We start from the raw sequence: 57,671 nt of genomic DNA, 5'->3' as shown, positions 1-57,671 counted from the left end.
ACCACCTTGTCCAGCTCACTCGGGTCGGACGGGGCCCGCCGGACGGTGTCGTCGAGGCGCAGACCTGCCGCGTTGAGCGCCTGAACCGCCTCGTCCTGCGTCAGACCGGCAAGTTTGGGTACCTGGACCTGCTCGGGACCCGACGACACCAACAGTGTGACGGTGCTGTTCTCGTCCACCGAGCTGCCCGACGCCGGATTGGTTCCGATGACGTTTCCGGTCGCGACGACCGCGTCGGGCCGGGACTGGATGGTGGTGTCGAGGTTGACGGTGCGCAGTTCGGCCTCGGCGTCCTGGGCACTCAGACCCGCGACGGTCGGCACCGTGACCTTCGTCGGTGTCGACAACACCGAGAAGGTGAACACCCCGATGATGCCGACGACGACGAGGGCCGCGAGCGCGAGCAGCACGTTGCGGGTGGTGTTGCGCTTCTTCGGTGGCGGCGTCGACGCCGGGATCGACGCTGGAGCGGCGGTGGCCGTGGCCGCCCGCGTCGGCTCGGCCTGGTACCCCGACCCGGTGCCCGCACCGCTGTCCACGGCACCGAACATCGTGGTGCGGTCCTCGTCGGTCAGCACCATCGGCGCGCTCGGACGCTGACCGCCCAGCACCCGCACCAGGTCGCTGCGCATCTCCGCCGCGCTCTGGTATCGGTTGGCCGGGTTCTTGGCCATCGCCTTGAGGATGACCGAGTCCATGGCGCGCGGCACCGCCGGATTGACCAGCGACGGCAGCTTGGGATCCTCCCGCACGTGCTGGTACGCGACGGCCACCGGGGAATCACCCTTGAACGGGGGCTCACCGGTGAGGACCTCGTACAGCACACAGCCCAGCGAGTAGACGTCCGAGCGGGCGTCCACCTGATCGCCGCGGGCCTGCTCGGGCGACAGGTACTGCGCGGTGCCGATCACGGCCGCGGTCTGTGTCATCGGGCTCGAACTGTCCGCGATGGCGCGGGCGATACCGAAGTCCATCACCTTCACCGCGCCCGCGCGGTTGATCATGATGTTCGCGGGCTTGACGTCGCGGTGCACGATGCCGTTGCGATGGCTGAAGTCCAGGGCCGCGCAGACATCGGCGATGATCTCCATCGCCCGGCGTGGCTGCAGCGGACCCTCGGTGCGAATGAGATCGCGCAGGGTGTCGCCGTCGACGTACTCCATGACGATGTACGGCAGCGGCCCGGCGTCCGTCTCGGCCTCGCCGGTGTCGTACACCGCGACGATCGCCGGATGGTTCAGTGCCGCCGCGTTCTGCGCCTCGCGCCGGAAGCGCAGGTAGAACGTGGGATCGCGGGCGAGGTCGGCGCGCAGCACCTTGATCGCGACGTCGCGGCTCAGCCGCAGGTCCCGTCCGAGATGCACCTCGGACATGCCGCCGAACCCGAGAATCTCGCCCAGTTCGTACCGGGAGGAGAGATTGCGCGGTGTCGTCATGGCTGTCCTTGTGTGGCCGGGGTGGTGGTGGCCGTCGTGGTGGTGGTGGTTGTGGTCTGTGCCGTCGTGGTTGTCGTCGTCTGCGGCGGTGTGGTGGTCGTCGTAGTCGGCGGCGGCGTCGTCGTCGTCGTGGTTGTGGTCGGCGGCGGCGTTGTCGTGGTGGTGGTCGTGGTCGGCGGCGGCGTGGTGGTCGTCGTCGTGGTGCGCGGGGGCGTGGTCCGCGTCGTCGTCACCGGCGCCTTCGTCGTCGTCGTGGCCACGGGCGGTGTCGACGGCTCCTTCGACCCGCCGTCGAAGAACAACAGGCCGAGCGCCGCGAGGGACGCGAGCGTGAGCAGCGCGCCGCCGGCCCAGGCGATCGCCTTCTGACCGCTGGTCCAACCGCCGTCCCCGTCCTGCGAGTCCGGAACCTGGCCGGTGTCACCGGTGTAGTTGTTCTGCTGGGTCGGCATCATCGCGGTGGGCGCAGCCGCCGGAACCGGGGTCACCACCCGGGTGGCGGCGGTCGGCACCCGACCGGGCGGCGGCGGACGGTGACCGGCTCGGACGGCGGCCACCGCGTCGGCGAACTCGCCGCCGTTGGCGTATCGGCCCGCCGGATCCTTCGTCAGCGTGATGTCGATCAGTTCCCGGATCGGGGCCGGCAGATCGGCCGGCATCGGCTCCGGCGGTTCCTGCACGTGCTTCATCGCGACCGTCAGGGTGCCGCCGCCACCGAAGGGCCGACGGCCCGACAGCGCCTCATAGCCGACCACGCCGAGCGAGTACACGTCGCTGGCGGCGGTCGCCTCCTGACCCAGGGCCTGCTCGGGCGCGATGTACTGCGCGGTGCCCATCACCATGCCGGTGCGGGTCACCGGTGAGGCGTCGACGGCCTTCGCGATACCGAAGTCGGTGATCTTCACCTGGCCGGTGGGGGTGATCAGGATGTTGCCGGGCTTCACGTCGCGGTGCACGACACCGGCCGAATGTGCGACCTGCAGCGCGCGCCCGGTCTGCTCGAGCATGTCCAGGGCATGCGGAATCGACAGGCGGCCGACCCGCGCGAGCACCGCGTTGAGCGGCTCACCGGCGACCAGTTCCATCACCAGGTAGGCGAGGTTGGCGCCGGCCTCGTCCCGGGTCTCGCCGTAGTCGTACACCCCCGCGATACCCGGATGGTTGAGCTGGGCGGTGGTCCTCGCCTCGATGCGGAAGCGTTCGAGGAACTCCGGATCCGACGAGAACTCGGCCTTGAGAACCTTCACGGCGACCCGACGGTCGAGGCGGCTGTCGGTGGCCTCCCACACCTGACCCATGCCGCCGGTCGCTATCAGCCGTTGCAGCCGGTAGCGCCCGCCGATCACCGATCCGTTCGTCAACGACACTGACTCAACCCCTCTGCAATCCGGCCGCGATGACGGCCCGCCCGATCGGCGCCGCGACGGAGCCGCCGGTCGCGGCGAGCGCACGGTCGCCGCCGTCCTCGACGATGACCGCGATCGCGACGGTCGGGTTCTGTGCCGGCGCGAAACCGATGTACCAGGCGTGCGGCGGGGTGTTGCGCGGATCGCTGCCGTGCTCGGCGGTGCCCGTCTTGGAGGCGATCTGGACGCCCGGGATCTTCCCGCCGCCGGCCGTGTTGTTCTCGGAGCCGATCATGAGCTGCGTCAGCGTCTCCGCCACCTCCGGTGACACCGCGCGGCCCACCGACTTCGGCGTCGTGGTCGCCAGGTTCGACAGGTCCGGTCCCTGCAACTGCGAGACCAGGTGCGTTTCCATTCGCATGCCCCCGTTGGCGATGGTCGCGGCGATCTCCGCGTTCTGCAACGGAGTGAGCGCAACGTCACGCTGCCCGATGCTGGACTGGCCGAGCGCTGCGTCGTCGGGGATGGGGCCGATCGTGCTGTCCGCGACCGGGATCGGAATGCCGGGGGCACCCGGCCCGATGCCGAAGGCGGCCGACTGGTCGGCGAGCGCGTCGGCTCCGGTCTTGATGCCGAGTTCGACGAAGGCGGTGTTGCACGAGCGGGCGAACGCCTCCCGCAGCGACGCCGTCGGCGCTCCACCGCACGTGGTGCCGTTGTAGTTCTCGAGCGTGGTCGACGTGCCGGGCAGCGTGATGTTCGGCGCCGCGGTGAGCTGCTCGTCCGGGTTGGCGCCGTTCTCGAGTGCCGCCGCCGTCACGACCACCTTGAACGTCGATCCGGGCGGATACGTCGCCGACACCGCGCGGTTGAGCATCGGCTTGTCCGGATCGGAGTTGAGCTCGTCCCACGCCGCGGACGTCTCGGCACCGTCGTGGCCGGAGAGCCGGTTGGGGTCGTAGCTGGGGGTGCTGGCCATCGCGAGGATGTTGCCGGTGCTCGGTTCGATCGCGACGACCGAGCCGGTGTAGCCCTTCGCGGTCAGCTCGTCGTACGCCACCTGCTGCATCACCGGGTCGATGGTGCTCACGACGTTGCCGCCACGCGGATCGCGGCCCGAGACGAGGTCGAAGAACCGCTTGCTGAACAAGCGGTTGTCGGAGCCGTTGAGGACCGGGTCCTCCGCCTTCTCGAGTCCCGCGCTGCCGTACTGCATCGAGTAGAAGCCGGTGACCGGGGCGTTCGCGAACGGGCTCGACGGCGCCGCCGGGTTCGGCGGATACGTGCGCAGGTACTTGTAGCGGTCGTCGGTGGGCACCGACGCCGCCAGCACCTGCCCGCCGGCGGAGATCTGACCACGCTGGCGCGAGTACTCGTCGAGCAGCACGCGCGAGTTCCGGGGGTCGTTGCGCAGATCGTCGGCCTTGATGACCTGCACGTAGGTGGCGTTGGCGAGCAGCGCGACGACCATCACCATGACGGCCAGCGCGACGCGGCGCAGGGGAGTGTTCATTGGCGACCCAGCATTTCCGTCGGGGCGTCCGCAATGGGTGCGGGCCCCTTCTTCTTGGGGGCTGTGGGGGTGCGGGCCGCGTCGGAGATCTTCATCAGCAGGGCCAGGAGCAGGTAGTTCGCCAGCAGAGACGACCCACCGTACGACATGAACGGGGTGGTGAGGCCGGTGAGGGGGATCAGCTTGGTGACGCCGCCGACCACCACGAACAGCTGGATCGCGATCGTGAACGACAGTCCGGCCGCGAGCAGTTTGCCGAAGCTGTCGCGGACCGCGAGCGCGGTCCTCAGCCCGCGCACCACCAGGATCAGGAACAGCATGAGGATCGCGGCCAGGCCGATCAGGCCAAGCTCCTCACCGATCGCGGCGATGATGAAGTCGGTCTTCGCGAACGGCACCTGCGACGGGCGTCCGCTGCCCAGGCCGGTGCCGGCGACGCCGCCGGTCGCGAGTCCGAACAGTGACTGCGAGATCTGGTAGCCGGTGTTCTGGTAGTCGCCGAGCGGGTCGATCCACGTGTTCACCCGCACCCGGACGTGCCCGAACATCTGGTACGCGAAGAAGAACCCGATGATCAGCAGGACGCCACCGATCAGCAGCCAGCCGACGCGTTCGGTCGCGATGTAGAGCATCACCAGCACGGTGCCGAAGATCAGCAGCGACGTGCCGAGGTCCTTCTCGAACACCATGATGGCGACCGAGACGATCCACGCCACCAGGATCGGACCGAGGTCACGGGCGCGGGGCAGATCCATTCCGAAGAAGTGACGGCCCGCGGTGGTGAACAGGTCGCGCTTGGCGACCAGCACCGCCGCGAAGAAGATGATCAGCAGGATCTTCGCGAACTCGCCCGGTTGGATGCTGAAGCCCGGCAGCCGGATCCAGATCTTGGCGCCGTTGACCTCGGAGAAGCGCGCCGGCAGCAGCGCCGGGATCGCGAGCAGCACCAGGCCCGCGAGACCCACGGTGTAGCTGTAGCGCGCGAGGAGTCGGTAGTCGCGCAGCAGGATCAGCACCGCGATGAAACCGCCGAGCGCGAGCGCCGTCCACATCACCTGCTGGTTGGCGTCGGGCGAGGGGATCGGCAGCCCCTGGTACACCGCGTTCTCGGCGTCCGCGAGGTCGAGTCGGTGGATCAGCACCAGCCCGAGCCCGTTGAGCAGCGCGACGATCGGCAGCAGCAGCGGATCGGCGTACGGCGCGTACCGGCGGACCGCCAGATGCGCGACGAGGAACATCGCCGCGAAGGCCAGACCGTACTTGGCCAGATCCCACGTGAGGGTCTGCTCCTGGCTGGCCTCCACCAGCACCAGCGACACCGTCGTGACGACGATCGCGCAGCAGATCAGCAGCAGTTCGGTGTTCCGGCGGGTCGACTGGATCGGCGGGGGAGCGAACCCGCCGGGCGGGCTGGGGAACGGTGCATCGGACGTCGACATCAGCTACCGGTCCTGCAGTTCTGTCCGGGGACCTGTTCGATCGGTGCCGTCGTCGGCTCGGCCGGGGGCGCGGTCGTCGGTGGCGGTGCCCCCTCCGGGGTCGGCGCCGGCGGCGCCGGTTCGCCCGCGGGGGGCGCGGGCGGGGCCGGGGTCGGCGTGGGTGTGGGGGCGGGCTCGGGCGTACACACCGGCAGTAGGTCGCCGGCAGCGAGCCGGCGCATCTGGTCGGTGGCGTCGGCCTCGGTGCCCGACGGCAGACCGGCCCGGACCTGTTCCCGCGCGGACGGCTGCAGGTCGTCGACCTTCAGCACCCGGCACTTGTCGGGCAGCTGGTCGGGGTCGACGAGCGTGAGGGTGCCGTCGTCCGCGACACAGCCGACGAGCGCACTCTCCTGCAGCTGGTAGCCGAGGACCGAACCGGGGATCCCGCGCAGCACCGTGACCCGGTCGTCGGAGGCGCCCACATAGTAGTAGCTGCGGATCATCGTCCGGCCCACGAGCAGTCCGGCGACGACGACCACGATCAACCCGAGGCCGATGAGCGTCCAGCGCAGCTTGTGCGACTTCTTCGGCGGGGCCTTCGGCGCCGGTGTGACGCGCTTGGGCGTGGCCCGCGGCGGGCGCATCGCGGCGGCCCGACCGGCGGCGGTGTTCGGCGGCGGGGTGTCCTCGTCGTCGTCATCGGAGGCCGCGCCGCCGACGATCGGGTGACTCTGGCCGTAGTCCAGGTCGATGACGTCGGCGACGATGACCGTGACGTTGTCGGGACCGCCGCTGCGCAGTGCCAGTTCGATGAGACGGTCGGCGCACTCGTTGATGGTGCCCTCGCGCATCGTGTTCGCGATGGTCTCGTCGCTGACGACGTCGGACAGGCCGTCCGAGCACAGCAGGTACCGGTCGCCGGCGCGGGCCTCGCGCATCGTCAGCGTGGGCTCGATCTCGTTGCCGGTGAGCGCGCGCATGATCAGCGAACGCTGCGGATGGGTGTGCGCCTGCTCGGCGGTGATGCGGCCCTCGTCGACGAGGGACTGGACGAAAGTGTCGTCGCGGGTGATCTGGGTGAGCTGGTCGTCGCGCAGCAGGTAGGCGCGCGAATCGCCGATGTGCACCAATCCCAGCCGGCTGCCCGCGAACAGGATCGCGGTGAGCGTGGTGCCCATGCCCTCGAGCTCGGGATCCTCCTCGACGTGATCGGCGATGGTCGCGTTGCCCTCGTGGGTGGCGGCGTCGAGCTTGCCGAGCAGGTCCTCGCCGGGCTCGTCGTCGTCGAGATGCGCCAGCGCGGCGATCATCAGCTGCGACGCGACCTCACCGGCCGCGTGCCCGCCCATGCCGTCGGCGAGCGCGAGCAGCCGGGCACCGGCGTACACGGAGTCTTCGTTGTTGGCGCGGACGAGACCGCGGTCGCTGCGGGCCGCGTAGCGGAGAACCAGGGTCACGGGCGGAGCTCGATCACGGTCTTGCCGACGCGCACCGGCGTACCCAGCGGGACACGTACCGCGGTGGTGACCTTCGCCCGGTCCAGGTAGGTGCCGTTGGTGGAGCCCAGGTCCTCGACGTACCAGTCGGCCCCGCGCGGCGACAGCCGCGCGTGGCGGGTCGATGCGTAGTCGTCGGTGAGCACCAGCGTCGAATCGTCGGCGCGGCCGATGAGAACCGGCTGCGTGCCGAGCGTGATGCGGGTGCCCGCGAGGGCACCCTGGGTCACCACGAGGTTCTTCGCCACTTTCTGCCGGCCGAGTGACGGCAGAACCGACGCGCTTCGGGCGTACCGCGGCGCCACACGTCCACCGCCGGCGCCGGCGCCGGCATAGATGTCGCTGCGCAGTGTCTTGATGACGGCCCAGACGAAGAGCCAGAGCAGCAGCAGGAAGCCAGCTCGCGTCAGTTGGAGAATCAGTCCCTGCACTGCTCGACACCTCCTTCGGGGGCACGGCTGCGCGGATGCGCAGCCGGGGCATTTTCAGCTGGCTGCATCATATGTGGAAGCCGCCGGTGGTGATCATGATCTTTCGCCGCGCCCGGTGTCCCGAGCCGCGGCGTGCGCTGTTGGTAGCGGTGTCCTAGGTGGTCAGAGGATACGCACCAGGATTTCGGAGTGTCCCGCGCGAATCACGTCACCGTCGGCGAGCTGCCAGTCCTGGACGGGCGCGCCGTTGACGGTGGTGCCGTTCGTGGAGCCCAGATCCGCCAGCATCGCGACCTGACCGTCCCAGCGGACGTCGAGATGGCGCCGGGACACACCGGTGTCGGGCAGGCGGAACTGTGCGTCCTGCCCTCGTCCGACGATGTTGCTGCCCTCGCGGAGCTGGTAGAAACGCCCGCTGCCGTCCTCGAGCTGCAGGGTCGCGGTCAGGGTGCGGCCGGCCTCGGGGGCGTAGCCGGCCTGGTAGCCCTGGTCGTACCCCTGCTGGCTGTATCCCTGCTGGTCGTAGGCCTGGTTGTACCCGGCCTGGTCGTAGCCGCCCTGGTAGCCCTGGTCGTACCCCTGCTGGCTGTATCCCTGCTGGTTGTACCCGGCCTGGTCGTAGCCGCCCTGGTAGTCCTGCTCGTATCCCTGGTTCTGGTAGCCCTGGTCGTAGCCGGGCTGGTTGTAGTCCTGGTGGTAGCCGGGGTACTGGCCCGGGTACTGCTGCTGCGCGTCGTACTGCTGCTGGCTGTATCCCTGCTGGTCGTAGCCCTGGTCGTAGCCGCCCTGCTGCGGATACCCGGCGTCCTGCGGGTAGCCGCCCTGCGGTGCCGCGCCGTACGCCTGCTGGCCGTAGCCCTGCTGGTAATCCTGCTGGTAGCCGCCGTCCTGGGCCGACTGCTGATCCTGGCCCGGGTGCGCGCTGCCGTTGTGCGGGTACTCGCGGTCCTGGCCGCGGTCGTCCTTGGGCTCGCGGCCGGGCTCGTAACCGGAGTTCTGCGTCATGGGGCCTGCTCCTGGGGTCGGTGAAACGGGTACGGGGGCGCGTCCCGCACGAGGGTCGGGTCCGGATCCGGCGGCCTGGCCGCGGCGTGCATCCGGATCGACCGATCCCATGGTGCGGAACTGCCCGGTGTGCAGTGTCGGTGACGGCTCGAAACGGACGTCGATGTCACCGTAGGTCTGCCACCCCTGTTCGCGGATGTATCCCTCGAGGTGTCGCGCAAAAGATTTCACAGTCAGCTCGTGATCCGACGCCAGCTTCTCGTGATCGGACTCGTTGATCGTGATCACATAGCTGTTCGGGGCCAGGTAATGGCCGCCGTCGAGCTGCTGGACGCGGTCGGTGGCCTCACGCTGCAGCGCGGCTTCCACCTCCTGAGGTACGACGCCGCCGCCGAAGACGCGTGCGAAGGCGTCTCCGACGGCCCCCTGAAGCTTGCGCTCGAAACGTTGAACGATCCCCACGGCATAACCTTGCTGTTGTTGGTCGCGATCTGTCTGCGTGTCGCGGCGGCAATACTGCCCGCCGCCGCCCCTGCATGATATCCGGACACCCAGTCGGAAGCGGGTCGGTAGCCGTCTCGAAACCGCCCTTTTCGGTCCCTACCTGCACGAATCGTCATTTTTGAGGAGTGCATGCTAGTGTTTTCCACGTCGCTCGGGCGAGTGGCGGAATGGCAGACGCGCTGGCTTCAGGTGCCAGTGTCCTTCGGGACGTGGGGGTTCAAGTCCCCCTTCGCCCACCATGAGCAGTTCCACGAACTGCGACGAACGAGGTCACGAACTCGAAAGAGGTCGTGACCTCGTTTTTTCGTTCTGGCACCTTCGAGTGGGCTCACGCGCCCACTTGGTCGACCTACGTGTTCATCCCCGTGCGTTCCAGGTATTCCAGCGATCCGGACTAGCGTGGCATTGATCGCGGCTGAGGATTAAGAGGCCCACGGCGGCGATTCTGGTGAGTGAATCGGCGTCGCCTAGCTGGCCGTGCATGATCGAATAGGCCGTAAGATCTGCGCGCACGTGCGGCGGGGCGCTGAGGTCGCCACGGGCCGGGCTCTACGATGATGACGACGGACGGGCGCGGACCGGCACAACCAACACGCATCTGTGTGCAACGAGCGAGGGGTGGTGGCGAGATGGCTGGACTTGGTGAGCACATCACCGCAATGGTCCGTAGCCATGCCTCCGGCGACGATTCTGTGTGCTACTCCGTTGCTCTTCAGATCGCCGCCCGTGAGGCGAAGCGTGGTCATCACGTGCTTGCGGGGGACATCAAACAGGCGGTGGATGCATCGCGCCAGGCCACCCAGCGAAGCAATGTCACCAAACTTGCACAGCCTCGTGGAGACCTAGCCGACTTAGTCGAGGTTACTCATCCGCGTGCCCAGTTAAAGGATCTGATATTGCCAGTCGAACTGACTGCACAGATCGAACAGGTGATCGCTGAGCAGCGGCAACGAAAGAACCTGCCGGAGCGCGGGTTCGCACCTACTGGTAGAGCCAGACATCAGAACTGACTGAATTCTCCAGTCTGTCCGGGGCGTCGGAATGAACTGAACCAATTGGACCCAGCTACTCTCACACCGTGCTGATCAATGAACTGGACGAGATGGACACGGCAGAGGTACTGGCCGCAACTGCCGGCCTTCAGCTAGTCGATGCCAACATTCACCATTTGTTCAGGCTTGAGCGGCTGGCAGGGTTTGCTGCGCGACGGAACGGTGTGTCGCCGCGGCGATTGTCGGCCAGCGCTGTTCGTCGACTACTCGCAACGCCTGAGATTGGTAGCGAGTGGATCAAGGCGAACGAAGATGAGTTTGAGGGGTTCATCACGACGGAGGTGCCGTTCTTCGGTGGCAACTTTGTCGTCCTTCAGGGCCTTTGCACGAACAGTGGTGTGATCGCCCGAAATCTTCTTGCGGCGGTATTTGGCTCGTATGGTCGCGGCCTTCCGACGGAACTAACTCGGCGGGTCAGTTGGGCTGCGCAACTGCTCTTGAGGACCAGTGCGACACTCGCGGCTCAGGTCGGGCTGCAGAGGTTTGCGACAGCACCTGAACTAACAGGCGAGATCAAGGTGCCCAGCATTTCCACGATTCGGGAGTTGGCGCGACTGGTTACGTTTGACGAGTCGGACCTGTTGCGGGGGTTCGCCCCGGAGGCCATCGACTACCTTCGGACGACGCTGATCGCCGATGGTACAGATCTGGCGCCGTGGGACGGAACAGATGCTGATGAGGGAATCATCGGAACTCCCTTCATCCGGACATCGCGCGGGATCATCGTTGCGGCCCCTTTCGAGTTGATGGCGACACTGAGACATTTGATCGCGACCGAAGCCGTCAATCGGTCGTGTGCTGATGAACTCACCCGCGCAACCTCGGACTTCGCGAGGCGAACTGTGGGCGGAATGTTTGACCTAGTTTGCGATGATCGACTCAAGGAAGTCGATGAATCGTCACCAGCGTTGAGGGTCCTTCGCGGACGCTTTGACAGCGACAAGCTCCTGGACCTGCGGATCCGAATCGAGACGTTCGACAACTACGATCCGACGACGGTCTTTCAAAAACCCGTGATGCGGCTTGGAGGTGCAGGAATCACCCCCGCCGGGCATGCATCCGATAAGACGCTGGTCCTCGATGTTATTTGGTCGCATGGTTCGGGTGCGCAGGTATTTACGGAGGTTTCGGAAGGCCTCTGCCTCGCAGATACGTTCGAGACGTTCGAGACGATTCTGTGCGCACCCGGGACGCACCAGCTGACGTTGTGGTACTTCGCGCAGGCATTCGACCGTTGGTCGTCGACCGGAGCGCGCATGATGATGTCGACCGTCGCGGACGCATACGCAATTTACGACAGCGGCAAGGAAGACAGCTTCTACGTCTCGGACGATCGGCCACCGACAGCAATGTTCATTGCTTCTGGGAGCGCTGAGGAACTGCGGCTGTCGGTCGCCCAGGAGCTAGGCAAAACCTATGTGCACCACGGTAACCGCGTGTACGAGGCGGCCTTGGTGCACGGAACAGCCACAACGGTTCGGCAGGTGCTGTTTCCTGGATACCTGTATTTCGCCGAAGTCGGCGACGCGTCGGCGTGGGTCAGTGCTTCGGCATCTCCGGCAGCTGAATCGGCGCCGCTGGACGCTCTCGTAGAAGCGGTCTGCTTCTGGCTCTACAAGCTGGGCACCGAGTTCCCTCCACTCTTCGTCGCACAACCCCGGAATGATATTCGCGTCGCGATCAACGTCACCGCATGGGAGACGGCGACGATGCCTAGTGGAGAAACTCACGATTGGATTTCGTTCAAGATCGATGATACGACCGGTGATATTGAGGTCACTGTCACCACCCCGCCCACCCAGCAGGATGATGACCCGCCCAACATTGTCGAACGTGAACTGGTAGCGACCCTGGTCAAGGCACTCATGTCTGCAGCGACAACACCCCTCTATCTCGACTTTGGCGAGATTTTGGAAGCCATTGTGCCCCCCGGGCATCGCCATATGCTGCATGTCACCGACCGCAACACCGATCTCGTAACGTGGCCGGGGGAGCTCCCGCGGCCGCGGAAGGTGATATCGGCAGTGGTAGCGACGCTTCTGGACGACCTCGGTCGCCATCTCTCCGAGGAACGTGGTCGCAGCGTTGGCCCAATACCTGATAAAGAACGTTCGCGAGTGCTGAATACGGAAGTCGTTCCGTACTTCGGCGATCGCTTGTCAGACGTATTGGACTTGCATGACGACCGCCCACTGCTGAAGTACCTCATACGCGCAAACGAATCGCTACTAAGGGAAGCTCACGTCGACGCCAGAACGTATCCATCCCGCATCGCGTGCTTCGGGCAGCAATCAGACCTCGTTGAGCGGATGACCAAGGACATGGCACAAGGAGCTACGTCGGCGGTCTCCTCACGATTCCTGATCGAGTACCTAGCGGCGAATCCCGCAGCCGGCGCCCAACATGTGAACACCGAAACCTACGATCTTATGCTGGCTTTGGCATCCGAGCTAACCAACATGGGATTCTTGTCCGATGCGATCCACGGCGGGGTCTCCACGGCCACGGTGTCGATGCTTCCGTCTGGACGATTTGGTATCTCACGTGAGGAAGACAGGTGGCTCACAGGCATACAGAACTTTCTGAGTTCACATGCATCGACCAAGGTGGATGCCATCACCGAGACGGCGAGTGCTGAGCATCAGCCGAGGTCCGCTCCGGAGAGTTTTGACCTCACAGAACATGACACGCTTGCCGGTATCGAGTTCGGATTCACCTTCACAGACATGAAGAACTTCGTCGGTGAGTTGCTCGACGCGTCAACCGAACTGGAGCAGCACGACGTCGGTGAACTCCCGATCTCGACGGTGTTGGAGAGGATGACCCGCGTCCACGGTTGGGATGCCGAGAGGGCTCAGCGAGTTCTGGATGCGTTGTCGATGCGCCCAGAAAAGGACTTCTGGAAGCTGGGCCGGCAGGTTCATCCCTGGAGGTACAACCGGGAACGCTCCTACCTGCGTCGGCCGCTGATCGTTCGAAGCCAGGGCGACAGTGAATACGTCCTTTTCGGTCACCGCAACGCGTATCTAGCGACAGGGCAATGGTACGGACAATACGAATCTGGGCGGCTCCAAGCAAACACACCTGAGATGAAGAAGGCTCTTGCGACTGCGCGGGTGCGGAAAGGGGATCTGTTCGAAATCCGGGTTGACGCCATTCTCCGTCAGGTATGCGGCCCGGTCAGGCGGCGCGTCAAAAGGATCGGGGACCACGACCTTAGGAATATCGATGGTGTCGACCTTGGCGATATCGATCTTGTTGCCTATCATGGCCCGTCCAGAAGTCTCCTGCTAATTGAGGCCAAAGCGCTGGAGACCGCTCGAACACCGACCGAGCTGCGAAACGAGATCGAGAACATTCTTGAGGGGGATGGTTCGGCGGTGACCCGCCTCGGCGGCCGCTATGAGTGGGCGCTACGCAATATCGATGCTATTCGCGGCGAGTTTGCACTCCCGGCAGGAAAGATCACACTCAAACCGATGATCGTCATCGACGATGATCTGGTGACACGGCAGTTTGAGGAGGCCGATTTTCCCATCGTACCGTTGGATCGCCTGTTGCAAGAAATTAGCAAATCTAACCGGGCTCGACTGCCTCGGTGAGGCTGTCGGAGTCCGGCTGTTCAATTAGTCCGAACAGAATAGTTGTGCAGTCGGCAGGTTTGGCAAAGTCGCTTCGGATTGCAGCGGCCCAGGCGAAGCGGCCTTTGGTGGCTGGTGTCCATGAGATTCTTGCGCATGGCCCAGCGGTCGGGGTGATTCGACTCGCTTCTGTTAGGTCAAAGCGGTGGCGTCGGGCAATTCGGGTTTGACAAAGCCCTGTTGTGTGAGGTGCGCGGCGTAGTTGCCATTGCTGGAGCCGGCGTAGGCGCTCCACCTACTCGCCGTCGTGGCACCGATGCCCAGGAGCTGACTCAGCACCGGGTGCGGAAGCTGTGTTGCGAGATCCATCAGCGTGGTCTGACGACTGGGCCGGATACGAATGCCTATGATCAGAATCAGCTCGAGCCTGCCGGAGGCCAGGAATCCCTTGTTCGCGGTCGTGGTTTGGACTCTGGTGTAGTACTCGGTGCCGGCGGTGGAGGCGAACCCAGTCCTGCCGCGTTGGCCGAGTTCACGGACGGTCACGACCACCTCGGACGAGGGCAGTCGGAGCGCGAGATCGGGGCTCACCTCTCTGTGGCCCGTGTAGGCGCTGCGAGGCTGGGAGACCTTCCACCCCATCTCGGCCGCCGCAGGCACGATTGCCTGTAGGAACCTGGCTGTGCGTGGAATCTGCTTTTTGGACACGTACGTGCGCTTGTCCTGGAAGGCGACCACTGCTGGATGGGGGTCACGCAGTTGTCGGGGAACCGTGAAGTCCCTCAGGGGTGTCAGCGCCGTGAAATCCGGCTCGAGGTAGGCGGTGACACCGAGGGTTGGGTCCATCCGGGTCGGCTCATGTGTCAGTCGCTGGTCTACGGGCAGCAGTCCTTCTCGGGCCAGGAATCCCGCGATCTGCTCGATGCCACGGTCGTTGATGTCAGCCCCGAGTTCGAGTCGTCCGCCCGCGGCGACAACCGCATCCAATACCTCGATAGCGCGTGCCCGGAGTAGTTGCCGTTCACGTTCTCGCTCGGCTCGGGCCTGTGCCTCCTGTCTTTCATGATGACGCACGGCCTCGACGCGTGTGGTCTGCTCTTGCAGGATTCGCGTGCACTGCGGGGTGATCTTCGCGGTCCAGGTCTTGCTCCTTCCGGCCACCTGTATCAGTCCTCGGTTGTGCAGGCCGCGTGCAGAGACACGGTGTGAGGTCCCGTCGTACACGCCATCGGGGCATCCGTCGGCGACCCATTTCAGCAGGTCGTACTGCGCCACGGTCAGATGGTCGGGTGAACGCCCCATGAGGTCTCCCAGTTCTTCGCGATGCTCGGAGAATTTCCTCCGGTCTGGCTGACATCTTGACCTCATCCGATGGAGGCGTAGGCATGTTTGGCACCGATGCTGGCTGTTCGCGTGAGTTCCTATCCGCATGTGGGAGTCTGGTGGCACCGGGGACGATGTCACGGCGTGCGAAAGGCGGTACGGGCGATGGCCCCAGATTCTTGGCCTGACCTTGCAGCAAATGAGGACGTAGTGCGGATGTCTCGCGCGCAGTTGATTGCACAACTACGTGAGCTGCTCGGCGTGAGATTGGTTGCCTACCTTGCGAAAGTCCGAGATAACCGGGTGATCCGGCAGTGGGCCGATGGTGGGAGAAGTGTTACCGACGATGTCGACATCGAGCGGCTGCGGATCGCGTATCGCGCCGCTCGGATGATCTCTGAATGGGACAGCACCGCGGTCGTACAGGTGTGGTTCCAAGGGCGGAACCCTGCCCTCGACGATCGGCCGCCGGCGCTGTTGATTCGAGAAGGCGAGTTCCCCGAGGCTGGAGCTGCGGTCCTTGCTGCCGCCCGTGAGTTCGTGGCGCACCGCTGACCTCGATCCTACGGCCGGCGTTCGAAGCGGATCGACCTGGAGCCGCCCGTTAGTCTTCCTGCACGTCGCGACACGCCCGGTGTCGATGTTGAATCTTCTTGCCTTGAATTCAACTGCGCTGGAGCGGTACCCGCCGCGAGTTGTGCCCGCGGGGTGCAGTGTGCCCCTCCACGGGATCGGATTCTGGCCGCTTTTCTGCAGGTAGAAGGCTTGACTGCATTTCACGGGTATTACGTGAACCACGGGATGCCGGTGACTCACGTGTGTCCGGTGTAGTGCAGGAAGTACACCCGGCCAGCGAGATTCGCTTCTGCTGTCTGGGCGCCGGTGATGTGTTCCGATGGTCAGTGGTGGTACCGGTGAGTGCAGGGATGACCCGGGAGTCGACGGGAGACGACGATGGCCAGTGATGCGATCCCCGAAGCGGAGTTCGGCGGTCGACGCCGGCGTCCCCGGGATCCTTCGGAACGGGTGAGAGTTGAACTGCGCCTGCCGTTCTCGGTTGCTGCTGAGCTGTTCACTGCGGCGAACGATCGCGGCCAGACCGTCTCTCGGATCGGCGCCGATGCCATCGCAGCATTCTTGAAGGGAGACGAAGAATGATGTGACATCCATGTCGGCAGCACGATCGCGGTGCCGCCGACCACTGAAACGTCGAAGAGCCGGGCGGCAACCCGGCTCCTCGGACCAGACCCAGAGTCTGGAAAGAATCCCCACATCGCAGGAGGAGTTCTTGATGTCTATTTCAGCGTGCCGGCACGCGGCTGTCAATGACCGACACTCCCAACGATTTTCCAGTTCCACTAGTTGGGCGGGTGGTTGGTGATGGCGAGATTCCGGGCCTCGAAGGCTGCGCCCGCGACCACGTCCTCAGCCGAGGCTGCGAACAGGGCAATTGAGCGGGTGCCGTTCACGCCGCCGAGGAAGGCTGTCTCGCGTCCCGATCCGGTGGAGCTGGTGGTCGATTCGATTGTGCGGGAGATGATCCCCGTCGCCGGTGCTGACGATCGATTCGATCGGCTGCTCGAGCGGGTGCAGATCCGTACTCGTGACGAGGCGCTGGGTGCTGAGGCGGTGCGGGCGGCGGCTGCGTTGCGTTGCCGGATGGCCGAGGGAACGTGGGGCACCGAGGTGGTGGTGACGCAGACGATCGCACGATTCCTTGCGGCGGAGGCGGCGGTGACGGGCCGTTTCGATCCGCGGGCGGCGTTGCGGCGCGCGAACGTCGATCGCTACCTCGAAGAGCAACGCGGCTACGGGTCGCGGTCCCTGCACACTCGATTGTGGATGCTCTACGCGGCGGGCCGGATCTTTCATCCCGGCGAGTACCCGCGCGAGCGAGCCGTCGCGCCGCGCACCAGGCATGTTCCGCCGGCCAGCACGGTCGAGGTCGAGCAACTGCTGGCGTTGGTGCCGACCTTGTCCGGGGTGGTGGGACAGCGTCTGCAAACGGTCGTCGACCTGTGCTGGGGAGTGGGGGCCCGCCGCGCCGACTTCCGGTACTTGCAGGGCACCGCGATCTCCACGCGGCGGTGGCAGGGCCAGACGGTGGCGTTGGTCGAGTTGCGTAACAACGCCGGCGGCACCCGAATCGTGCCGGCGTTCGACCCGGACCTTGTCGAGCGCCTCGGCCGGCTGTCCGACTACGCGGGCGATGGGCTGGTGCTGGCACCGCACAAGAAGACCACCCAACGCAACGAGGTCAACCGGATCGCCGAGGCCCTTCGCAGGCGGGGGCATCCGGGCGTCAACCCTGTCGCGCTCCGGCACCGGTGGATGCTGGACATGGCCGAACGCCTACCCGCAGCGTTGGTGCTGCAGTTGGCGGATGTTGTTGATTTGAAGGTGATTTCCGATTATCGACGACTCGCGACGTATCGGCTCGAGCACACGCTGACGATGATGGGGGAGGTCTTCCGGTGATCACCCCCATCCGCAGTACCGATGCTCTGTTCGACGACGCTGTCGCGGTGATCGAACGGTCAGGGGTCGTGGAGACGATCGAAACGTTGTACGAGCAGGAACGGCTTCCCGGTGGACGGCTCCCGTCCGGGATCGTCTACACGATCCGCGCCGTCCTCGTTGCGGCACTGGTGCGGATCATCGGCTGCACGCCGCCGACCTACGCCGGCATCCTCACCACCATCGCCCGCTTCGACCACCAGCAGCTCACTACTGTCGGCGTGGGTGGCCAAGACCTGACCGCCCTGCGGGCGAACAACACCGCGGAATATCGCCGATTCCACGGCTGGCTCGACCGTCGCCTCGCACCGCTCGATCCGGGTGCGGATCTGCCCGCACGGAGGGTGACCAACGACGATCACAGGAACGCGGTCGCCGGACGTTCCCCGCAGCAACGCCAACGTGCGCGGGAGGCCGCGGTGCGGATTCACCGCATCATGAACCGGCTCGTCGCCGCGTCGATCCACGAGCCGTCCCCCGCGGCCGCTACTACCTACGCGACGCCAGCAGCGGCGAGGTCAAGACCGCGCAACGGCCGCGCGAGATCCGCAAGGCGGCGTTCGGCATAGGACTGACCGCCGTCACCCGCGTCGGGCCTCCGGACGCACTGCACACGGTATCGCCGGTGATCGTCGGTATCGACGTCCACGAACCGACATCGGGCAGCGTCACCGGATTGAAGGCAGCACTCGACGGCATGCGCGAAAACCACCTCGACGGCCGTCGTTCTGCGCGGTCACGCTGGCCGCATCTGACGATCGACATGGGGTACAACCCCAAACAAGGCTTCGCGGAACCGGGTTTCAGGGGGCAGCGGCCGCGGCGCATGGCAGCCTCGAGGCCGCAGTCAGCGACGCCAGAGGATGTCGACCGGGCCGGCCTGGGACGCACAGGCCGCTCAACCGGCCGCCAGGTACGCGTGTCTCGCAGGATCAATTCGCTGGAGTTGCGGCAGAAAGGTCCTGGATCGGCGCGTCGGCAACTCATCGTGGCCAGCCAACGCGAACCGCACACGAAGTGCAGTTCTACGAATTGCAGCGAACGAGGCCACGAACTCGAAAGAGGTTGTGACCTCGTTTGGTCGACTTCGTTCAGGTTTGCGTGCTTGAAGACGTTTTTCGGCCGTCGGCTCCACGCAGAATGGGCAGTTGCGGGCTGGTGTCACGCAACGGCAGCAGGATCAAGACGAGCACAGCCGCGAGCGCCACGCAGACCGCGCCGGCGGTGAGGCCACCCGAGTAGCCCATGACAGCCAGTGCGGCCACCCCGACGGCGCCGCCGATCTGCTGGACGGAGGTGAACAGGGCCGAGCCGAGCCCAGCGTTCTCCTCTGTGGTCCCGTCGACCGCGGCTACGGCTAGGACGGGCAGTGTCAGCCCATTGCCGATGCTCAGCACGAGCATGCCGGGCAAGACGTGAGCGGCATAGGAGTCGCCCGCAGCCAGGCCGGATAGCAGCAGCAGACCGGCGATGTTGACCAGGAAAGCCAGCAGGAGCGCCCGGCGCCTCCCAATCCTGAGCGAGACGCGGGAGGACAGCCACATGCCCGCCAGAATGCCTGCGCCGTAGGGCAGGTAGGCGATGCCTGCAAGGAGCGGGCTGTATTCCAAAGCGGTCTGCACCTGGATCATCAGCAAGAACGACATCGCGTACATCGCTATCGAGAACAGCAGGGTGGCGACGTTGGCGACTGCCCGCGTCCGCGAAGCCAGGAACGGCCCTGGTACCAGCGGAGCCGCCGACCGCGACTCTGCCACCACGAACGACACCGCCAAGGCAGCGGATAGCACTACGACGCCGATGACGAGCGGATCGCTCCAGCCGGTCTCACCGGCCCGCAGTAGCCCGTACACCAGCGACACTGCGGCACCGGTCACCAGGACCGCGCCGGGAACGTCGAGAGGGTACCGGCCGCGGGCGCGGGACTCGGGAACCAGGCGCGGGAGCAGCGCCAGCGCTATGGCGACAATGGGGAGGTTGATCAGGAAGATCCCGCGCCAGGAGACCAGGTCGGTCAGCGCTCCGGACAGCACCAGACCCGAGGTTCCGCCCAGGGCCGCGATGCCGCCCCAGATGCCAAGCGCCTTGGCCCGCTCCTCCCGCCCCGGGTACAGCAACGTGACCATCGACATTGCCGCCGGACTGGCCATCGCAGCACCCGCGCCCTGCACGAACCGCCCGATCACAAGCTGCCAAGGCTCCTGCGCGATCGCGCAAGCCAAGCTGGCCACTCCGAACAGCGCCACGCCGATGAGGAACACGCGACGGCGACCCAGCAAATCCGCCAGCCGGCCACACAGCAGCAGTAGCCCACCGAAGGCGAGGAAGTAGGCGTTGACGACCCAGGGCAACCCGGAAGGGCTGAACCCCAGCTCATCTCGGATGCTGGGCAGGGCCACGATCACGACGGTGTCATCGAGCACGAGCATGAACTGGACGAGGCACAACACAATCATTGGCACGAGACGACGCTATGACCGACGGCATTTGGCCACAATCCGCGCTGAGGCCAGACTGTGTCGCATGGAGGACATCGGCGCGATCATCGTGGGCCACTTCCCGCTTACCTCCGGGGAGTGGATCCCCGCGCACAGCCACACCCACCACCAGATCGCCTGGACCCGACGCGGCGTCCTGAGCGTCGGTGTGGGCGAGTTGTACTGGGTCTTGCCGCCCACCAGGGCACTGTGGCTGCCCGCGGGGGTCACCCACACAACCGGCGCCACCCGCGATGCGCTGCTGTGCAGCCTGTATCTGGCCCCGGAACACTGCCCGCTGGATTGGACCGAGCCCACGGTGGTCGGCATCGACGGCTTGCTGGCGGAGTTGACGACGTACCTGGCCCGTACCGACATCCCCGACGAGGCGCGGTTGCGCGCGGAGGCGGTGGTGCCCGACCTGCTGCACCCGTTGCCCACCCGGCCCATTGATGTGCCGCAACCCACCGATGAGCGCGTTCGGATCGTGGCGGACACCCTGCTGGCGGACCCCGCCGACCCGCGGGGCCTCGAGGCTCACGCCCGGGTGGTCGGCGTGAGCAGACGGACCTTGACTCGGCTTTTCAGCATAGACATGGGAATGAGCTTCGACCGTTGGCGCACGCGGGTCCGGATGCGCGCCGCCCTGCCGCTGTTGGCCGAGGGCCAGCCGGTTTCGCGCGTGGCGCACAGCGTGGGATACGCCACGGCGAGCGCGTTCCTGGCGGCCTTCCGACGCACGGTCGGTACCACGCCCCGGCGGTACCTGATCAGTGGATACGACGAGAGTGTCCACCGCGTCAAGTCAGTGCCCGGGATTCACGGAGAAGGTCATCACAGCGCGTGATTCCGGCCGCGGGGAATCAATGCTCTGGAGATGGAAGGGAATTGCTCTGAACAGAGGAAACGGATACCGCACGTGATGAGGGAACGTGAACTCCTCGTTCTGTTTTTCTTCTGGGAAGATGATGGCTGTGCCTCGCCGAACCATCCTGAGTACCGACAGGCTGACGCTCACCGATTGGCTTCCGGGGGACTTCGACGACCTGGTCGCTCTGCACTCTGACCCGCTCACAATGCGATTCATCGGTTATGGACGGCCCGACACCCTCGCGGAGGCGAGGTCGCGACTCGACGGCTACCTCCACGAGCAGTGCACCCGGGGCTGGACCAAATGGCGTGTGGAGAACCTCGACGGCGACATGATCGGCCGCGCTGGGTTCGGTGAGGTCGACTCTTGTCGTGAGTTGGCGTATGCCCTGAACCGGGACCTTTGGGGCCAGGGTTTCGCGACGGAAATCGCCGGCGCTTTGGTCGACTGGCATCTCGAACATCCGGCGCGTGAACTGTCGTCGAGCGGGCTGTGCGCGCATGTCGAGGTGGGGAATCAGGCAAGCGTGCGCGTGCTCGAAAAGGTTCGCTTCAAGTACGTGGACAGGCGGGTGTACGCGGGTGTCGCTTGCGATTTCTTTCGGCTTCCTGCCGGGGATGGCGGTCCTGCTTCCGTACGTTGATCCGCCGAGTCCGGCGTCCGCGTTCACGGATCCGGCGCCGTCGTCGGGCTCGCCCACCGGTCACACCTGCCCGACTCCAGGTTCCGATCTCCCGTCGACGGTCGCGGATAATCGTTTGTTCGTCCCCCGGGCCGGTCGTATCGTGGCGGCGATTAGCTGTCCGAACGATCGAAGGGATAGGTCCTGGCATGGATCCGATCACCGAACGCGACCTCCGCGCGTCGTTCGTCAACTGTTCGAAAGGCGATGCGAAGCGCCTGCCGGCGCCGCGTGATCTGGCCGGCCGGCCCTGGGACGATTTGGACTTTCTGGGCTGGACCGATCCCGCCTTCCCGGGCCGCGGCTACGTGGTGCTGCCCCGCGCGGACGGCCCGGTCGGCGTCGCGATGCGGTTCGAATCGAACGGCTCCGGCAAGTCACAGATGTGCGCGATCTGCCTCACCACGCACACCCGTGGCGGTATCGCGCTCATGACCGCGAACAAGGTGGGCGAGTCGGGGCGGGCGGGCAACTCGGTGGGCATCTACATGTGCATCGACCTGGCCTGCTCGCTCTACGCACGCGGCAGGAAGAAGCCCGCGCTCGGCAGTCGGTACCGCGAGGACCTCAGTCCGGAGGAGAAGACGGAACGGGTCCGCGAGAACATCAACGCGTTCGTCGACCGGTTGTACGGCTGACCGACCGACGGCCGGATCAGTAGGCCAGGGCCAGGCCGACATCCACCGATCCGTCCGGCTCGCGTCCTGCACGTCGATCCCGTCGGTGACGTCTGCGGGGCGGCGACACGGGACTCGGCCGTCGCGCGGGACGACATGCCCGGCCGACCGTGCCGCGAAGAGCAGGCCGACCAGTGCCGGCCCGGTCGCAGCGCGGATCCGTTCCGGCGGTTGTCGCTGCACACCCGCTCGAGTTCGCTGCGGGGAATCGGCCGCGATGTCACCACCGGTTCGCCGGACGCGACCATCCTCACGCGCAGTTCGTGGTCGCGCTCGGCACCACCCGACCGGCATAGGTGCGCAGCAACTCGGTCAACTCGACGTCGTCGACGGCCAGCCGCCCGGTCGGCCCGATCGCGGCGAGGCACCCGACGACGGTGCGGCCCCGGTCGTGCACGGGAACGGCGAGGGCGGAGCGTCCGACGCGGATCTCGTCGACCTCGCGGGCGGGTTCGCCGCGTCGGATCACCGACAGTTCCAGTTCCAGGGCGTCCGGGTCGGTGATGGTGCGGGCGGTGACCTTCCGGAGCGGGCCGGCCGCCGGATCGGGTCGGGACGCGAGCATCAGTTTGCCGATCGCGGACGCGTGCGGCGCGGTCACCAGTGTCCGCTCGCCACTGAGCTCGTGGTCGGGGTCGCGGTCCACCAGGCGGACCCGTCCGGTCGTGTACGACGCCAGGTACACCCCGTAGCGGACCTGCGACCGCAGTTCCCCGAGCACGATGCTGTTGTCGACGGGGGTGATTTGTTCTGTGGCACCGGCGAGTTCGCGGGTGCGGCGTCCCAGTGCGAACCCGGACAGGTCGGTGATCCGAACGAGGTAGCCGTCGGCGACCAGCAGGTTCAACAGGCGATAGGCCGTCGCCGGTGGGATGCCCGCCATCGCCGCGATGTCCTTCGCGGACGCGCCCGAGCCCAGTCGGGCGGCGGCCTCGAGCAGCGCGAGGGCCCGTTGCACCGCGCGTGGTTCGTTTCCGCCGAGGTCGCGGACCGCCATCAGCGTCCGCCCCGGCCGACCAGGATCGTCTCCCCGGTCGCGTCGGCGGCGAACACCCCTGCGCCCGGTAGGACGTCGGCGGTCTCGGCGCTGTCGAACGCGCCCATCCGCAGCAGGGCGTCGGGGCGGCGCCGACGCAGGTGGGCGTGCCACGACAGCCCCGATGCGAGGATCACCGCCACGGCGATCGGCACCACGTACGACGCGTCGATCACGTTGACGTACAACAGGTATCCGATCACCACCACTCCGGCGCCGCTGCCGAGTGCGCCGGCGGCGAGCGCTCCCGGTGTCTGCTCGCCGATCCGGTTCAGGAACCGCGCCGACGCCACCGCCACCGCCACGTACGCGACGATCACCGCGCCGCGCACCACCAGCCGCACGTCCCCGAACACCACACCCGTGCCGAGTACCGCGAACGCTCCGCCGCCGAGCAGGACGACGCCGACGACGAGCGACAGCGCCACGTCCGGTGTGCGGAAGGACCGGTGTACGCGGGCGCACCACGACGGCAGCACCCGTTCGATGCCGAGTGAATACACCAGGCGGGAGGCGGCATTCGACGATGCCATCGCCGATGCGAGCCACGAGCAGCACAGTCCGACGTTCAGCGCGATCACGACCGCCGGGCTCACACCCGTCGCGGTGCCGTGCAGGTAGGCGTTGACGAGGGTGTCGCTGCGTCCGGTCCACGCGGCCCAGCCGGCGAACACGAACAGTGATCCGCAGATCACCGGCGTCAGCAGCACGGTGCGGGTGACGGTGACCAGGGGGCGGCGGGCCTCGGGTCCGAAGAATGCGGCGCTCTCGAACCCGGCGAGCGCGAACAGCGCCGCCAGCATCAGTGTCAGCAGGCCGTTCCCGGACGGTGCGGGTACGACGGCAACCTGGGATGCACTGTCGCCGAACAGCATGAGCCCGACGATGAACGCCAGTGAGCTGCTCTCGACGACCAGGATCGCGATGGCGGCGAATCGTGCGCTGCGCAGCAGACACAGCAGGATGCTCACCGCGAGTACGGGATACACGATCGGTACCGGTGCGTCGATGCCCGCGAACGCGAGCAGCGCGATCACCGCCTGTCCGCCGTGGTAGAGCGTCATCACGGCGCTGCCGATGTACTTGACCAGCATCGCGACGGCCGCGGTGAGCGCGGCCCGCGACCCCGCGCCGCGGAATGCGAAGCTGTGCAGCCCGCCGGCCGCCGCCATGCGCCGGGTGAACTGCGACAGGCAGAAGGCGATGAGGGTGACCGCGACCGTGGCGACCAGGATCGTGAGCATGCCGCCGAACAGTCGGCCGTGGGTGAGCATCGTGAGTGGCAGCACCACCATCGACACCGCGGGTGCGGTGGTCGCCACCGACTGGGCCAGCACCTCGACACCCGACAGTTGCCGGCGTCCGAGCGCACGCATCGGCGACAGCGCAGGTCGGGCGGGTTCACGGACGGTGAACGAGCGCGCGATCGCGTCGGTGAGTGCGGACATAGCGCGTGACGCTAGTCCGGCTGTGTAACAGGGATATTGCCGACGTGCTTCCAGCGGTCGCACTCGGCTGAGACGGTGCCGGCACGCGGTGCCCCGCGTTCTCAGTCGGCCGCGCAGAACCGTTTCACCGGCGACAACTTCCCGACCCGAGCGCTGTCCAGGATGAGTCCCAACGGATCACCCGGATCGCCGGGCGGACATTTGGGAGCGTGAAATGGCATTCACACGTAGATCTTTCATGCAGGCGCTCGGCGTCACGGGTGGCGCAGGGCTGGCGTACGGGGCGATGTCCTCGATCGGTCTGGCCCCGGCGACGGCGGGCACCCCGAAGCGCTTCCAGTCGCTGGCTCCGGGTGATCTGGTGGGGTCGGTGAAGGGCGATCACTCGGTGGTGATCCTCGGTGGTGGACCTGCCGGTCTGTGCGCGGCGTACGAGATGCAGAAAGCCGGCTACAAGGTCACCGTGCTCGAGGCCCGGACCCGTCCCGGGGGCCGGATCTGGTCGGTGCGGGCGGGCACCGAGGAGACCGATCTCAACGGTGAGACGCAGAAGTGCACGTTCTCCGAGGGGCACTACTTCAACCTCGGCGGGACCCGTATCCCGCAGGGCCACATCACCCTCGACTACTGCCGCGAACTGGGCGTCGAGCTGCAGATGTTCGGTAACCAGAACGCCAACACGGTGGTCAACTACACCGGTAGCCAGCCTTTGGCCGGCCAGTCCGTCACCTACCGTGCCGCGAAGGCGGACACGTTCGGGTACGTCTCCGAGTTGCTGCAGAAGGCCACCAACCTGGGGGCGCTCGACGACGTGCTCACCCCGGACGACAAGGACAAGCTGTCGGAGTTCCTCTCCAGCTTCGGTGACCTGTCCGACGACGGCCGCTACCTCGGCTCGCCGCGTCGCGGCTACGACTCCGAGCCCGGCGCCGGGCTGAACTTCGGCACGCAGAAGCAGCCGTTCGCGATGAAGGACGTCATCCACAGCGGCATCGGCCGCAACTTCGCGTTCGATTTCGACTACGACCAGGCGATGACGATGCTCACGCCGGTGGGTGGCATGGACCGCATCTACTACCGTTTCGCCGAGGTCATCGGTGACAGTCTGGTCTACGGCGCCGAGGTCACGTCGATGAAGAACACGCCCGACGGGGTGAGTGTGGAGTACAGCGTCGGCGGGCAGAGCAAGTCCGTCACCGCCGACTACGCGATCTGCACCATCCCGCCGAACCTGATCGAGCGCCTCGACAACAACCTGCCGTCGGACGTGATCACCGCGCTGCGGGCGGCGAAGCCGTCGTCGTCGGGCAAGCTCGGCATCGAGTACTCGCGTCGCTGGTGGGAGATCGAGGACCGGATCTACGGCGGCGCGTCGAACACCGACCGTGATATCTCGCAGATCATGTTCCCGTACGACCACTACAACTCCGATCGTGGCGTCGTGGTCGCGTACTACAGCTCGGGCCGCCGCCAGCTCGGGTTCGAGTCGCTCACGCACCGGCAGCGGCTGGCGAAGGCACTCGCCGAGGGCTCGGAGATCCACGGCGACAAGTACACCCGCGACATCTCGTCGTCGTTCTCCGGATCGTGGCGGCGCACCAAGTACTCGGAGTCGGCGTGGGCGTCGTGGGCCGGGTCCGGCGACTCGCACGGCGGCGTGGCGACCCCGGAGTACACCAAGCTGCTCGAGCCGGTGGACCACATCTACTTCGCGGGCGACCACCTGTCCAACGCGATCGCGTGGCAGCACGGCGCGTTCACGTCGGCCCGGGACGTGGTGACCAACATCCACCAGCGCGTCGCTCAGACCGCCTGAACCCCAGTCATATTCGTAGAGGAGACACCATGAGATCCGTTGCCCGCAAGACGTTGGCCGCCACCCTCGCCGCGTCCGCGCTGCTCGTCACCGCCACCGCGTGCTCGTCCGACACGGCCGAGGCCGAGACCACACCGGAGAGCACGTTCGTCTCGAAGTCGATCATCGCAGCGGGAGAAGCCAATCCGATGATCGCGGAGGGCGTCGCGATCGGCGCGAACACCGCCGTCTACAAGACCAGTGGCCTCGGCCCCTCCGCAGCGAACAAGGCGGCACCCGACGGTACTCCGGAGTCGTACATCGACAGCCAGTTCAGCGGGGGAGTGCTGCCCGCCGGGGTGACCGTCACCGAGGCACAGGGCATCGGTGTCCTGAAGAAGATTCGCGACAATCTCGAAGCACAGGGACTGACGCTCGAGGACGTCGTCACGATGCGGGTGTTCCTCGACAACGCACCCGGCACCGACCGGGCCGACTACGCCGGCTGGAACCGCGCCTACCGACAGTTCTTCGCCAACACCAACCTCGAGACCGGCGATACCGAACTGGTGCCGATGGGCTCCGCTGCCCCCGCCGCGCCGATCGAGCGGAACAGCGCCCGGCCCACCCGATTCGCGCTCGAGGTCGGCACGCTGCCGGTCGCGGGCTGGCTGGTCGAGGTCGAGGTGGACGCGGTCTACCCCGACGGCAAGCAGCCGTCCTGATGGGCGCCCTGAGCCCCGGTCACTGGGCGATCGTGGCGGTGGTGCTGCTGGTGCTGTTCGGGTCGAAGAAGCTGCCCGACGCGGCGCGCGGCCTGGGCCGCTCGCTGCGGATCCTCAAGAGCGAGGTGGGCGAGTTGCAGGGGGACGAGAAACCCGCCGAACTCGAGGTACCGGGGGACGCCGAGCGCCTGTCGGCGTAGTTCACGAAGCGGAGAAGCCGCGCAACGCCGAGGCGTCGCGCGGCTTCTCCGCGTTCGGGGCCCGATATGTCACGGCCGCGGCCAGGGCCGTCCGCTCATCCGCTCGATGTCGGTGTTGAACCGCTCGAGGTAGGCCGCGAACGCGGCGACGTCCTCGGCGTCCCAGTCCTTCATCATCTTGTCGAGCGCCTCGATGCTGCCCGACCGTTCCGCGTCGAGGCGGGCCTTGCCCTCCGCGGTGATGCGGAACTTGCGGGCCATGCCGCCGTCGGGATCGGGGATGCGTTCGACGAGTCCACCGCCGAGCATCGCGGTGGTCTGTCGGTGCAGGGTCGAGGTGTCGAGACCGAGGGCGTCGCTGAGCTGTCCGATCGACATGGGCCCCTCGATGTCGATCCGGCTGAGCAGGACGTAGGCGCTGCTGTCGAGGTGTCCGCCGCTGCGTCGGGGGCGCGGGCTGTTGTGGTGCACATGCCGACCGAGCAGCATGGTCTCGAAGTCGATCAGATGCGTGGGCTTCTCCATGCCGGTCCTCTCACGGGCTGCATCGGTCTTCGTTCCTGATGCTCCCCTATTGTGCCCGGTGAAATCAGACATATCACCCTAGCTGGGGTTTTGCGCAATACAACTTGATTGCATGATACAAGTTGGTTGTATGCTGCAACTAGTTTGAGTAACGAATTCCGTTTGAATCCAGAAGTTGGGAGTCCCGTGGACAGCTCCGCGTCCACCGCCCGTTCGGGCGGCATCGTCACAGTGCTGGCGGTCGCCGGCATCGTGGCGGCCCTCATGCAGACCCTGGTGGTGCCGCTCATCGGCGACCTGCCCCGCATCCTCGACACGACCGCGTCCAACGCGTCGTGGGTCATCACGATCACGCTGCTCGTCGGCGCGGTCGCCACCCCGGTCACCGGACGGCTCGGCGACCTGCTCGGCAAGCGGCGCATGCTGCTGCTCTGTTCGTTCCCCCTCGTCGCCGGATCGGTGCTGTGTGCGCTCGCCACCTCGCTGGCCCCGATGGTGATCGGCCGCGGCCTGCAGGGCCTCGGCATGGGCATGGTGCCCCTCGGTATCAGTGCCCTGCGTGAGCTGGTCCCGCCGCAGAAGCTGGGGTCGTCGATCGCCCTGATCAGTGCGACCCTCGGCATCGGCGGCGCGCTCGGGCTTCCGATCTCGGCGGCCGTCACGCAGAACACCAGCTGGCGCGTGCTGTTCTGGGGATGCGCGGTGCTCAGCGTCGTCATCGGTGTCCTGATCTGGCGTCTCATCCCCGCCACGCCGGCCATGGCCGCGGGCGGCCGGTTCGACTACGTCGGCGCGATCGGCCTCGGTGTCGGCCTGGTGAGCCTGCTGCTGGCCGTCTCCAAGGGCGCGGTCTGGGGCTGGGGCAGCGCGTCGATCCTCGCGCTGTTCGCGGCCGCGGTCGTCGTGCTCCTGGCCTGGGGATGGTGGGAGCTGCGCACCAGCGATCCGTTGGTGAACCTGCGGCTGGCCGCGGGCAAGCAGGTGCTGCTGACCAACGCTGCCTCCGTCGTCGTCGGCTTCTCGATGTACGCGCAGTCGCTGATCATTCCGCAGCTGCTGCAGCTGCCCGAGTCCACCGGGTACGGCCTCGGTCAGTCGATGCTCGCGATGGGTCTGTGGATGTTGCCCGGCGGGTTCGTGATGATGGCCGTCTCGCCGCTCGGTGCGAAACTGTCCGCCGCCCGTGGCCCCAAGGTCACGCTGGTGCTCGGCGCACTGGTGATCGCCGTCGGATACGGGTCGTCGATGTTGCTGCTCGGGTCCACCTGGGGTCTGCTCGTGGTCGTCTGCATCTCCAACGCGGGCGTCGGCCTGGCGTACGGCGCGATGCCGGCGCTGATCATGGGTGCGGTGCCGCCGTCGGCGACCGGATCGGCGAACAGCTTCAACACCCTGATGCGCTCGGTCGGTACGTCCGTGGCCGCGGCGGTCGTGGGTGTCGTGCTGGCGCAGATGAGCATCGACGTCGGCGGTCACACGATCCCCACCGAGGCCGGGTTCCGGACGGGTCTGCTGATCGGGTGCGGTGTTGCGCTGGTCGCCGCGGCGATCGCGGCGGCGATCCCCGGCCGCAAGGCCGCTTTGTCGACGCATCCCGTCGCGGCGGACGCCGACGAGAAGGTCGCCACCCAGGTCTGATCAGGGCGTTCGATCCGGTCGATCGGACACTCCGCGAAGAAGTTCCGAACCATGTGAGACAAACGTTCAACAGGTGCTACTGTTCGTCCTGCACTGGCCGCAGCTGTTCACTCGCTGCGGCCAGTAGCTATTTTGGCCCCCGCCCGCATCGCGGGTGGATGTTTCACGCGAAACGAGATCCCAGCCCGACGACGGCGTCCCGCACACCGACCCAACGTCGAGCGGTCGCGACCCGGCCGGCCAGGTGCGACGCCCGCACGAGTCGACGGGTGGGACGCCGCCGGATCCGGTCGTAGCGGCGCAGGGCGTCGGCAACGGGGTGCTCGGTCAACAGGCCGCCCAGCGTCACCGCATCGACCATGGCCTCACACGCGCCGCGCCCCAGATTCGGGGCCATCGAGTGCGCGGCGTCGCCGATCAACGCGACGTTGCCGCGCACGTACGACGGCAGCCGCGGCGACTCGTAGAGATCGTGGTGCAGCACGACGTCGGGGTCGACCCGTTCGAGGATCTTCCGGATGTCCTGGTGCCAGTCACCGAACCGGGCGCGCAGGTAGTCGAGCCCACCGGTCGACTCGGCGGGCGACCGGACCGCGGCGAACCAGTTCACGAGCCCGCCCTCGCGGGGTGTGATGCCGAACAGCGCACCCGGACCCCAGGTCTCGCTGACCGAGGCCGCTTCGCCGGGAATCCAGCCGCGCCAGGCCGTCATGCCGGTGTACCCGGGCCGGAACCTCGTCCCGAACAACACGTCACGGGTGGCGCTGCGGGTGCCGTCGGCGGCGACGACCACGTCGAACCCGGCGAGTGTTGCCAGGTCGGGGGAGGGCGCCGAGAAGCAGACGACCCCGCCCGGCAGGCCGTCCAGCAGCACGCCGAGCAGGGCGGGCCGGGAGATCAGATGGGCGGTGCGGCGTTCGCTGTCGATCCGACCGATCACCGACCCGTCCGGTCGCAGGAACGCGGCGCGGCGCTGCATCGTGCCCAGCTTCCGAACTCCGTCACCGACGCCGGCCGCATCCAGCGCGGCCATCGCCTCCGGCCACATCCCCAGGGCGGTTCCCGTCGTGGGCGGGGCCGGGGACCGTTCGAAGACGGTGACGTCCCAGCCGCGCCGGGTCAGATGGTTGGCGGCGGTGAGTCCACCGATGCCGCCCCCGAGGATCGCTGCGCAACCAGCCATGCGGGGGACCGTACCGGAGGCGTCGCAATCCTTCTCGGGACCGCCTCGCGCCGTCACCCGATCTCGTCGGGTGTTTACAGGCCCGCGTGTACGGCGTCCAATGGATATCAGCACTGATGCGCCGCCGTGACGGTGAGCGAGGTGGATGTCTGGTTTCGAGCCTGAGAGCGTGCCGGGTGCCGTCTGGAGCCGGCCGGACAGAACCATGGTCGTCCCCGGTGGTGATGGCGACGTCGGTCGCCTGACTCCGGCGATTCGTCCGCTTGGAGAAGGGAATACACATGATGTCGTTGTCCACGTCTGCAGCCGCGGTCGCCGTGTCGGTGGCGGGCCTGATGTTCTCGGATCCAATTGTCCACGCGGACACCGTGACCGGAACCATCGCGATCGGTGGCGGTCCGACGGAGGTGGCGATCGCACCGGACGGTTCCCGCGCCTACGTCGCCAACTACTTCGACGACACGGTGGCGGTGATCGACACCGCGACCGAGACCGTCGCCGCGACCGTCCCGGTCGGCGGTTTCCCGACCGATGTCGCGGTCGGCCCCGACGGGGCCCGGGTCTACGTCACCAATTCCGACGACGGCACGGTGTCCGTCATCGACACCGCCGTGAACGCGGTCGCGGTCACGATCCCGGTCGGTGCGGGGCCCGAGGGCGTGGCGATCACGCCGGACGGTTCCCGCGCGTACGTCACCAACTACGACGGCGGCACGGTGTCGGTGATCGACACCGCCGTGAACGCGGTCGCCGCCACGGTCCCCGTCGGCAGCCTTCCGTCCGAGGTCGCCATCACCCCGGACGGCACCCGCGCGTACGTCGCCAACCAGGGCAGCGACGAAGTGTCGGTGATCGGGATTCCGGTGAATGCCGTCGTCGGGGCGGTTCCGGTCGGCGACGGGCCGTTCGGGGTGGCCATCACGCCCGACGGTTCCCGTGCGTACGTCACCGCGTGGCACAGCGATGCGGTGTCGGTGATCGGCCTGCCGGTGAACGCCGTGGTCGGGACGGTTCCGGTCGGCGACAGCCCGTTCGGGACAGCGATCATGCCGGACGGCGCCCGCGCGTACGTCACCAACTATGCGAGCGACACGGTGTCGGTGATCGACACAGCCGAGAATGCCGTCGTCGAGACCGTCACGGTCGGCGACAGTCCGTCCGCGGTCGCGATCATCCCGGACGGCACCCGCGCCCTCGTCACCAACTACGACAGCGACACCGTGTCGGTCGTCGCGATCGAACCAGGGGCATGATCGGGGCCCCCGCAACAGCCCCGACATCGCGGCGAGACACGGCCGCAGCGCGGTCGTTGGACGATCGTGGCGAAGCTGCAATTCGAGGCCCTCCCGGGGCCGAAACATTCGCCCTAGGCTGTGACGTGCGCTGCATTCGCCCAGAAGGCGAACGCAAAGTCACAGGTCACAGGGTGGAGAGGGGAGCCTTGGTTGCGTTTGTCCCCGGGGTGTGAATTAACCTTTTCTCAACACGGTGGACTCATGACCGTTTGAAACGCCCTCGAGCAACGTCGCCGGGGCGGACGTCAGTCCCGTGCCGAGGCTCAATGAGGAGCCATTCTCGGTCGGTGCCGAACACAGTGTCGTGTCGGTACATGCTCTGCAGTTGTATGGCCATCAGCGCTGCTGGTCGTCGGTGCATTTACGCATACGAAGGCAGTAGGTATGAAGCATCTTCCCGGGCCCCAGGGGCTCTACCACCCGGCAAACGAGCACGATGCGTGTGGCGTCGCGTTCGTCGTCGACATGCACGGTCGCCGCAGCCGCGACATCGTCGAGAAGGCGATCACCGCTCTCGTGAACCTCGAGCACCGTGGTGCCGCCGGATCCGAGCCCAACACGGGTGACGGCGCCGGCATCCTGCTCCAGGTTCCGGACCGGTTCCTGCGCGCCGTCGTCGACTTCGAGCTGCCCGCCGAGGGCGCGTACGCCACCGGCATCGCGTTCCTGCCCCAGGGCGCCGACGCTGCCGACGAGGCTGCTGCGGGTGTCGAGAAGATCGTCGCCGAGGAGGGCCTGACGGTTCTCGGCTGGCGTGCGGTCCCCACAGACGACTCGTCACTCGGCTCCCTCGCCCGTGACGCGATGCCGACGTTCCGTCAGGTGTTCATCGGAAGCGCCGGCTCCGCCGAAGACACTGTCACCGACATGGACCTCGAGCGCCGCGCCTACGTCATCCGCAAGCGCGTCGAGCACGAGCTCGGCGACGCCGGTGCCGGCGAGGACGGCCCGGGCCGTGAGTCGGTGTACTTCCCGAGCCTGTCCGGCCAGACCTTCGTCTACAAGGGCATGCTCACCACCCCGCAGCTGAAGGGTTTCTACCTCGACCTGCAGGACGACCGGCTCGAGAGCGCGCTCGGCCTGGTGCACTCGCGCTTCTCCACCAACACGTTCCCGTCGTGGCCGCTGGCGCACCCGTTCCGCCGTGTCGCCCACAACGGTGAGATCAACACCGTCAGCGGCAACGAGAACTGGATGCGGGCCCGTGAGGCGCTCATCGAGTCCGACGTGTTCGGCGACCGCGCGCTCGAGAAGATCTTCCCGATCTGCACGCCCGGCGCCTCGGACACCGCACGTTTCGACGAGGTCCTCGAGCTGCTGCACCTCGGTGGCCGCAGCCTGCCGCATGCCGTGCTGATGATGATCCCGGAGGCCTGGGAGCGTCACGAGAGCATGGATCCGGCGCGCAAGGCGTTCTACCAGTACCACTCCGCGCTGATGGAGCCGTGGGACGGTCCGGCGTCGGTGTGCTTCACCGACGGCACCGTCGTCGGCGCTGTGCTCGACCGCAACGGCCTGCGCCCGTCCCGTGTGTGGGTCACCGACGACGGCCTCGTGGTCATGGCTTCGGAGGTCGGTGTCCTCGACATCGCCCCCGAGAAGATCGTGCGCAAGATGCGCATGCAGCCGGGCCGCATGTTCCTCGTGGACACCGCGCAGGGCCGCATCATCTCCGACGACGAGATCAAGTCGGAGCTCGCGGCCGAGCACCCCTACCAGCAGTGGATCGACGAGGGCCTCGTCCAGATCGAGGACTTGCCGGAGAGCAAGTACACGTACATGACCCACGACCGGGTCGTGTTGCGCCAGCAGATCTTCGGCTTCACCAACGAAGAGGTGAACCTCCTCGTCAAGCCGATGGCGATCACCGGCGGTGAAGCGCTGGGTTCGATGGGCACCGACACCCCGATCGCGGTGCTCTCGGCGCGACCGCGGATGCTGTTCGACTACTTCCAGCAGCTGTTCGCTCAGGTCACCAACCCGCCGCTGGACGCGATCCGCGAGGAGATCGTCACCAGCCTGGGTGGCACCATCGGTCCCGAGTCCGACCTGCTGAACCCGTCGGCCGCGTCGTGCCGTCAGATCGCGCTGCCGTCGCCGATCCTGCACAACGACGACCTGTCGAAGCTGATCCACCTCAACGACAACGCGAAGTTCCCGCACTTCCGCAGCGTCGTCGTTCGCGGCGTGTACCCGGTCGCCCGCGGCGGCGAGGGTCTGCTCAAGGCCTTGGACACGGTGCGCGACAAGGTTTCCGAGGCGATCGCCGGCGGTGCCCGCATCATCGTGCTGTCGGACCGCGAGTCCAACGAGAAGTACGCGCCGATCCCGTCGCTGCTGCTCACCTCCGCGGTCCACCACCACCTGGTGCGCGAGAAGACCCGCACCAAGGTCGGTCTCATCGTCGAGTCGGGCGACGCCCGCGAGGTCCACCACATGGCGGCGTTGCTCGGTTGCGGTGCCGCGGCCGTCAACCCGTACATGGCGTTCGAGACCATCGACGAGCTGCTGCAGAGCGACCAGCTGCAGGGCCTGACGCTCGACAAGGCCGTCTCGAACTACATCAAGGCCGCCGGCAAGGGCGTGCTGAAGGTGATGTCGAAGATGGGCATCTCGACGCTCGCGTCGTACACCGGTGCCCAGCTGTTCCAGGTGATCGGCCTGTCGCAGGAGGTCGTCGACGAGTACTTCAGCGGCCTGCACTCCAACCTCGGCGGCATCGGCCTGGACGAGATCGCCGCGGATGTCGCTGTGCGGCACGCGAACGCGTACCTCGACCGCCCGGAGCTGCGCGCGCACCGCGAGCTCGAGGTGGGCGGCGAGTACCAGTGGCGTCGTGAGGGCGAGTATCACCTGTTCAACCCGGACACGGTGTTCAAGCTCCAGCACGCCACCCGCACCGGCCAGTACGAGGTGTTCAAGGAGTACACCAAGCTGGTCGACGACCAGTCCGAGCGCCTGGCGTCGCTGCGTGGCCTGTTCAAGTTCAAGACCGGTCTGCGCGAGCCAGTCTCGATCTCCGAAGTGGAATCAGCGGAGTCGATCGTTCGACGCTTCTCGACCGGCGCGATGAGCTACGGCTCGATCTCCGCCGAGGCCCACGAGACCCTCGCGATCGCGATGAACCGTCTCGGCGCACGGTCGAACTCGGGTGAGGGCGGCGAGGATCCGCGGCGCTTCGAGGTCGAGGAGAACGGCGACTGGCGTCGCTCGGCGATCAAGCAGGTCGCGTCGGGTCGCTTCGGTGTCACCTCGCACTACCTGAGCAACTGCACCGACATCCAGATCAAGATGGCGCAGGGCGCCAAGCCCGGTGAGGGCGGTCAGTTGCCGCCGCACAAGGTGTACCCGTGGGTTGCCGAGGTGCGCGGCTCCACCCCGGGCGTCGGCCTGATCTCGCCGCCGCCGCACCACGACATCTACTCGATCGAGGATCTGGCACAGCTGATCCACGACCTGAAGAACGCGAACCCGCAGGCGCGGATTCACGTGAAGCTGGTCTCGGAGATCGGTGTCGGCACCGTCGCCGCGGGTGTCTCGAAGGCGCACGCCGACGTCGTCCTCATCTCGGGTCATGACGGCGGCACGGGCGCGTCGCCGCTGACGTCGCTCAAGCACGCCGGCGCGCCGTGGGAGCTGGGCCTCGCCGAGACCCAGCAGACGCTGCTGCTCAACGGTCTTCGCGACCGCATCGTGGTCCAGGTCGACGGTCAGATGAAGACCGGCCGCGACGTCGTGATCGCGACCCTGCTCGGCGGCGAGGAGTTCGGTTTCGCCACTGCGCCGCTCGTGGTCTCGGGCTGCATCATGATGCGTGTGTGCCACCTCGACACCTGCCCGGTGGGTGTGGCGACGCAGAACCCGGTGCTGCGCAAGCGTTTCGCGGGCCAGCCCGAGTTCGTGGAGAACTTCTTCCTGTACATCGCCGAGGAGGTGCGCGAACTGCTCGCCGAGCTGGGCTTCCGCACCCTGCAGGAGGCGGTCGGCCAGGTCGACGTCCTCGACACCACCAGGGCGCTCGAGCACTGGAAGGCGTCGAAGCTGGACCTGTCGCCGATCCTGCACAAGGTCGAGTCCGCGTTCATGGACCAGGACCTGTACTGCTCCGGCACCCAGGAGCACGGCCTGGAGAAGGCGCTCGACCAGCAGCTGATCGAGCAGGCGCGCGACGCGCTCGACAAGGGCGAGGCCGTCGCGTTCGAGTCGGCGATCACCAACGTCAACCGCACGGTCGGCACCATGCTCGGCCACGAACTGACCAAGGTCTACGGCGCGCAGGGCCTGCCGGACAACACGATCGACATCACCTTCACGGGTTCGGCCGGCAACAGCTTCGGCGCGTTCGTGCCCAGGGGCATGACGCTTCGACTGCACGGCGATGCCAACGACTTCGTCGGCAAGGGACTGTCCGGCGGACGCATCGTCGTCCGTCCGCCACTGCAGACGGCCGCGGGTTTCGTGCCCGAGGACAACATCATCGGCGGCAACGTGATCCTCTTCGGTGCCACCACGGGTGAGGTTCTCATCCGCGGCATCGTGGGTGAGCGTTTCGCAGTCCGCAACTCCGGCGCCACCGCTGTCGTCGAGGGTGTGGGCGATCACGGTTGCGAGTACATGACCGGCGGCAAGGTGGTCATCCTCGGCAAGACCGGACGCAACTTCGGCGCCGGCATGTCCGGCGGCGTGGCGTACATCTTCAACCCGGACCGTGATTTCGGGACCAACCTCAACACCGAGTTGGTCGATCTCGAGGACCTCAGCGTGGAGGATTTCGAGTGGCTGCACGGCGCCATCGAGCGTCATCGTGACGAGACCGGATCCGAGGTTGCGGCTCGGATCCTCGCCGACTGGTCACACCAGAAGGCACATTTCGCGAAGGTCATGCCGCGCGACTACAAGAAGGTCCTCGTCGCTATCGAGACCGCGAAGAAGAACGGAACGAACGTGGACGACGCAATCATGGAGGCAGCTCGTGGGTGATCCGAACGGCTTTCTGAAGCACACGTCGCGCGAACTGCCCATCCGCCGTCCGGTGCCGCTGCGCCTGATGGACTGGAAGGAGGTGTACGAAGACTTCGAGTCTTCGACACTCCGGAATCAGGCCAGCCGGTGCATGGACTGCGGTATCCCGTTCTGCCACAACGGTTGCCCCCTCGGAAACCTGATTCCCGAGTGGAACGACCTGGTCCACAAGGATCGGTGGCGCGAAAGCATCGACCGGCTCCACGCGACCAACAACTTCCCGGAGTTCACCGGCCGGCTGTGCCCGGCGCCGTGTGAGGCGGCGTGCGTGCTCGGCATCAACCAGGACGCGGTGACCATCAAGCAGGTCGAGGTCGAGATCATCGACCGGGCCTTCGACGAGGGCTGGGTCCAGCCGGTGCGTGCGTCGCACATCACCGGCAAGAAGGTCGCGGTCGTGGGCTCCGGTCCGGCGGGTCTGGCTGCCGCACAGCAGCTCACGCGTGCCGGCCACTCGGTGACGGTGTTCGAGCGCGAGGACCGCATCGGCGGCCTGCTTCGCTACGGCATCCCCGAGTTCAAGATGGAGAAGCGGCACATCGACCGCCGTCTGGCACAGATGGAGGCCGAGGGCACGGTGTTCCGCATCGGCGTCAACGTCGGTGTCGACATCACCGCCGAGCAGCTGCGCGAGCAGTTCGACGCGGTCGTCCTCGCCGGTGGTGCCACCGAGGCACGCGACCTGCCGATCCCGGGCCGCGAACTCGACGGTATCCACCAGGCGATGGAGTTCCTGCCGATCGCGAACCGGGTTCAGCTGGGCGATCTGGCCGAGCCGACCATCAGCGCGAAGGGCAAGAAGGTCGTCATCATCGGCGGCGGCGACACCGGTGCCGACTGCCTCGGCACCAGCCACCGTCAGGGTGCCGAGAGCGTGCACCAGTTCGAGATCATGCCGCGCCCGCCGGAGGCGCGTGCCGTGCAGACCCCGTGGCCGACTTACCCGCTGATGTACCGGGTCTCGTCCGCGCACGAGGAGGGCGGCGAGCGCGTCTTCTCGGTCAACACCGAGGCCTTCGTCGGGCGCGAGGAGAACGGCCGGCAAGTCGTCGCCGGTTTGAAGGCGCACGAGGTCACGATGGTGAACGGCCGCTTCGAGAAGGTCGAGGGGTCGGACTTCGAGCTCGAGGCCGACCTCGTGTTCCTCGCGATGGGCTTCGTCGGCCCCGAGAAGCCGGGTCTGCTCACCGATCTGGGTGTCGACCTCAACGAGCGCGGCAACGTCGCCCGCTCGTCGGAGTGGGCCACCAACGTCGACGGCGTTTTCGTCGCCGGCGACATGGGCCGCGGTCAGTCGCTGATCGTGTGGGCCATCGCCGAGGGCCGCTCGTGCGCGGCCGCGGTCGACGAGTTCCTCGAGGGATCGACGGCGCTGCCGTCACCGATCAAGACCACCAGCGCACCGCAGCGCTGATCTCAGTTTTCGGCGGGGACCAGCGTCGTTCCCCGCCGATGTGAAGACCCGAAGGCCCTGTTCCACGCTTCGCCTCGCGTGGGACGGGGCCTTCGTCCGTTTTCAGGACGGACGGAGGGCGAGTCGGGGGTGGTTTCTGGACGCTTGACCAGAAAACGCTTCTACAACGATCCGGCAACAGCTAAGGTGCGCCTCATGTGATGCAACACACAAACCGCCTGAGTCGGGGAGGCGGCGACCCGAGGAGGATCAGTGTTTTCGTCCAAACTTCGCAGAGTGGCCGGCCCGCTCGTGGCCTTGGTCAGCGCCGCCGCGCTGACTTTGGCCATGACCGGGACGGCAGGTGCGGACCCCACCGGGCCGCCACCGTCGTCGACGTCGGGTGACCAGCCGGCCGACAATCTCGGTTGGAAGACCGAGGTCGTAAGCGTCAACGGTGTCCCCGGAAACGTCGCCAATCCCGGTGACACGGTGACGTACCGCTCCAGTATCTGGGAGAACTCGCAGGTCGCTCTGAACCTGGGTCGCTATGTCACCGCGATCCGGCACACCGCACCTGCGGGATTCCAGTACCAGGGAGCAACCACATCCCTGGCCGGAACGATCACGAACGAGGGCAACAACGGCGTCAAGGCAACCTGCACCGGCGGCGGTTGCAGCTCGGTTCCACTGCTCGGCACCAAGGGCTTCAAGATCATCGGTAGCACGGTGTTGAACTTCGACGTGACCTACAAGATCCCGACAGACTTCGCATTCGGCGACTACAACAGCGGCTTCGTCTTCGACGTCTACTCGTTCGGCAGCCAGCAGGGCAGCAACACCTCCGGCGCGTTCGTTCGGGTCGAGGCCAAGCGCGACAACACCACGACCACCATTTCGGCGCCGCCCACCGCGAGCAAGGGCAGCGAGACCACCCTGGCGGCGACGGTCAGTCCCTCCAACGCCACCGGTACGGTGCAGTTCTTCGAGGGCGCGAACCCGATCGGCGCCCCGGTCGTGGTCAACGGTGGCACCGCCTCGCTGGCGCACGCGTTCGACGAGATGGGCACCTACTCCGTCTCCGCCAAGTACACGGCGACAGGCCTTTTCAACAGTTCCGAGTCGGGAACGACTCAGGTCGAGGTCGGCCCGGTCGCTACCACCACCACGGTGACCGTCCCGGCCACGGCCGACGCGGGCTCGACGGTGCCGCTGCAGGCCACCGTCACCCCGGCCGACGCGCAGGGCACCGTGCAGTTCGCGGTCAACGGCAACAACGTCGGTAATCCCGTCCAGGTCAGTGGCGGTACCGCAACACTTGATCATCGGTTCGATGATCCGGGCAACTTCACGGTGACGGCGAACTTCGTCGGTGCCTTCGGTGTCGCCGACTCGGCCGCGACGGTTCAGCAGATCGCCGTCTCCTACGGGGCCTGGCAGACCACCACCGTGGTCGTCGAGCCGGTGACCGCTGAGGCGGGCAGCCCGACCAACCTGATGGCCACCGTCCGCCCGATCCCGACCGGCGGCACCGTCACCTTCTCCGTCGACGGCACCGAGATCGGCACGTCCGACGTGGCGACCGCCGACGGCGTCGCGGTCCTCGAGCACACCTTCGACACCGCCGGCACCTACCAGGTGGTCGCGGAGTTCGCCGGCACCGAGGGCTTCGCCGCCTCCACCTCGGCCCCGTTCACGGCCACGGTCGCTCCGACCGCACCCGTGCTCACCGCGGTGAATGCAAATCTGAACGTCCAGGGCCTGTCGGTGGTCGGTCAGACCGTCACCCTCACCGTGGACGTCGACCCCGCCGACGCGCAGGGCACCGTCCAGTTCTACAAGGGCACCGAGGCGATCGGCGCTCCGGTCGCGGTCGTGGACGGCAAGGCAACCATCACCACGACGCTGGACTTCGAGGGCACGCAGCTGCTCACCGCCAAGTTCGTCGGTGGCGAGGGCTTCCGCGACACGGTGTCGAACCCCGTGGTGCTGAACGTGTCTCCGGCACCGGAAACGCCCGACACGGGTGCCGGCAGCCTCGGCTCGCTGCTGGAAGGCCCGCTGGCCGGGCTGCTCGCCGGATCGATCGGGGGCTGACGAGATGAGTGCAGGAGGATCGATGAGTTCCAAGCTGTACCGCTACCTCGCACCGGTCGCGGTGGGAGCAACGGTCGTCGCAGGTGCAGGTGTGCTGGGTGTGTCGACCGCATCCGCGGAGATGACGACGACACCGTTCAGCAACGCGTGTCAGGCGACGCCGTCGTCGAGCCTGGCCGGTGGGCCGCAGACTCAGGTGCAGGAGGCGTCGGTGGAGGTCGATGCACCCACCAGCGTGGTGCCGGGTGAGGAGTTCGTGGTGACGATCTCGCCGCCGCCGATCTCGGTGCCCAACGATCTGGGTTCCGGCGCGAGCCTGTCGAACATCTCGCGGCTCAAGATCGACGTCGCGATGCCGGAGAACGCGCAGTTCCTCGGCGCCGAGGTGGTGCCAGGTACGTCATCGGGTATCACGGGTGTCGCGCCCAACGTCATCGTCGTCAACGAGAGTGGCAATCCTGACCCGAACGGCTCGATTATCCGGCTGTCCGGCAACAACGAGACGATCGGTAACGGTCCGAAGTCCTCGAAGAGTTCCGAGGGCGGTATCAAGGCGAACGCGTCGGGCAGCACCACGTCGTTCCAGTTGCCGCAGGTCAAGGCCACTCTCAAGGCGGGCGCGGCCGGCGAGATCTCGATGAAACTGCGCACCGCAGGAAACGCCGGTCAGTTCGGCAACGACGCGAACTTCCTGACGTTCCTGCCGCGGGCCAGCGCGCCCCTCGTCGGTACTGTCTGGGCTCCCACCCAGTGCTCGCCGCGTGATACCGCCTCCGGACCGCTCAACGCGGGTGCCGGTCCGCTGGCCACGATCCAGATCGTGCGGCAGGCGGTTGCGACCGTGAGCTACCTGGACGGTCCGAGCGCGGTGACCAACGGCGGCGAGTTCACGCTCAACGCCACGGTCGTCCCCACCCCGGACAGCGGGCAGGTCCAGTTCACCCGGGACGGTGAGGACATCGGTGCACCGGTCGATCTGGTGAACGGCAAGGCGTCGCTGACGCAGTCGATCGACACCGACGGCGACTACGCCTACGAGGCGAAGTTCCTGGGCGCGGAGTTCTTCAATCCGTCGTCCGCATCGAAGACCGTCACGGTGACGTCGCAGGACATCCAGACCACGACGTCGGTCACCGGACCGGATCAGGACGCCTACCGTGACCAGCCGGTGAACCTCATTGCGAAGGTCGAGCCCGGCGTCTCCGGTGGCACGGTGGCCTTCGAGGTCGACGGATCTCCGGTCGGTACCGCCGAGGTGATGGATGACGGTGCCGCGGTACTCCCGCACACCTTCACCACCACCGGTACGCACCGCGTGATCGCCCGGTACTCGGGTGCCGAGGGGATCTCCCCGTCGGTCTCGCTGCAGTACCCGGTGAGTGTCACGGAGGCGCCTGCCGCCGACGTGGCGACCACGATCACGGTCGACCCGGTCGCATCGACCGACAAGGGGAACGCGGTGACGCTCACCGCGCGCCTCGATCCGGCCGACGCACGCGGCACGGTGCAGTTCAAGCTCGGTGACACGCTCCTCGGCGGACCGGTGCGGGTGGACCAGAACGGTGTCGCGACACTGACGACGTTCTTCCAGAACCCGGGCGAGTTCGTCGTCACCGCCCAGTTCACGGCCGACGCCGGCTTCATCGACTCGGCTGCGGCACCGGTGAACGTCACGGTGACCGGTAACCCGGACACGCTGCCGACCGATCCCGGCGGCTCGGGAGGCCTCGGTAGTTTGTCGGGGCTGTTCGGCAGCCTGGGAGGCTGATCTGAGTGAAGGCGGCGGGCCCCCTCGATGATTCGAGGGGGCCCGCCGTCGTTTCGCGGCGATTCCGCTGTGTGGGCCGTTCGGGTCGTATCGGGATGAAGGCCCCCACATTCCGGAGCCACTCCGGTAACGTGCGTTTACCGATCGTGCACCGTCTCGCAACGTAGACCTGCCAGTATCTACGTGTCGCGTCACCCGCAGGCGTTGTCACGGGAGGGGACGTCACGGCACGTGGCCACGGAGTGGTCACTCGGATCAGTGAGTGGGGTGCGGTGTTGATGCGTGTGAGGAAGTCTCTGGCAGCAATCAGTGCTTGCGTCGCAACAGTTTTCGCCTCATCGGTACTGGTCGGGGCGGGGTCCGCGCAGGCCGCGTCGGCGTGCCCGAACCTGCAGGTCGTCGCGATCCCCGGTACGTGGGAGACCACCACCGATCCCGGTGAGCACCGTGGCCCCGGAATGCTGGCCGCCGTCACCGATCCGCTGCCGTCGGCGGTGGGTGTCACCTATGTGAGCTACGCGGCCACCGCGTTCCCGTGGGAAACCGAGGTGTACGGCGCGTCCAAGCGGCAGGCGGTGGACAACGCCCGCGGCGTCATCGCCGATGTCGCGCAGCGTTGCGGCAACACCCGGTTCGCGATCGTCGGATACAGCCAGGGTGCCGACGCCGCCGGAGACCTGGCCGCCGAACTGGGCACCGGTACCGGGGTGGTGCCGGCGACGCGGGTCGCTGCGGTCGGACTGCTGTCGGATCCGCGCCGGTCCGAGACCGACATCCTGGTCGGCCCTCCGGTGATCGGCAACGGGGCGGGCGGTCCCCGCGTCGGTGGATTCGGCTGGCTCACGCCGCAGACGCGCACGTTCTGCGTCGTCGGCGACCTGTACTGCTCCACTCCGAAGGACGATTTCGTCACCCGCCTGGCCGGGTTCCTGGCGCAGAACTCGTCGCCGCAGGCCCAGCAGTCCGGACGGTACGTGCAGGAGGCCGTCGCGATCGTGCAGGACCTCATGGCTGCCGGCGGCATGCCGACCCTGCAGGCCGAGTCGTCGGACACGGCCACCGAGGATCGGGCGGAGAAGCTCGAGGCGTTCTACCGTTCCCAGGCGCACCAGGACTACAGCGGGTATGTCGTCGACTACACCGGTGCCACCGCGACGTCGTGGCTGTCGAACTGGCTGCGGTCGTTCGCCTGACGGAGCGTGGCACATCCGGAGAGTCCGATGCGCTGCTTCCGAATCAGTTGAAGGGATCTGTCATTCGGATTTGTCGGGGGTCGAGACCAGGCCCGCTGCCAGATCGGTGAGATATCTGTAGACCTCGTCCTTGTCGGCGACCGACCGGCCGACGCCTTCGAGAATGCGCTCGCCGAAGATCGTCCAGCCGTAGAGGATGACCAGCGCGGCGATGAGCCCGAACTCCTGGGGAGACTCGCTGTCGATCTTGCTCCGAATGGCGTCCAAGGTCGGGAAGGTGTCGGGAAGAATGTGAGTGCGCTTGTCTTCCAACAGCAACCAGGCCACGATGCGGACGTACGTCTCGTTGTTCGACCCCGTGTCGAAGATGCGACGAACGGCTTCGGTCGCATCCGGCGCCGAATCTGCTGCCGCCGTCACTGATCCGCGATCCTCGAGGACCGCGCTGATGAGGTCGTCCTTCCGCCCGACGTAGCGGTGGATGAGCCCGAGGTTCACCCCGGCGTCCGTGGCGATATCTCGCAGCGATGCTCCCGGTCCCGAGTCTGCGAGTCGAGACGCCGCTGCCCGCAGGATGGCGGCGCGTGCTTCCTCGGGTCCGCTCGGGCGACTGTTGTCTGATGATCGCGACATGGAAGCAAGCGTAGCCAGTGGTCGGCAGGCGCGGTGTAGGAGGAGTGCGCAAAAGCCCAGGCCGGGGCCGTAATCGCTTCCTTCTCTTGACATCGTCCCGTCAGCCCCTACTCTATGTACACAAGTGTGTACATGTGGCGCTGAACGGTGCCGCGTCAGTCGTGCTCGATGGAAGGAAATGACAATGGCGGAGATTCCAGGGCGCTCGGCCGCAGCTTCCGGCGCGCCGAATGTCGTTGTCGTCCTCATCGACGACATGGGGTTCGGGGCGTCGTCGGCGTTCGGAGGTCCCGTCGACATGCCTACCGCCGAGAGGTTGTCCGACTCCGGACTGCGGTTCAACAGGTTTCACACCACTGCGCTCTGCTCGCCGACCCGGGCATCCCTCCTGACCGGGCGGAATCCCCACGCGGTGGGTTTCGGGACGGTGACGAACTTCGAGAGCGAGGATCCGGGATACAACTGTGTCCGCCCGGACAGTGCGGCGACGATCGCAATGTTGTTGCAGGAGAACGGTTACAGTACCGCTGCATTCGGAAAATGGCATCAGACCCCGGGGGTGGAGACGGGCCCTACCGGACCGTTCGACCGCTGGCCGACCGGTGAGGGATTCGAGCGGTTCTACGGCTTCCTGGGCGGCTCGACGGATCAGTACTACCCCGCCCTTTACGACGGTGTGACACCTGTCGACTGCCCTTCGACACCCGAGGAGGGCTATCACCTCTCGGAGGACCTCGCGGACAAGGTCATCGACTGGGTGTCGACCCAGCAGGCCGTGGCGCCCGACAAGCCCTTCTTCGCCTACCTTGCACTCGGTGCCACGCATTCCCCGCTGCAGGTTCCGAAGGCCTGGCGGGACAAGTACTCGGGCCGGTTCGATCACGGATGGAACGCGCAGCGCGACATCACTCTTCAGCGGCAGAAGGACGTCGGCGTGATCCCGGAGGACGGCGAGATGACGCCGTGGCTCGATCTGGTTCCGGAATGGGACACGCTGAGCGACGAGGACAGGCAGGCCGCGGCTCTGCTGATGGAGCTCTACGCGGGTTTCGCCGAGCACACCGATGCTCAGGTGGGTCGGGTCGTGGACGCGCTCGCGGACATGGGGATCCTCGACGACACTCTCTTCTGCTACATCCTCGGCGACAACGGTGCGTCCGCCGAAGGTGGCATGGCAGGCACCGCCAACGAGGGAATCCTCTTCAACGGGCTACGGGACAGCTCGGCACGCATCATCGAACGCGCCGACGAGCTCGGAGGACCGACGACCGCCCCGCAGTACCCGTTCGGTTGGGCGCTGGCGATGGACACGCCGTACCAGTGGGTCAAGCAGGTCGCCTCCCACTACGGTGGCACCCGCAACCCCCTCATCGTGCACTGGCCGACCGGCATGGAGGCGCGTGGAGAGGTTCGTTCCCAGTGGCACTTCGTGTCCGACATCGCGCCGACCATCCTCGAGGCTGCCGGAATCACGATGCCGCGGTTCGTCAACGGCGTGGAACAGCAGCCCATGGACGGCACGTCGATGCTCTACGCCTTCGACGATGCGTCGGCGACAGATCGACGGACCACTCAGTACTTCGAGGTGTTCGGCAATCGCGGTATCTACCACGAGGGGTGGGTCGCATGTACCGCTCACCGCGTACCCATGCAGGCTGCGGCGGCGGACACCGCGTTCGAAAGTGACGTGTGGGAGCTGTACGACACGGAATCGGACTGGACGCAGGCCCGTGACGTCGCGACGGCCCATCCCGAGAAGCTGACGGAACTGCGGCGTCTTTTCGATCAGGTTGCCACGACGAACCAGGTGCTCCTCGACAACAGTCGAATGCAGCGCATGCGCGAGGGCGTATCCGTTCGCGAGCGACCGTCCGTGGTCAGATATCCGGGTTCGATGCCTCCGCTGCTGCCCGACGCGGCCGTCAAGGTTCTCAATCGTTCGCACGCGATCGACGTGAGCTTCACGCTCGACTCGGCCGGCAGCACCGGGGCCCTCGTGGCGCAGGGTGCACGAGCGGACGGGGGATGGACTCTCTACCTCGAGCAGGGACGGATCGCATACTGCCACAGTGTCGCTGATCTGTTCGTCTGGACCATTCACAGCGATCTCCGCATCCCGCCGGGTGCCCACGAGGCCCGCATGGAGTTCGACTACGACGGTGGAGGCCTCGGGAAGGGGGCCGACGTCCGGGTGAGCGTCGACGGGGCGGAGGTGTGCAGCGGCCGCCTGGACAATTCCACCCCGTTCTACGTCGGTGGCACAGGGTTGTTCACCATCGGGCGGAGCCACGGAGTGCCGGTCACGGGGGACTATGCGCCCAGCGACAGGATTGCGGGGGTCGTCCACTCGGTCACGGTCGAACTCGTCGGCGAATCACACGAGGACGTCGCGTCCGTCGCACGCACGGCGCTGGCCGTTCAGTAGACGCGTGCCCGTACCCGTCGGCGGGGACGGGCTCTCGTCCGGGGGTGCAGTCCTGGGCGGCTGTTGTTCAGCAGTACGTCCGCTCGGCCGTCGACACGTAGGTCTCCGCGATCTGCGTCGCCGACATCGGGAGGAACTGCGCGTAGGCCCCGCCGACCGAATCGAATTCGGCCAGTACGCTCGCCCGGGAGTCGCCGCGGGCCAGCGCGTCGCATGTGCCCTGTGCGTACAGCACCTCGGCGGCGTCCATGCCCGTCGGTGGGATCCCCGCCGCTCGCAGTGCGGCGAGGTAGCGCTGCCCGCGTTCCCCGGAGTCGGCGACGATCTGGTCGGGGGAGCGGCTGTCGTCCCCACCCACCGCACGAGGTGCGGGCGGTACAGGAGCTGCCGCCGGCACCGTCGTCACCGGCGGTGCCGGCGCCGAGGTCGTCGTGGGTGGCGCCGCGGCGGTGAGCGATTCGGTCGAGGACGCGGGAGTCACGGGCCCGGACGTCGGCGCCGGAGTCGGCACGGACGAGGACGGCGCGGTGCTCGCCGCGGCGCCCGCCGTGGCGTCGTGCCCCGCATGGTCCGCATCGGGGTCCGCACTGCCGCACCCGGCCAGGAACAGTGCGCCGACGGCCGCGATCACCGCGGTAACTGCCCGTGTGCTGGTCATGGTTGATCAGTCTTGCATGCAAAACTACTGACTGGTAGACCCCAATCTTCGGGTCGACGGAAAGTCGCGAATTCCCCGTTCGTCGGCATTGCACTGTGATATAAACCAGCCCAGCTGTTACTGCGTGTAACAGTGGAATTCGCGCAGAGCTCGGCCCCGAAGGCGCAGGCAACTGCGTGTTATCGGATCCGGCTCCGGTGCTGTGGAACGCTGACCGCGCTGCGCAGCAGATCGATTCACCGCAGTTCGCGGCGGGCGGGCGTCCGTCGCAGTTCGTCACCTCTACGCGTCCGCGAACGCGGCCGCGTGCGTCGTTGGTTCGGTAACTGAGGAGCAAGCGTGAAGAACGATTCGTCTATGTCGTGGTGGCGCGCAGGTAAGCGCGTTGCCGTTGTGGGGGGCGCGATCGGTGCGTCCATGGCATTGCTCGCGCCCATGGCGTCGGCTGATCCGGGAACCACTCCGGTCCCGGGCGGTGCGGTGTGCGATCCCACCCTCACCGAGGCCTGCCTGTCCGTTGTGGTGCGAAGTGGCACCTTCTCGAACAACGGCTTCACCCTGCCGATCGGGAACGGCGACATGATCATCGCCGGCAACCTCGGCGAAGTGGATTTCGTTCCGCGCGACGACGGCAGCAACGGCGTCTACAGCAAGCCCCTCACGGTGCCCGGCGGCGTGCTCGGGATCGATCTTCCGTTCAATAATTTGTTCGGGTTGGCGGGAGTCACTTCGACCGTCGAGGCCGTGGATGCGCCGGTGTTCAACGGCATCATCACCGATTTCGACATGACGTTGCCGGTGCGGCTGAAGATCGACAATCCGTTCCTCGGCGACAACTGCTACATCGGCACCGAGGACAACCCGGTCGTGTTCGAGTTGAACAAGTCGAACCCGATGGATGATCTGCCGACGACGGATCTCGAGACGCCCTACCCGCTGGGGACCGCAGCGATCGACAACATCCAGAACACGGCCGAGGACTTCGCGCTACCCAGCGCGACGGGCTGTGGTCCGTTCGGGATTCTCAACCCGATCGTCAACTGGAGGGCCAAGGTTCCGGCCGAGTCCGGCACGTCCTTGACGACGAAGTCGACCGGGTTCCTGTTCCCCGCGGCCGCCGGCGGCACGGATCCGCTCGACGGAACGGGCGGCGACACGGGTTCGAGTGGTTCCGGCGGTTCGAGCGGCTCCGGCGGATCGAGCGGTTCCAGCGGCAGCTGACCGACCCGGCCCGGGCGTCCTGCCGATCCGTCAGGGGGTCGGCGGTACGCCCGGGCCGTTTGTACGGCGTCGCGCTGCCGGCCGGTCACGTACGCCCGGAGTCATTGTCGCGCTGGAGCATCCAGGCTGCGATCTGAGTACGTGAGGCGAATCCGAGCTTGTCCCGGATGTGTTCGACATGCCCGTCGACCGTCCGCTGGGATATCACCAGTTTCTGGGCGATCGCCCTGTTCGTGAGGCCCTGGGTAACGAGTTCGGCGACCTGCCACTCCCGCGGTGTCAACGCGTCCTCGTCGGTTGCTTCGGGTACCGGTCGGCTCGGTTGCTCACCGAGCGCGCGAGCAATGACGGCGTCGAGGGCCAGGGTTGCTCCGCTGTCGAACGCTGCCGTGAATGCGTCGTCACCGAGAGCCTGACGGGCCGCCGCGACACAGTCGTCGTGGTAGACGATCAAGGCCTCGAAGGTCGCCATCGGGCTGCCGGTCGCGGTGAACTGCGCGTCGGCCGCACCCGTCAGCACTGCGGCGAGGTTCGGGTCGCGGTCCACCACGGCCCAGGCGAGTTCCTCGAAGCACCATGCGCAGCCGAACAGGTTACCGAGCTCGCGTAGCATCTGGAGCGCTTCCTCGAGTAGTTCGACGCCGTGTGTGTGGTCGCCACGCCGCCACAGTGCGGACCCGTAGTCCGACATTGCCATTGCGCGCCACATGATCTCACCGCGGGCCTCCGTCAGCGCCAACTGTTCCTCGTAGACCACCGATGCTTCCTCGAGGTTCCCCTCGGTGTAGAGGGCGCACCCGAGCCAATACAGTCCCGGAACCAGTCGGACGAGGTCGGCGTTCGCGCGCAGCGGCTCGATCGCCTTCCTCAGGTATCCGATTCCGCGAGGGAGATCGCCGTCCGCGATTGCGTCCATCCCGCTGGCGAAGTCAGCAGCTGTGCGGGCCCCCGAGCCCGACATGCCGTCGGCGCCACGACGTATGTCCGCTGCCAGGGCCGACCCCACCGCAACGTCCTGCTGAAGGGACGCCAGCACACTGTCGATCGCTGCCGCCTCGATGCGGACCATCGTCGATTCGCCTTCTCGACCGAGCGCGCGATCGAGCCAGTACCGTCCTTCGCTGAATCGACCTCTCACGATCCAGTAGTCGTGCAGGGCACTCGCGATGTACAGAGCGTTCTCGACAGAGTCGGGGTCGGTCAGGCTGAACTCCAACGCACTCCGGATATTCGGGGCCTCACGGTCGAGCCGCGTCATCCATTCGACCTGGCGGGGCCCGATCCAGTCGGCGCGGGCCCACACCACGAGCTGCTGATACCAATCGCGCAGCCGACGCTGCAGGGCCGTTCGCTCCTCATCGTGCAGCAGGTCGCGCCCATAGTCGCGAAGCGTCTCGAGCATGCGGTACCGGACGGTCTTGTCATCGTCGTCGCGGAAGAGGACGGATTTGTCGACCAAGGCGGTGACGAGGTCCAGCAGATCCCCGTACATCACCTCTCCGGCAAGGACTCCCTCGACCGCCTCCAGATCGAAGCTGCCTGCGAACTCGCTCAGGTTGGCCCACAACCACTGCTCCCACGGTGTACACAGCCCGTAGCTCCAGTCGATGCTCCACTTGAGCGTCTGTTGCCGGCTCGGCGCGTTCCGACTGCCCTGCGTGAGCAGTTGGAAGCGGTCGCTCAACCGTCGGAGCACCTGATCCACCGACATCGCCCGCAGCCGCGCCGCCGCCAACTCGATGGGCAGCGGCAACCCTTCGAGCCGGCGAACGATCTGACCCACTGCGGCGCTGGTCTTCTCGGTGATCCGAAAGTCCGGCACCGCGGCACGTGCCCGCTGTTCGAACAGTGCCATCGCGTCACCATCCGTCTTCTCGGCGGGGAGCATCTCGAACGTCGATTGCGCCGGGACCCCCAGAGGAGGCACCCGCAGCACCATCTCCCCGGGAACGCCCAGCAGTTCTCGACTCGTCGCCAGGACGGACAAGCCGGAGCAACTCCGGAGCAACCCCGTCACCAGGTCCGCGACCCAGGCAACGAGATGCTCGCAATTGTCCAGGACAAGGAGTACCTGGCGGTCACGGAGGTGGTCGATCAACACCGCTTGCGGTGAGCGAACGGATCGGTCCTGAATGTCGAGTGCACTGATGACAGTCTGCTCGAGCAGCGCGGGTTCCTGCAGTTCGCTCAGGTCGATGAACCACGCCCCGCCGCGGAACGCCCGCCGCGCATCCTCCGCCACGCGGAGTGCGAGTCGTGTCTTGCCCACGCCACCGAGACCGGCCAGCGTGACGAGGTGCGACTTCGACAGCAGGCGCCGCACCTCCGCGACTTCCGACCGCCGCCCGACGAAACTGGTCAGTTCGATCGGAAGGTTCCCCACTTTGACTGCCATGTCAGACCGAGCCGAATTGTCGTGTGCCACTGCTTTTGTATTCACAAAGTCTACGCTCGCCACGGCTCGGTGCACGACTGCACGCCCGTACCGCTCATCGGTGCGGTACGGGCGGTGCGGCCGGTCGGTTGCCCCGGCCCGTTCGGTTACCTCAGTCCGTGGAAGCGCGCCATCATCTTCTCGGTGACGGCGCGCGGCGCGAGGCGCCGCACCGTGAACACCAGGGGTGCCATGTTGCCGACGGCGTAGAGCGGCTTCGGCTTGTCCGCCTCGATCGCCTTGACCGCCAACTCGGCCACCTTCTCGGCACTTGTGCCCCGATCCTCGTTGCGCTGCATCGCTTTCGCAACGGTGGTGTAGTCGCCCACGTAGGGGGAGCCGTCGTCGATGTAGCGGGTGCGTCGGTCCCCGATGCCGGTGGCGATGGTGCCCGGCTCGATGGTGGTGAGCCACACCCCGAACGGACTCAGCTCCCGGCGGGCCGCGGACGCGAAGCCCTTCAGCGCGCACTTGGCCGCGACGTACGACGACCGGAAGGCGAGCGGGAAGCTGGCGAGCATCGAGCCCACCATCACGACCCTGCCGTACCCGCGTTCGCGCATGCCGGGCAGCAGCAGTTGCGTCAACTGCACGGCGCCCAGGACGTTCACCTGGAACAGGCGGTCGATCGCGTCGGTGGGTAGCTCCTCGAACGGGCCCATCTGGCTCTCGCCGGCGTTGTTGACCAGGATGTCCACGGCACCGGCTGCTCGAGCGCACGCCTCGATGCTCGCCCGGTCCGACAGGTCCAACGCCACGTACTCGACGCCCTGGACCCGCGAGTTGTCCGGCAGCGCAGCGGGATTACGCGTCGTACCGAGCACCCGGTAGCCGCGTGCCACCAGCAGGCGGGCCACCTCGAGGCCGATGCCGGACGACGCGCCTGTCACGAGCGCGGTACGGCGACTCATCCGAGGCTCCGCCCCAGCGCCCGTCCGGCGGCCCGTCCGGAGAAGATGCAGCCGCCCAGGAACGTGCCCTCGAGCGCGTTGTAGCCGTGCACTCCGCCGCCGCCGAACCCGGCCACCTCGCCGGCCGCATACAGGCCGTCGAACACGCTGCCGTCGGGTCGGATCACCTGCGAGTCCAGGTTGGTCTCGAGGCCGCCGAGGGTTTTGCGGGTGAGCAGGTTCAGCCGAACCGCGATCAACGGTCCGTGCGCCGGGTCCTGCAGGCGGTGCGGCTTGGCGACACGGATCACCTTGTCCGGCAAATAGGAACGCGCGTTGTTGATCGCCATCATCTGCATGTCCTTGGAGTAGGTGTTGTCCACCTCGCGGTCGCGGGCGGTCACCTCCCGCTCCACCTGTGCGTAGTCCAGCGGGGGACCGGGGTTGATCGCGTTCATACCGTCGACGAGGTCGCGCAGGTTGTCGCGGACCACGAAGTCCTCGCCGTGCTGCTTGAAAGCCTCGACCGGACCCGGCGCCCCCTTCTTGACGCGGCCCAACAGCAGCTTGAGATCCTTGCCGGTCATGTCGGGGTTCTGCTCGGAGCCCGACAGCGCGAACTCCTTCTCGATGATCGACTGCGTGAGGATGTACCAGGAGTGGTCCTGCCCGGTGCTCAGGATGTGCTTCAGGGTGGCGAGGGTGTCGAAGCCGGGGAACAGCGGCACCGGCAGGCGCTTGCCGTTCGCGTCCAACCACAGCGACGACGGGCCGGGGATGATGCGGATCGCGTGGTTGGGCCAGATCGGATCCCAGTTGACGATGCCTTCGGTGTAGTGCCACATGCGGTCCCGGTTGACGATGTTGCCGCCGGCGTCCTCGGTGATCCCGAGCATGCGGCCGTCGACGTGCGCGGGAACACCGGTGATCATCCGCTCGGGCGCCCGGCCCAGGCGGTCGACGGGCCAGTTCTTCTTCACCAGGTCGAAGTTGCCGCCGATGCCGCCGGACGTGACGACGACCGCCTGCGCGCGCAACTCGAATTCGCCTGCGGGCGTGCGTGAGGACTTCACGCCCCGCGGCTCGGTGGACGGCTCGAGCACCGTACCGCGGACACCGACGACGGCACCGGATTCGATGATCAGCTCGTCCACCTGGTGCCGGTAGCGGAACGTGACCTGGCCGCGGCTCGCGGCGTCGAGCACGGGTTCACGGAAGACACGCACCACCTCGGGGCCGGTGCCCCACGTGATGTGGAATCGCGGCACCGAGTTGCCGTGTCCGTACGCCAGGCCGGCACCGCGCTCGGCCCAGCCGACGTTCGGCATCAGCCGCAGACCCAGATCGTTCAGGTACGAACGCTTCTCGCCGGCCGCGAAGTCGACGTACGCCTCGGCCCACTGCCGGGGCCAGTGGTCCTCGCGATCGCGGTCGAAGCCGGCGCTGCCCATCCAGTCCTGCAGTGCCAGTTCGCGCGAGTCCTTGATGCCCATCCGGCGCTGCTCGGGGCTGTCGACGAAGAAGAGCCCGCCGAGCGACCAGAACGCCTGCCCGCCCAGGTTTTCCACGTTCTCCTGGTCGACGATCAGTACCCTGCGCCCGGCCTTGACGAGTTCGTGTGTCGCGACCAGACCTGCCAGTCCCGCTCCGACCACTATGACGTCGGCTTCTGTTGCCACGGCCTATCTCCTGTCCGTATCGGTACTGCTGCTGTAACTGCTCACGACGGTGACGAACAGTCGCTCGCGCGCCTGCCGCACCGCCTCGTTGTGGGGTTCCATGAGGACCTGGATACTGGTGCCGTCGTGGAGGGCGACGAGCGCGCGGCCGAGCGCCTCCCGGTGGGTGACCCGGCGGCCGGCGGCGGCAAGGGCGTCCTCGATGATCGGCATGATGGTCTGCAGGATCGCGTCCTCCCGCGCCACCATCACACGGGTGAGCGCCGGGTTGCGCAGTGCGTGCGCGGTGAACTCGGCGGTGATGCGGTACCACGCGTCGTCGACGGGGATGGCCGCGAGGACGAGTGCGACGGCCGACTCGAGGGTCATGGTCGACGGTCGCGAGGCCGCGTCGGCGAGGGCGGTGCGGATGCCGTCGAGCATCTGTGCGGAGCGCTGCTCCCACATCGCGAGGAACAACTCGTCGAGCGAGGTGAAGTTCGAGTAGAACGCGCCTCGCGTGTAGCCGGCCCGATCGCAGACCTGCTCCACGGTGGAGCGTCCGAACCCCTCCGCCGCGAACACCTCGCCGGCGGCGTCGAGCAGGCGCTGGCGGGTCTCCGCGCGGCGTTTCGTGACCCGCGGGGGCTTGGCGTCGGATCCCGTGGATTCGGACGTCTGCACTGGTCACCCCCGGTTTTCGGATCACAGAACCCTTTCGATACAAAACTGTATCCGATGAGGGGTGCGCGTACCGTCGGAATTGTGCAGGTCTGGTACGTGAGCTACGGGTCCAACATGTCGCGGGCCCGCCTGGACTGCTACCTGTGCGGTGGATGCCCGACCGAGGGAGGGCGCACGTATGCCGGGGCCCGGGACCCTGGCCCGCCCGCCGACCGGATCGGCGTCCGGCTGCCCGGCACGGTGTACTTCGCCGGCGAGTCCCTCGTGTGGGGTGGCGGGCGTGCGTTCTACGACCCGGAGGTCCCGGGCGACACCGCCGCCTGCGCGTACCTGGTGACGGCCGAGCAGTTCGACGACATCCACGCGCAGGAACCGCCCTGCTACGACCGCGTCCTCGATCTCGGGTCCCGCGACGGGCGACCGTTGCGCACGTTCACGTCCGTCGCCGGCCGCCACGACGTCACCCGGACCGAGCCGTCGGCCCCGTATCTCGCCACGATGACGGCGGGGCTTCGCGAGGTCTTCGGCTGGAATTCCGCACGGGCACAGGTGTATCTGCGACGTTTGGTGGGCTGACCAGGGTACCGTCGGGAAGCCGCGCACTGTGGCGGCGCTCACAGAAAGAGGATCTGATGTCGAATCTGCATGTCGTAGCGACCATTCCGGCCAAGTCCGGATCCGAGAACGTGGTGCGTGCCGCGCTCACCACGCTCGCGGAGGCCACCCGCGAGGAGGATGGCTGCGTGTCGTACGACCTCTACGAGTCGGCGTCGGCGCCGGGCACGTTCGTCGTGGTCGAGGTGTGGGCGGGTCAGGACGCGCTCGATGCCCACATGAAGTCCCCGCACATGCGCGAGGCGGCCGGAGCGTTCGGTTCGCACCTCTCGGCCGCCCCCGGCATCCACCCGCTGCGCCCCGTCTCCTGATCTTGCCCGCGTTTTGCGCACTTGGCGGCCCTGTTCGGGCCCGCCTGTCAGCGATAAGTGCGCAAAACGCGGTATCGGGGGGTTCCGATCGCCGCGGCAGGTGTCCGACACCACGCTGACCGATCTCACGTTTCCGCATCCTCCGTCGTCAGTAGTGCAGGAGCCCGCGACCGGCGGGCGAGAGGCACAGGAGACCGTCATGACGAAGCCGTCTTCCGATCGTCCGGCGGCGCCGGCTCACCGCGTGGTGGTCCTGGGCGCAGGGTATGCCGGAGTGCTCGCCGCCAACCGGATCCTGTCGAGCCGGGGCCGGGTGCGGGGCGAGGATCCGGCCCGGAACTGTTCTGTGGTCGTGGTAAATCCACGCGCCGATTTCGTCGAGCGCATCCGCCTGCACGAGGTCGCGGCGGGCACCCGCCCGACGGCGGCCGTGCCGCTCCGGGACCTGCTGCACCGCGATGCGCAGATTCTGGTGGGGTCGGCGGTGGCGATCGATGCCGACCGGCGGCGCGTCGACGTCGCCGTCGGTGACGGCGTCGAATTCGTCGGATACGACACCCTCGTGTACGCCGTCGGCAGCAACACCGACCGTTCCGTCCCGGGCGTCGGGGAGCACGCCCACCACGCCGGCGACGCCGAGGCGACCGAGGCCTTGCGTGGATCGGTGGCGGCGCTCGCGCCGGGGTCGACGGTCCGTGTCGTCGGCGGTGGGTCCACGGCGATCGAGATTTCCGCTGAGATCGCCGCTGCCCGTCCGGATCTCGCCGTCGAGATGGTGTCGGCAGGGACGGTGGCAGGCTTCATGCGTGACGCCGCCCGCAGTCGGGTGCTCACGACGCTGCACCGCATCGGCGTCACGTGGCGGGAGGACACGCGCGTGAGCGAGGTGCGCGACCGTGAACTGCTCACCGCCGACGGAACCGTCCTCGCGTTCGACGTGTGCGTGTGGGCCGCCTCGTTCGCCGTACCGGACCTGGCGGCGCGCAGCGGCCTGGCGACGGATGCCGCCGGGCGCCTCCGCGTCGACTGGACGCTGACCGGCATCGACAGCTCTGCCATCGTCGGCGCCGGTGACGCCGTCGTCGCGCCGTCCGAGGTGGGAGCGCACCTGCGCATGGCCTGCGCGACTGCGCTGCCGCTCGGCGGCCACGCCGCCCACACCGTGCTGGCGCGGGTCCGGGGCGAGCAGCCTCCGGTGCTGTCCCTCGGCCTGGTGGCACAGTGCATGAGCCTGGGCCGCAAGGCCGGGTACCTTCAACTGGTCCATCCCGACGACCGGCCGCGCCCGGTCGGGGCGTACGGGCGGCTCGGTGCCGTGATCAAGGAGTCGATCTGCCGGATGACCGTCGACAGGATGCGCGCCGAGCGGACCAGACCCGGCGCATACAAGACACCGAAGGGTCCGCGGCCTCGTCCGGTGCCCCGGGTCGGGGAGCAGATCCGATGAAACTGACTCCCGAATCATCGGACTACAAAACGCTTTTCGGCGTCGCGTATCGGATGCTCGGATCGGCGCACGATGCCGAGGAAGCCGTGCAGGACGCCGTCGTCCGGTGGCAGGCGCTCGGTGACGGCGATCGGGCGTCGATTCGCGAGCCGCTCGCGTGGATGACGACGGTGGTCAGTCGAATCTGCCTGGATCAGTTGGGGTCCGCGCGGGCCCGGCGGGAGTCGTATGCGGGCATCTGGCTGCCGGAACCGGTGCCGGGCACCGTCGGCCCGGCCACCGTGAGCGGCCGGCCACCCGATCCCGCCGATGCGGTGACGCTCGACGAGTCGGTGTCGGTGGCGTTGATGCGGGCGATGGAGTCGTTGACGCCGGGCGAGCGTGTCGCGCTGATCCTGCACGACGTCTTCGGTATGCCGTTCGCGGAGATCGGGGAGATCGTCGGTCGGACACCGGACGCGTGCCGCCAGCTCGCGTCCACCGCCCGCCGGCACCTGCGGTCCGCGCCGAGGTTCCAGCCGGAGGACGAGCAGCGGAGGCAGGTGGTGCTGGCCTTCGCGACGGCGTGCACCACCGGAGACCTCGATGCCCTGCTGGCCGTCCTCGCCCCCGAGGCGGTGTCGCGGGCGGACGGCGGCGGCATGGCGGGCGTCGCGAAGGTCCCGGTCGTGGGCGCCGAGCGTGTCGCGCGGTACCTGCTCGGCATCGTCGGGAGGAGCGAGGCGCAGGGTCTGACGATCGGGGCACGGTTCGAGACCGTCAACAACCGCACCGGAGTGGTCATCTCGTTCGACGGTCAGGTGGCCGCAGTGCTGGATTTCGCCGTCGCCGACGGGCGCGTCCACGAGATCGCGATCGTCATGAACCCCGACAAACTGGGGGCCTGGGCCGAGCCGGTCTGATCGGCCCGACGCTATCCGCCCGCCGGCGGGTACTCCGGCCGCCCGAGGAGTGCGACGGTGGTCAGGTAGAGCGTCGGTGCCAGATCCGGGAGGGCGTCCGGTCCGCGGGTGCGCAGGCACTCGCGGACCAGGCTGTCGATACC

The 57,671-nt window shown here is 67.1% G+C and carries 45 protein-coding genes and 1 tRNA gene (2 of these 46 running past the window's edge); 26 read left to right on the top strand and 20 right to left on the bottom strand.

Translation table 11 applies throughout. The annotated features are described in order from the left end of the window. The 7 genes from pknB to AC1RIF_RS11675 all read right to left on the bottom strand — a co-directional run. Positions 1-1,436, bottom strand: partial view of a Stk1 family PASTA domain-containing Ser/Thr kinase gene (pknB, locus tag AC1RIF_RS11705; protein WP_492601538.1) — the 5' portion only. The gene continues 499 nt to the left of window position 1, outside the view; the window shows 1,436 of its 1,935 coding nt (coding positions 1-1,436); the start codon lies at positions 1,434-1,436; the stop codon falls past the left edge of the window. Further along, the gene (locus AC1RIF_RS11700; protein ID WP_492601537.1) at positions 1,433-2,803 is read right to left on the bottom strand and encodes a serine/threonine-protein kinase; all 1,371 of its coding nucleotides are present in this window, start codon (positions 2,801-2,803) and stop codon (positions 1,433-1,435) included. Before AC1RIF_RS11700 ends, pknB begins: the two co-directional genes overlap by 4 nt. A 4-nt stretch (positions 2,804-2,807) precedes the next feature. Then, positions 2,808-4,295, bottom strand: a complete 1,488-nt coding sequence (locus AC1RIF_RS11695) for a peptidoglycan D,D-transpeptidase FtsI family protein (RefSeq protein WP_492601536.1) — start codon at positions 4,293-4,295, stop codon at positions 2,808-2,810. Beyond that, positions 4,292-5,734 carry an FtsW/RodA/SpoVE family cell cycle protein gene (locus tag AC1RIF_RS11690; RefSeq protein ID WP_492601535.1) on the bottom strand — a complete coding sequence of 481 codons (1,443 nt, stop codon included), beginning with the start codon at positions 5,732-5,734 and terminating at the stop codon, positions 4,292-4,294. The genes AC1RIF_RS11695 and AC1RIF_RS11690 overlap by 4 nt, the downstream gene beginning before the upstream one ends. Then, the gene (locus tag AC1RIF_RS11685; RefSeq protein WP_492601534.1) at positions 5,734-7,173 is read right to left on the bottom strand and encodes a protein phosphatase 2C domain-containing protein; all 1,440 of its coding nucleotides are present in this window, start codon (positions 7,171-7,173) and stop codon (positions 5,734-5,736) included. The genes AC1RIF_RS11690 and AC1RIF_RS11685 overlap by 1 nt, the downstream gene beginning before the upstream one ends. After that, positions 7,170-7,643 (bottom strand): FHA domain-containing protein FhaB/FipA, encoded by a 474-nt coding sequence (locus tag AC1RIF_RS11680; protein ID WP_492601533.1) that lies wholly within the window; start codon positions 7,641-7,643, stop codon positions 7,170-7,172. The genes AC1RIF_RS11685 and AC1RIF_RS11680 overlap by 4 nt, the downstream gene beginning before the upstream one ends. A gap of 162 nt (positions 7,644-7,805) precedes the next feature. Continuing rightward, positions 7,806-9,110: an FhaA domain-containing protein gene (locus AC1RIF_RS11675; protein WP_492601532.1), complete on the bottom strand. Its 1,305-nt coding sequence runs from the start codon at positions 9,108-9,110 to the stop codon at positions 7,806-7,808. Positions 9,111-9,305: 195 nt separating this feature from the next. Here AC1RIF_RS11675 and AC1RIF_RS11670 point away from each other — a divergent pair. The 3 genes from AC1RIF_RS11670 (at position 9,306) to AC1RIF_RS11660 (ending at position 13,806) form a co-directional block, all read left to right on the top strand. Beyond that, a tRNA-Leu gene (locus AC1RIF_RS11670) sits at positions 9,306-9,391 on the top strand. Between the two features lie 390 nt (positions 9,392-9,781). Next, positions 9,782-10,162, top strand: a complete 381-nt coding sequence (locus AC1RIF_RS11665) for a hypothetical protein (RefSeq protein WP_492601531.1) — start codon at positions 9,782-9,784, stop codon at positions 10,160-10,162. A 68-nt stretch (positions 10,163-10,230) separates the two neighbouring features. After that, entirely contained in the window at positions 10,231-13,806 is a 3,576-nt protein-coding gene (locus tag AC1RIF_RS11660) for an anti-phage protein Upx-like protein (RefSeq protein WP_492601530.1), read from the top strand. Between the two features lie 171 nt (positions 13,807-13,977). Here AC1RIF_RS11660 and AC1RIF_RS11655 read toward each other — a convergent pair whose 3' ends face one another. Further along, positions 13,978-15,060, bottom strand: a complete 1,083-nt coding sequence (locus AC1RIF_RS11655) for a hypothetical protein (protein ID WP_492601529.1) — start codon at positions 15,058-15,060, stop codon at positions 13,978-13,980. Between the two features lie 264 nt (positions 15,061-15,324). Between AC1RIF_RS11655 and AC1RIF_RS11650 the strand changes: the two genes are divergently transcribed. From AC1RIF_RS11650 to AC1RIF_RS11635, 4 genes are all read left to right on the top strand, one after another. Beyond that, positions 15,325-15,663 (top strand): hypothetical protein, encoded by a 339-nt coding sequence (locus AC1RIF_RS11650; RefSeq protein WP_492601528.1) that lies wholly within the window; start codon positions 15,325-15,327, stop codon positions 15,661-15,663. 399 nt (positions 15,664-16,062) lie between these two features. Beyond that, positions 16,063-16,266 carry a hypothetical protein gene (locus AC1RIF_RS11645; RefSeq protein ID WP_225023820.1) on the top strand — a complete coding sequence of 68 codons (204 nt, stop codon included), beginning with the start codon at positions 16,063-16,065 and terminating at the stop codon, positions 16,264-16,266. 354 nt (positions 16,267-16,620) lie between these two features. Next, on the top strand, positions 16,621-17,586 hold the full coding sequence (locus AC1RIF_RS11640) for a hypothetical protein (RefSeq protein ID WP_492601527.1): 966 nt from the start codon (positions 16,621-16,623) through the stop codon (positions 17,584-17,586). After that, positions 17,583-18,194: a hypothetical protein gene (locus AC1RIF_RS11635; RefSeq protein ID WP_492601526.1), complete on the top strand. Its 612-nt coding sequence runs from the start codon at positions 17,583-17,585 to the stop codon at positions 18,192-18,194. The genes AC1RIF_RS11640 and AC1RIF_RS11635 overlap by 4 nt, the downstream gene beginning before the upstream one ends. A gap of 522 nt (positions 18,195-18,716) precedes the next feature. Here the strand turns inward: AC1RIF_RS11635 and AC1RIF_RS11630 are convergent. Further along, the gene (locus AC1RIF_RS11630) at positions 18,717-20,081 is read right to left on the bottom strand and encodes an MFS transporter (protein WP_492601874.1); all 1,365 of its coding nucleotides are present in this window, start codon (positions 20,079-20,081) and stop codon (positions 18,717-18,719) included. Positions 20,082-20,148: 67 nt separating this feature from the next. Between AC1RIF_RS11630 and AC1RIF_RS11625 the strand changes: the two genes are divergently transcribed. The 3 genes from AC1RIF_RS11625 to AC1RIF_RS11615 all read left to right on the top strand — a co-directional run bounded on the left by AC1RIF_RS11625 (position 20,149) and on the right by AC1RIF_RS11615 (position 22,293). Next, entirely contained in the window at positions 20,149-20,949 is an 801-nt protein-coding gene (locus AC1RIF_RS11625) for an AraC family transcriptional regulator (RefSeq protein ID WP_492601525.1), read from the top strand. A gap of 85 nt (positions 20,950-21,034) precedes the next feature. Next, positions 21,035-21,616 (top strand): GNAT family N-acetyltransferase, encoded by a 582-nt coding sequence (locus AC1RIF_RS11620; protein ID WP_492601524.1) that lies wholly within the window; start codon positions 21,035-21,037, stop codon positions 21,614-21,616. Positions 21,617-21,804: 188 nt separating this feature from the next. Continuing rightward, positions 21,805-22,293: an FBP domain-containing protein gene (locus AC1RIF_RS11615; protein ID WP_492601523.1), complete on the top strand. Its 489-nt coding sequence runs from the start codon at positions 21,805-21,807 to the stop codon at positions 22,291-22,293. Between the two features lie 289 nt (positions 22,294-22,582). On the opposite strand, the gene AC1RIF_RS11610 is transcribed toward AC1RIF_RS11615, so the two are convergent. Together AC1RIF_RS11610 and AC1RIF_RS11605 are read right to left on the bottom strand one after the other, a co-directional pair. Next, complete coding sequence (locus AC1RIF_RS11610) at positions 22,583-23,329, bottom strand: IclR family transcriptional regulator (RefSeq protein ID WP_492601522.1); 747 nt, start codon at positions 23,327-23,329, stop codon at positions 22,583-22,585. After that, positions 23,329-24,816, bottom strand: coding sequence for an APC family permease (locus AC1RIF_RS11605; RefSeq protein ID WP_492601521.1), 1,488 nt, complete (start codon positions 24,814-24,816; stop codon positions 23,329-23,331). Before AC1RIF_RS11605 ends, AC1RIF_RS11610 begins: the two co-directional genes overlap by 1 nt. 238 nt (positions 24,817-25,054) lie before the next feature. On the opposite strand from AC1RIF_RS11605, the gene AC1RIF_RS11600 reads away from it, so the two are divergent. The 3 genes from AC1RIF_RS11600 to tatA are packed head-to-tail and all read left to right on the top strand — an operon-like array spanning position 25,055 to position 27,536. Next, entirely contained in the window at positions 25,055-26,632 is a 1,578-nt protein-coding gene (locus AC1RIF_RS11600) for a flavin monoamine oxidase family protein (RefSeq protein ID WP_492601873.1), read from the top strand. Between the two features lie 29 nt (positions 26,633-26,661). Then, positions 26,662-27,336 carry a Rid family hydrolase gene (locus AC1RIF_RS11595; protein WP_492601520.1) on the top strand — a complete coding sequence of 225 codons (675 nt, stop codon included), beginning with the start codon at positions 26,662-26,664 and terminating at the stop codon, positions 27,334-27,336. Further along, positions 27,336-27,536 (top strand): Sec-independent protein translocase subunit TatA, encoded by a 201-nt coding sequence (tatA, locus tag AC1RIF_RS11590; RefSeq protein ID WP_492601519.1) that lies wholly within the window; start codon positions 27,336-27,338, stop codon positions 27,534-27,536. Before AC1RIF_RS11595 ends, tatA begins: the two co-directional genes overlap by 1 nt. Before the next feature lie 69 nt (positions 27,537-27,605). Here tatA and AC1RIF_RS11585 read toward each other — a convergent pair whose 3' ends face one another. Beyond that, on the bottom strand, positions 27,606-28,061 hold the full coding sequence (locus tag AC1RIF_RS11585; RefSeq protein ID WP_492601518.1) for a MarR family winged helix-turn-helix transcriptional regulator: 456 nt from the start codon (positions 28,059-28,061) through the stop codon (positions 27,606-27,608). Between the two features lie 186 nt (positions 28,062-28,247). Between AC1RIF_RS11585 and AC1RIF_RS11580 the strand changes: the two genes are divergently transcribed. Then, complete coding sequence (locus AC1RIF_RS11580) at positions 28,248-29,699, top strand: MFS transporter (RefSeq protein WP_492601517.1); 1,452 nt, start codon at positions 28,248-28,250, stop codon at positions 29,697-29,699. Between the two features lie 163 nt (positions 29,700-29,862). Here AC1RIF_RS11580 and AC1RIF_RS11575 read toward each other — a convergent pair whose 3' ends face one another. Further along, positions 29,863-30,882, bottom strand: a complete 1,020-nt coding sequence (locus tag AC1RIF_RS11575; protein ID WP_492601516.1) for an FAD-dependent oxidoreductase — start codon at positions 30,880-30,882, stop codon at positions 29,863-29,865. Positions 30,883-31,163: 281 nt separating this feature from the next. On the opposite strand from AC1RIF_RS11575, the gene AC1RIF_RS11570 reads away from it, so the two are divergent. From AC1RIF_RS11570 to AC1RIF_RS11545, 6 genes are all read left to right on the top strand, one after another. Continuing rightward, positions 31,164-32,135 carry a beta-propeller fold lactonase family protein gene (locus AC1RIF_RS11570; RefSeq protein ID WP_492601515.1) on the top strand — a complete coding sequence of 324 codons (972 nt, stop codon included), beginning with the start codon at positions 31,164-31,166 and terminating at the stop codon, positions 32,133-32,135. Between the two features lie 426 nt (positions 32,136-32,561). Next, entirely contained in the window at positions 32,562-37,157 is a 4,596-nt protein-coding gene (gene gltB, locus AC1RIF_RS11565; RefSeq protein WP_492601514.1) for a glutamate synthase large subunit, read from the top strand. Beyond that, positions 37,150-38,613, top strand: coding sequence for a glutamate synthase subunit beta (locus tag AC1RIF_RS11560; protein ID WP_492601513.1), 1,464 nt, complete (start codon positions 37,150-37,152; stop codon positions 38,611-38,613). The genes gltB and AC1RIF_RS11560 overlap by 8 nt, the downstream gene beginning before the upstream one ends. 276 nt (positions 38,614-38,889) lie before the next feature. After that, positions 38,890-40,689: an Ig-like domain-containing protein gene (locus AC1RIF_RS11555; protein ID WP_492601512.1), complete on the top strand. Its 1,800-nt coding sequence runs from the start codon at positions 38,890-38,892 to the stop codon at positions 40,687-40,689. A gap of 22 nt (positions 40,690-40,711) precedes the next feature. Beyond that, entirely contained in the window at positions 40,712-42,457 is a 1,746-nt protein-coding gene (locus AC1RIF_RS11550) for an Ig-like domain-containing protein (protein ID WP_492601511.1), read from the top strand. Positions 42,458-42,735: 278 nt separating this feature from the next. After that, the gene (locus AC1RIF_RS11545; RefSeq protein ID WP_492601510.1) at positions 42,736-43,650 is read left to right on the top strand and encodes a cutinase family protein; all 915 of its coding nucleotides are present in this window, start codon (positions 42,736-42,738) and stop codon (positions 43,648-43,650) included. Positions 43,651-43,710: 60 nt separating this feature from the next. Here AC1RIF_RS11545 and AC1RIF_RS11540 read toward each other — a convergent pair whose 3' ends face one another. Further along, the gene (locus tag AC1RIF_RS11540) at positions 43,711-44,283 is read right to left on the bottom strand and encodes a TetR/AcrR family transcriptional regulator (protein ID WP_492601509.1); all 573 of its coding nucleotides are present in this window, start codon (positions 44,281-44,283) and stop codon (positions 43,711-43,713) included. Between the two features lie 184 nt (positions 44,284-44,467). Between AC1RIF_RS11540 and AC1RIF_RS11535 the strand changes: the two genes are divergently transcribed. After that, positions 44,468-46,708 (top strand): arylsulfatase, encoded by a 2,241-nt coding sequence (locus tag AC1RIF_RS11535; protein WP_492601508.1) that lies wholly within the window; start codon positions 44,468-44,470, stop codon positions 46,706-46,708. Between the two features lie 67 nt (positions 46,709-46,775). Here the strand turns inward: AC1RIF_RS11535 and AC1RIF_RS11530 are convergent, their stop codons facing one another. After that, entirely contained in the window at positions 46,776-47,366 is a 591-nt protein-coding gene (locus tag AC1RIF_RS11530; protein ID WP_492601507.1) for a DUF732 domain-containing protein, read from the bottom strand. A 339-nt stretch (positions 47,367-47,705) separates the two neighbouring features. On the opposite strand from AC1RIF_RS11530, the gene AC1RIF_RS11525 reads away from it, so the two are divergent. Further along, on the top strand, positions 47,706-48,587 hold the full coding sequence (locus AC1RIF_RS11525; protein WP_492601506.1) for a hypothetical protein: 882 nt from the start codon (positions 47,706-47,708) through the stop codon (positions 48,585-48,587). A gap of 85 nt (positions 48,588-48,672) precedes the next feature. On the opposite strand, the gene AC1RIF_RS11520 is transcribed toward AC1RIF_RS11525, so the two are convergent. The 4 genes from AC1RIF_RS11520 to AC1RIF_RS11505 form a co-directional block, all read right to left on the bottom strand. Continuing rightward, positions 48,673-50,982: an ATP-binding protein gene (locus tag AC1RIF_RS11520; protein WP_492601505.1), complete on the bottom strand. Its 2,310-nt coding sequence runs from the start codon at positions 50,980-50,982 to the stop codon at positions 48,673-48,675. 146 nt (positions 50,983-51,128) lie between these two features. Continuing rightward, positions 51,129-51,932 carry an SDR family oxidoreductase gene (locus AC1RIF_RS11515; protein ID WP_492601504.1) on the bottom strand — a complete coding sequence of 268 codons (804 nt, stop codon included), beginning with the start codon at positions 51,930-51,932 and terminating at the stop codon, positions 51,129-51,131. Then, entirely contained in the window at positions 51,929-53,590 is a 1,662-nt protein-coding gene (locus tag AC1RIF_RS11510; protein WP_492601503.1) for an FAD-binding dehydrogenase, read from the bottom strand. Before AC1RIF_RS11510 ends, AC1RIF_RS11515 begins: the two co-directional genes overlap by 4 nt. A gap of 3 nt (positions 53,591-53,593) precedes the next feature. Continuing rightward, positions 53,594-54,253 carry a TetR/AcrR family transcriptional regulator gene (locus AC1RIF_RS11505; protein ID WP_492601502.1) on the bottom strand — a complete coding sequence of 220 codons (660 nt, stop codon included), beginning with the start codon at positions 54,251-54,253 and terminating at the stop codon, positions 53,594-53,596. A gap of 81 nt (positions 54,254-54,334) precedes the next feature. Between AC1RIF_RS11505 and AC1RIF_RS11500 the strand changes: the two genes are divergently transcribed. The 4 genes from AC1RIF_RS11500 (at position 54,335) to sigJ (ending at position 57,528) form a co-directional block, all read left to right on the top strand. Further along, on the top strand, positions 54,335-54,829 hold the full coding sequence (locus AC1RIF_RS11500) for a hypothetical protein (protein WP_492601501.1): 495 nt from the start codon (positions 54,335-54,337) through the stop codon (positions 54,827-54,829). A 56-nt stretch (positions 54,830-54,885) separates the two neighbouring features. Further along, positions 54,886-55,179 carry a putative quinol monooxygenase gene (locus AC1RIF_RS11495; protein ID WP_492601500.1) on the top strand — a complete coding sequence of 98 codons (294 nt, stop codon included), beginning with the start codon at positions 54,886-54,888 and terminating at the stop codon, positions 55,177-55,179. Positions 55,180-55,378: 199 nt separating this feature from the next. Next, the gene (locus AC1RIF_RS11490) at positions 55,379-56,626 is read left to right on the top strand and encodes an NAD(P)/FAD-dependent oxidoreductase (RefSeq protein ID WP_492601499.1); all 1,248 of its coding nucleotides are present in this window, start codon (positions 55,379-55,381) and stop codon (positions 56,624-56,626) included. Continuing rightward, positions 56,623-57,528 (top strand): RNA polymerase sigma factor SigJ, encoded by a 906-nt coding sequence (gene sigJ, locus AC1RIF_RS11485; RefSeq protein WP_492601498.1) that lies wholly within the window; start codon positions 56,623-56,625, stop codon positions 57,526-57,528. The genes AC1RIF_RS11490 and sigJ overlap by 4 nt, the downstream gene beginning before the upstream one ends. Positions 57,529-57,539: 11 nt before the next feature. On the opposite strand, the gene AC1RIF_RS11480 is transcribed toward sigJ, so the two are convergent. Next, positions 57,540-57,671, bottom strand: the 3' portion of a protein-coding gene (locus AC1RIF_RS11480; protein ID WP_492601497.1) for a TetR/AcrR family transcriptional regulator. Its footprint extends 549 nt past the window's final position; the window shows 132 of its 681 coding nt (coding positions 550-681); its start codon lies beyond the right edge, outside the window; the stop codon is at positions 57,540-57,542.

The sequence above is a fragment of the Prescottella sp. GW823-FHT02E09 genome (genome assembly GCF_058797375.1).
Note: the sequence above shows the minus strand (reverse complement) of the source record. Positions and strands in the feature narration are given on the sequence as shown.

What these genes read in the sequence shown, in the direction of transcription:
- AC1RIF_RS11695 (WP_492601536.1), bottom strand. Translation starts at nt 4,295, where the DNA reads ATGAACACTCCCCTGCGCCGCGTCGCGCTGGCCGTCATGGTGATGGTC.
- AC1RIF_RS11690 (WP_492601535.1), bottom strand. Translation starts at nt 5,734, where the DNA reads ATGTCGACGTCCGATGCACCGTTCCCCAGCCCGCCCGGCGGGTTCGCT.
- AC1RIF_RS11665 (WP_492601531.1), top strand. Translation starts at nt 9,782, where the DNA reads ATGGCTGGACTTGGTGAGCACATCACCGCAATGGTCCGTAGCCATGCC.
- AC1RIF_RS11650 (WP_492601528.1), top strand. Translation starts at nt 15,325, where the DNA reads ATGTCTCGCGCGCAGTTGATTGCACAACTACGTGAGCTGCTCGGCGTG.
- AC1RIF_RS11645 (WP_225023820.1), top strand. Translation starts at nt 16,063, where the DNA reads ATGGCCAGTGATGCGATCCCCGAAGCGGAGTTCGGCGGTCGACGCCGG.
- AC1RIF_RS11630 (WP_492601874.1), bottom strand. Translation starts at nt 20,081, where the DNA reads ATGATTGTGTTGTGCCTCGTCCAGTTCATGCTCGTGCTCGATGACACC.
- AC1RIF_RS11625 (WP_492601525.1), top strand. Translation starts at nt 20,149, where the DNA reads ATGGAGGACATCGGCGCGATCATCGTGGGCCACTTCCCGCTTACCTCC.
- AC1RIF_RS11615 (WP_492601523.1), top strand. Translation starts at nt 21,805, where the DNA reads ATGGATCCGATCACCGAACGCGACCTCCGCGCGTCGTTCGTCAACTGT.
- AC1RIF_RS11610 (WP_492601522.1), bottom strand. Translation starts at nt 23,329, where the DNA reads ATGGCGGTCCGCGACCTCGGCGGAAACGAACCACGCGCGGTGCAACGG.
- AC1RIF_RS11605 (WP_492601521.1), bottom strand. Translation starts at nt 24,816, where the DNA reads ATGTCCGCACTCACCGACGCGATCGCGCGCTCGTTCACCGTCCGTGAA.
- AC1RIF_RS11600 (WP_492601873.1), top strand. Translation starts at nt 25,055, where the DNA reads ATGCAGGCGCTCGGCGTCACGGGTGGCGCAGGGCTGGCGTACGGGGCG.
- AC1RIF_RS11595 (WP_492601520.1), top strand. Translation starts at nt 26,662, where the DNA reads ATGAGATCCGTTGCCCGCAAGACGTTGGCCGCCACCCTCGCCGCGTCC.
- tatA (WP_492601519.1), top strand. Translation starts at nt 27,336, where the DNA reads ATGGGCGCCCTGAGCCCCGGTCACTGGGCGATCGTGGCGGTGGTGCTG.
- AC1RIF_RS11585 (WP_492601518.1), bottom strand. Translation starts at nt 28,061, where the DNA reads ATGGAGAAGCCCACGCATCTGATCGACTTCGAGACCATGCTGCTCGGT.
- AC1RIF_RS11575 (WP_492601516.1), bottom strand. Translation starts at nt 30,882, where the DNA reads ATGGCTGGTTGCGCAGCGATCCTCGGGGGCGGCATCGGTGGACTCACC.
- AC1RIF_RS11570 (WP_492601515.1), top strand. Translation starts at nt 31,164, where the DNA reads ATGATGTCGTTGTCCACGTCTGCAGCCGCGGTCGCCGTGTCGGTGGCG.
- gltB (WP_492601514.1), top strand. Translation starts at nt 32,562, where the DNA reads ATGAAGCATCTTCCCGGGCCCCAGGGGCTCTACCACCCGGCAAACGAG.
- AC1RIF_RS11550 (WP_492601511.1), top strand. Translation starts at nt 40,712, where the DNA reads ATGAGTTCCAAGCTGTACCGCTACCTCGCACCGGTCGCGGTGGGAGCA.
- AC1RIF_RS11545 (WP_492601510.1), top strand. Translation starts at nt 42,736, where the DNA reads ATGCGTGTGAGGAAGTCTCTGGCAGCAATCAGTGCTTGCGTCGCAACA.
- AC1RIF_RS11540 (WP_492601509.1), bottom strand. Translation starts at nt 44,283, where the DNA reads ATGTCGCGATCATCAGACAACAGTCGCCCGAGCGGACCCGAGGAAGCA.
- AC1RIF_RS11535 (WP_492601508.1), top strand. Translation starts at nt 44,468, where the DNA reads ATGGCGGAGATTCCAGGGCGCTCGGCCGCAGCTTCCGGCGCGCCGAAT.
- AC1RIF_RS11530 (WP_492601507.1), bottom strand. Translation starts at nt 47,366, where the DNA reads ATGACCAGCACACGGGCAGTTACCGCGGTGATCGCGGCCGTCGGCGCA.
- AC1RIF_RS11520 (WP_492601505.1), bottom strand. Translation starts at nt 50,982, where the DNA reads ATGGCAGTCAAAGTGGGGAACCTTCCGATCGAACTGACCAGTTTCGTC.
- AC1RIF_RS11515 (WP_492601504.1), bottom strand. Translation starts at nt 51,932, where the DNA reads ATGAGTCGCCGTACCGCGCTCGTGACAGGCGCGTCGTCCGGCATCGGC.
- AC1RIF_RS11495 (WP_492601500.1), top strand. Translation starts at nt 54,886, where the DNA reads ATGTCGAATCTGCATGTCGTAGCGACCATTCCGGCCAAGTCCGGATCC.
- AC1RIF_RS11490 (WP_492601499.1), top strand. Translation starts at nt 55,379, where the DNA reads ATGACGAAGCCGTCTTCCGATCGTCCGGCGGCGCCGGCTCACCGCGTG.
- sigJ (WP_492601498.1), top strand. Translation starts at nt 56,623, where the DNA reads ATGAAACTGACTCCCGAATCATCGGACTACAAAACGCTTTTCGGCGTC.